We start from the raw sequence: 57,209 nt of genomic DNA on the forward strand, positions 1-57,209 counted from the left end.
GTGATCATGCCATCTTCTTCAGCGGTAAAATCGGTAATCGTTACGCGGTTCATGTCAGGACTCCATGTAGCGGTAGTCGTGGACCGTGAGGTCCATGTTGAGAACTCTGGTGAAAAGACCTGTAGCGACGAGTTCGGACATCGGGATCGTCACGCGGGTCTCGATGATCCCGTCTGTGACCTGCGTGTCGACCGTGTACGTATTTTCGTCATAGGGCAGCAGGGCGCGCAGGCGCGCCATCGTGTCCTCGTCATTCTCGAACCGCCCAACCGAGTAGGCGCGATCGACATCCTGCACGATACCGAGGATCCGCGACTGGGCGTTGAAGATGAGGGAAACATCGACGGTGGCGGCGAGCATCCCGATAAACAACGGCAGCCAGAGCAATGCTTCGATCGTTGTGGCGCCGTCTTCGGCGGAGAAGAAACTCTTTAAACGCTTCAAGACAGGACGCCCCATGGTTGAAAACGGTTGATTAACTATCTCCAGTTGCAAAAAGCGAAACTACCGCGGCGTAAATATGGCGAAATTGCGAAAATGGGGCTGAAATTGATCGGAATCGACACATTTGGGCGCGCGATGCTTCGGGCTGCGGTCTTTGCAGCGCGACGTTGCGCCGGTCCCCGCCGCCGCCTACAACGCCCCCAGATCACAGCTTGTTTCGGAGCCCGCCCATGACGCCCGCCGCGCGCTATGCCGCCGCCATCGATATTCTCGACCGCATCCAGACGGGCGAGGTGGCCGAGCGCGCGCTGACCAACTGGGCGCGCGGCCACCGGTTCGCGGGCTCCAAGGACCGCGCGGCGATCCGCGATCACGTCTTCGATGTGTTGCGCTGCAAGGCGAGTGCCGCGCTTGCCGGGGGCGGGGCGCAGGGACGCGCCTTGGTCGCCGGGCTGCTCCGTTTGCAGGGCACCGATCCCGCAACGGTCTTCACAGGCGAGGGCTTTGCGCCTGATCCTCTCTCCGACGAGGAGCGCGCGGCCCTGTCCAAGCCTTTGCCCGACGACATTGCGCAATTGGACTGGCCCGATTGGCTGCGCGACCAGCTTGCCGCCGATCTCGGGCCGGACTTCAACGCCATTTCCGAGGCGATGCGCGCCCGCGCGCCGGTCTTCCTGCGCGTCAATCTCGCAAAAGCAGACCGCGCCGAGGCGATCGCCGCGCTCGCCAAGGATGGAATCGAGGCGTTTCCGCATCCGCTGGCAGAGACGGCGCTGGAGCTTGGCGAGGGCGCGCGGCGCATTCAGCAGGCTGAGGCTTACACGAACGGTCTGGTGGAGTTGCAGGATGCGGCGTCGCAAGCGGCCATCGCCTCTGTCCCGATCGCGGCGGGTCAGCGCGTGCTCGATTATTGCGCGGGTGGCGGGGGCAAGGCGCTGGCGCTGGCGGCAGCCTGTCCCGAGGCGCAGATCGCCGCGCACGACATCGATGCGGGGCGGATGCGCGATCTGCCCGTCCGTGCGAAACGGGCCGGGACGAAAGTGGCCATGCGCGCGCCGGGCGATCCTGGGACGGGCTATGACCTCGTCTTGGTCGATGCGCCCTGTTCGGGCTCGGGGACCTGGCGCCGGGCGCCGGATGCGAAATGGCGTCTGAGTGCTGCGCGGCTGGCCGAACTCGTGACCCTGCAGAGCGAAATTCTCGACGTCGCCCGCGACCTCGTCGCACCCGGCGGACGACTGGTTTACATGACATGCTCGCTTCTCTCGGTCGAGAATGGAGCGCAGATCGCCGATTTCGTGACGCGTCACGGCTGCGAGCTCGTGTCGCAGCGGCAATTCACGCCGCTCTCCGGTGGAGACGGGTTTTTCGTCGCCCAGCCCCAGCTCTGATTTTTCTGCCACTTTTACCGCCCGGATCACGGCTGCGTGATTGACTCAATCGTCAGTTGAAAGTCTAGTCGCGTTAATTGGGTTTTAATTATTTTACCGCGCTATGGGGCCGATCTGTCAGGCAGGGAGGCGAGCGTGGGGCGGAACGAATTGATGCTGCAGCCACTCTCGAAGACGATGGCGGCGCTGGCGCCGGGTGCGGTCTATTTGCTGCTTGCAGCGGGAATAGCGGCGGCGATCGCCTTCGTGATGCCCGATGAGGTGGTGACCTGGGCGATGTTCTCCGTCGCGGGAACGCTCGTGATCACCGCCGCTTGGCTGCGTCTGGCCTTGGCGCAGGACCGAAGGCGGCGCGCACGACAGCAGGAAACGCTCGCGAATTTCATCGCCCATGACGCCGCGCCGAGTTTTACCACGGATCCCGAAGGCGAGATCGGCTATCAGAACCGCGCCGCCGTGGACCGTTTCGGCTCGCGCGGCGGGCAGGGGCTGGCGCGAACCCTGGCGGAACTCTTCGCTGATCCGGGCGCGGTGTTGCGCCGCCTGCAAAGCAAGGCAGAGGCGACGGGGGCCGCGCGCGAGGATCTCGTGACCCGGCGCGGCCATCTGCGGCTCTCTGTTCATCGTATCGGCTCGGGCGATTTTCTCTGGCGGCTCGAAGATATGGCCGAACGGACGATTGGCGGGCGCGGCGCGGAAACGATCAGCTTGCCGATGCTCACCGTCTCCAATGGCGGCACGATCCTGTTCATGAACGAGGCGCTGCGGCGGCTCGTGGGGGAGCGGGTGCGCTCTCTCGATCGTATTTTCACCGATCTGCCACTGCGCTCGGGCGAAGAGCACGAGATCAAGGGAGAGGGCGGCCCCGTCACCGCGGTCGTGGCCCAGCTTGAAGGCGTGGGCGGTCGATCCGAGGTTTATCTGCTCCCGATCGGTGGACCGCGCTCCGCCGCGGAAGGCGCGAATTTCGAGGCGCTGCCCGTCGCTATGCTGCGCCTGTCGGCCCATGGTCGGGTGCGCGCAGCCAATCGTGCCGCGCGTGGCCTCCTTGGCGGGATCGAGCCACAGACCCGCCTTGCCGACCTCCTCGAAGGGCTCGGGCGCCCGGTCTCGGACTGGGTGAACGACGCGCTCGCAGGCCGTGCCGATGGCCGACCCGAAGTGCTGCGCGCCCGGCGCGGCGACAAGGAGGTCTTTCTTCAGGTTACACTCTCGCGGATCGTGGAAAACGGGCGTGCGGGGCTGCTCGCCGTCCTGTCCGACGCGACGCAGCTCAAGACGCTCGAGGCGCAATTCGTACAAAGTCAGAAGATGCAGGCAATCGGTCAGCTCGCAGGCGGTGTCGCGCATGATTTCAACAATCTGCTCACCGCGATTTCGGGTCATTGCGACCTGCTGATGCTGCGCCACGACAAGGGCGATGGCGACTATGCCGATCTCGATCAGATCAGCCAGAATGCCAATCGCGCCGCCGCGCTAGTGGGGCAATTGCTTGCCTTCTCGCGCAAGCAGACGCTGAAGCCGGAAATCCTCGATCTGCACGACACGCTTTCCGATCTTACCCATCTGCTCAATCGGTTGGTTGGCGAAAAGGTCGTCCTGAGCGTCAAGCATGAAAGCGATCCCGGGCGGGTGCGCGCAGACAAGCGGCAACTCGAACAGGTCATCATGAACCTCGTGGTGAACGCGCGCGACGCGATGCCCGGCGGGGGCGAGATTCGGATCGAGACCGACGCGGTGCACCTTGCCGAAAACCGCACCCGCGACCGTGTGGCTGTGCCGAAGGGCGACTATGTCGCGATCAAGGTCACCGATACCGGTACCGGTATCGCGGCCGATAAATTAAGCAAGATTTTCGAGCCCTTCTTCACCACCAAACGCACCGGCGAGGGTACAGGGCTCGGTCTTTCGACCGCCTATGGCATCGTGAAACAGACCGGCGGGTATATCTTTTGCGATTCCGTTCTGGGGACGGGGACGAGCTTCACGATCCTTTTGCCCGCCTATGAAGCTGGTGACGAAAGCGATACGCCGCGCGCCGACGGCGATGCCGCGGAGGCGCGAACTGCCCCGCGTGGCCCCACGACGCTTTCCGTCGTGCCCAAAGCGGAAGCTGCGCCGCTCCCAATAAAGGCGAACCGGGCCCTTGCCGCCGAGGCGACCGTGCTTCTGGTCGAGGACGAGCCCCCGGTGCGTGCCTTCGCCGCGCGCGCGCTCAAGCTGTGCGGCTACACCGTGCTGGAGGCCGAAAGCGCGGAAGAGGCGCTGGAACTGCTCGAAGATGCGGATTTGCAGGTCGATATCTTCGTCACCGACGTGATCATGCCCGGGCTCGATGGGCCAAGCTGGGTCAGCCGCGCGCTCGAGGCGCGGCCGGGCAAGCGCACGGTTTTCATGTCAGGCTATGCGGAGGAAGTGTTCCAGAACGGAACGTCCCCCGTACCGGATTCGGTCTTCCTGCCGAAACCGTTCTCGCTGAGCGAGTTGACCGCGACGGTGCAGGACTTGCTCTCACGCTAAGGCGCGGGTGACCCGATCATAGAGCGCAAGATCGTCTTGCATCGCAACCCGCAGCGCGGCCTCGGTCTCGGGGGCGAGCCCGGTCTCGACTGCCGGGGGGACGTTTACGCGGGGCAGGGTGATGGCGAAGCCGAGCTGATCTTCAAGAAAATGCACGAAATCCTCGATCCGCTCATAGGGAAAAATCCGGTCCACCAGCGGCGTGCCCGCATCATCACACAGAAATGCGGCCTGACTGGGCACGTCACTGAACCCTGCGCGCGGGTCCTCGATGTAATCGCGCGCGAATTGGTCGAAGGAATAGCCGGCTGAAATGTCGCTTTCCTCTATCAAATCGCGCAGTCGAAAACGATAGAGCGACCGCAACCAGTCGAGCGGCTCGCGCATCAACGCGACCGTGGTGAAACTGGCCTCGGTCTTCGACGACAGCAACGGCGCAAGATGATCCTGGAAATCGCGGGCCGAGGCGTGTTTGAGAACAGCCGGACGGGTCAGTGCGACGTCGGCCAAAGACTCCAGCGCGGTCTCGACCGCAGAGGAACCTGCCTTCGGCGTGGCGAGGAAGACGAGTTTTTGTGTCCAGAAAATCAGCATCTTGGCGGGTCAGCTCCTAACTGAGCCGGTGATAATCATTCGGCCGACGCGGGTAAACCGTTTCTTAACCGAATTGGCGGTTCAGTGAGTTGTGGAAAATTTTGTTGTAATGTTCACGTTCTGTGCGCATAGTGCGATCAGAACATGAGGTGAACATCCGCGCGAGGGCGTCGCATTGCCGACCAGCCGTCGCTGTGAAATAAGGAAGCGGACAAATGGCAGTAGCGAAGCTTTTCGATATGGATAAATCTCCCAAGGCAGACAAGCAAAAGGCGCTCGACTCGGCGCTGGCGCAGATCGAGCGGCAATTCGGCAAAGGCTCGATCATGAAGCTCGGCGGCGACACGCCCGCGCGGGAAATCGAAGCGACCTCGACCGGCTCGCTGGGCCTCGATATTGCGCTCGGCATCGGCGGGCTGCCGAAAGGCCGGATCGTCGAGATCTATGGGCCGGAAAGCTCGGGCAAGACGACGCTGACGCTGCACGCGATCGCGGAAGAGCAGAAGAAGGGTGGCGTCTGCGCCTTTGTCGACGCTGAACACGCGCTCGATCCGCAATATGCGCGCAAGCTTGGCGTCGATCTCGACGAGTTGCTGATCTCGCAGCCCGACGCAGGCGAGCAGGCGCTCGAAATCGTCGACACGCTGGTGCGTTCCGGCGCGGTCAGTCTCGTCGTGGTCGACTCGGTCGCGGCGCTGACGCCGAAGGCCGAAATCGAAGGCGATATGGGCGATCACACCGTGGGCGCGCAGGCCCGTCTGATGAGCCAGGCGATGCGCAAGCTGACCGCCTCGATCGGGCGTTCGAACTGCATGGTGATCTTCATTAACCAGATCCGGATGAAGATCGGGGTTATGTTCGGCTCGCCGGAGACGACGTCGGGCGGCAACGCGCTGAAATTCTACGCCTCCGTGCGTCTCGACATCCGCCGTATCGGCTCGATCAAGGATCGCGATGAGGTGGTGGGCAACCAGACCCGCGTGAAAGTGGTTAAGAACAAGGTGGCCCCGCCGTTCAAGCAGGTCGAGTTTGACATCATGTATGGCGAGGGCATCTCGAAGATGGGCGAGCTGGTTGATCTGGGCGTCAAGGCCGGGGTCGTCGACAAGGCTGGCGCCTGGTATTCCTACGGGGATGAACGCATCGGCCAAGGCCGTGAAAACGCGAAGACTTTCCTGCGCGAACACCCCGATGTCGCCTATGAGATCGAAGACAAGATTCGCGCCAGCCACGGGCTCGAATTCGACAAATTGTCCGAAGATGACGCGCTGACCGAAGACTGATCGTCACCGCAAATTCATGCAAAGGCCGGGAGCGTCGTCTCCCGGCCTTTTTGCGATTGCTGGACAGGGGCAAGGGGCGGCGTTAAACGGGACCGAACATGCCCGATCAGGCGAGACAGGACGATATGCCCAGCCTTAACGAAATCCGCTCCACTTTCCTTAATTATTTCGAGCGTAACGACCACCGGGTCGTTGACAGCTCGCCCCTCGTTCCGCGCAACGACCCGACGCTGATGTTCACCAATTCCGGCATGGTGCAGTTCAAGAACTGCTTCACCGGGGTGGAGAAGCGCGAGTACAACCGCGCAACGACCGCGCAGAAATGCGTGCGCGCCGGCGGCAAGCACAACGACCTCGACAATGTCGGCTACACCGCGCGCCACCATACGTTCTTTGAGATGCTGGGGAATTTCTCCTTCGGGGATTATTTCAAGGAAGACGCGATCCCGTTCGCCTGGGAATTGCTGACCAAGGATTTTGACATTCCGAAGGACAAGCTGCTGGTCACGGTTTACCACACCGATGACGAGGCGGCGAATATCTGGAAGAAGGTCGCAGGTCTGCCCGACGAGAAGATTATCCGTATCCCGACCTCGGACAACTTCTGGCAAATGGGCCCGACCGGTCCCTGCGGCCCCTGCACCGAGATTTTCTTCGATCACGGCGATCATATCTGGGGCGGCCCGCCCGGTTCGCCCGAGGAAGATGGCGACCGGTTCATCGAGATCTGGAACCTCGTCTTCATGCAGAACGAGCAGTTCGAGGACGGCTCGATGCGCGCGCTCGACATGCAGTCGATCGACACGGGCATGGGGCTCGAGCGGATCGGCGCTCTGCTGCAGGGCAAGCACGACAACTACGACACCGACCTGATGCGCCACCTGATCGAGGCTTCGGCCAACGCGACCGATGGCGCGCCGGACGGGCCGGGCAACGTTCATCACCGCGTGATCGCGGATCACCTGCGCTCGACCTCGTTCCTGATCGCGGATGGCGTGATGCCCTCGGCGGACGGGCGCGGCTATGTTCTGCGCCGGATCATGCGCCGCGCGATGCGTCACGCGCACCTGCTGGGCGCGAAGGATCCGGTCATGCACCGTCTTGTGCCGTCGCTGATCCGCGAGATGGGTGCGGCTTACCCCGAGCTCGGCCGGGCGCAAGCGCTGATCGAAGAGACGCTTCTGGGCGAGGAAACCCGCTTCAAGACCACGCTCGATCGCGGGCTCAAGCTGCTCGACGAGGCGCTTGTGGACCTGCCCGAAGGGGAGAGGCTACCGGGTGAGACTGCGTTCAAGCTCTATGACACGTTCGGCTTCCCGCTCGATCTGACGCAGGATGCGCTGCGCGAACGCGAGCGCGAGGTCGACACCGAAGGCTTCGATGCCGCGATGGAAGAGCAAAAGGCGAAGGCGCGCGCCAGCTGGTCCGGGACCGGCGAGGCGGCCAATGCCGCGATCTGGTTCGACCTGTCCGAGAAACTTGGCGCGACCGAATTCCTGGGCTACGACACCGAGACCGCAGAAGGTCAGATTACCGCGCTCGTGACCGACGGAGCCGAGATCGGCAAAGCCACCGGCGAAGTGCAGATCGTGGTCAACCAGACCCCATTCTACGCCGAAAGCGGCGGTCAGGTCGGCGATCGCGGTTGGATTGTGACCGAGACGGGTAAAGCCGAAGTTACCGACACCAAGAAAGTCGCGGGCGTCTTCATCCATTTCGCGCGCGTCACCGAGGGCGAACTCGCCAAGGGGCAGGGCGCGAAGCTGGAAGTCGATCACGCGCGCCGTAGCGCGATCCGCGCGAACCACTCGGCCACGCACCTGCTGCACGAGGCGCTGCGCCGCACGTTGGGTGATCACGTGGCGCAACGCGGCTCGCTCAATGCCGAGGACCGTCTGCGCTTCGATTTCTCGCATAACAAGGCGCTCTCGGCTGAGGAAGTCGCGAAGATCGAACGCGAAGTGAATGAATTCATTCGCCAAAACACGCAGGTCGATACTCGGATCATGACGCCGGATGACGCGCGCGATCTGGGCGCGCAGGCGCTGTTCGGCGAGAAATACGGCGATGAGGTCCGTGTCGTCTCGATGGGCGAGCTGGCCAATTCCGGCAAAGGCACGAACGGGAATGTCTATTCGCTCGAACTTTGCGGCGGCACCCATGTGAAGCGGACCGGCGATATCGGCACCTTCGTCCTGACCGGCGAAAGCGCGTCCTCGTCGGGCGTGCGTCGGATCGAGGCGCTGACCGGTGATATCGCGATGGCCGAGCTGCGCCGCCGCGACAAGCTGCTGGGCGAGATCGAAGGGCTGGTGAAAACCTCCGAGGCCGATCTGCTCGGACGTCTGCAGGCGATCCTCGACGAGCGCAAGGCGCTGGCCAATGAGATCGCGCAGCTTCGTCGTGAGCTTGCGATGGGCGGCGGTGCCTCCGGTGGTCCGGATATCAGCGAAATCAACGGCTTGAAGTTCGTTCCTCAGGTTGTTTCCGGTGTGACCGGCAAGGACCTTCCGGGGATCGTGGACGAGCTGAAAGAGAATGTCGGCTCCGGCGTGATCCTCGTGGTGGCCGATGCGGGCGGCAAGGCGGCCGTAGCGGCTGGCGTGACCAAGGACCTGACCGAGCGCGTCAGCGCGGTCGATCTGGTGAAAGCCGCAGCGCAGGCACTTGGCGGCAAAGGCGGCGGCGGTCGTCCCGATATGGCGCAAGCCGGCGGGGCCGATCCGTCGAAAGCCGATGAGGCCATCGCGGCCGTGAAAACTGTTCTGGAGGGATTGTAATGGCAGGCGCATTCTGGATCGCCCATGTGAAGGTGCTCGACGACGAGGCCTATGGCAAATACGCCGAGGGCGCGGGCCCTGCGATCGCGAAACATGGCGGACGGTTCCTCGCCCGTGGCGCGCGCTATGTGCAGCTCGAAGGCAATGACCGCGCGCGCAATGTCGTCGCTTGGTTCCCGTCTCTGGAAGCGGCCGAAACCTGCTACTACTCCGACGAGTATCAGGCGGCGCTCGCCCATGCCAAAGGCGCATCCGAGCGCGACCTGATGATCGTCGAGGCGATGGACGACGTCGAAATCAAATGAAGATCGGCCTGTAAGGCACTGATCAGAAAGTATTTGGAAGGCGGCTTCGGCCGCCTTTTTCTATGATGTCGTACCCGGTCGTTTTTGCTCTGGACCTTCGGGCACGCTGCGTCCTATGCTGCCGCCATGACCACGAAGACCATCATCATCTGCTGCATTATCCGCTGACATACGTCACGCGGGCCGGTCTTCTCTTTCCAAATTTCTCATGACCTTGTAAGCCCGCCGGCAGGTGCCGCCGACCCTTTGCGAGGACACATGACCCAGATCCGTTTGCGCAATTCCCTGACCCGGAAAGTCGAGGATTTTCGTCCGATCGATGCCGACAACGTGCGGATGTATCTCTGCGGCCCGACCGTTTACGACCGCGCGCATCTCGGCAACGCCCGTCCGGTGGTGGTGTTCGACGTGCTCTACCGGCTGCTGCGCCACGTCTATGGGCCGGAGCACGTCACCTATGTGCGCAATTTTACGGATGTGGATGACAAGATCAACGCGACGGCGCTCGCGCGCAAGGAAGCCGGGGCCGAAGGGTCGCTGGAAGAGCTGATCCGCGCGCGGACCGAGGAAACCATCGGCTGGTATCATGCCGACATGGACGCGCTCGGCGCCTTGCGTCCCGATCAGGAACCGCGCGCGACCGACTACATCGGCGCGATGATCGCGATGATCGAAACGCTGATCGAAGATGGTCACGCCTATGCCGCCGAGGGGCATGTTCTGTTCCGGGTGCGCAGCTACAAGGATTACGGCGCGCTGTCCGGTCGGACGGTCGATGACATGATGGCGGGGGCCCGGGTTGAGGTCGCGCCCTTCAAGGAAGACCCGATGGATTTCGTGCTCTGGAAGCCCTCCGACGAGGGGCTGCCGGGCTGGGAGAGCCCGTGGGGTCGAGGCCGTCCGGGCTGGCATATCGAGTGCTCGGCCATGAGTTACGAATTGCTCGGCGCGTCGTTCGACATCCATGGCGGCGGCATCGACCTGCAATTCCCGCACCACGAGAACGAGATCGCGCAGAGTTGCTGCGCGCATCCCGAGGGCTCCTTCGCGAACTACTGGCTGCATAACGAGATGCTGCAGGTCGAGGGCAAGAAGATGTCCAAGAGCCTGGGGAATTTCTTCACCGTGCGGGATCTGCTGGACGGCCATGACGGCGAGAAGGGTATTCCGGGCGAGGTGATCCGCTTCGTGTTCCTGCAGACGCATTATACCAAGCCGATGGATTGGACGGCGGAGAAGGCGCGGCAGGCTGAGAGGACTTTGCGGCGCATTGCAGAGTTCTTGGCAGCGGATCCTCTTACGAAGCCTTGGATTGGCAGGCGATATGCAAAGCCGCCTCAAGAGTTCATTGACGCGCTTTCAAATGACCTTAATACGTCGCTGGCACTCTCCCTCGTGCGCAAGTATTTGAAAGAACGAGATGAGTTCAAGCTCATTGGGGCGCTTCGGCTCTTGGGATTTGACGACCAAGCCTTGGTACAGAAATTCTCGCAGTTCCAATTCGCAGCTTCCTCCAACGAATTTTCTTCAGGTTTTCGGATGTCCACTCGAGGAGACGAGGCATCGGAGAACCCAAATCGAATGACCGAACTGTACAATCGCTTTTCCGAAATGCGTAAAGAGGCAATGGAAACCAAAGATTTCGCGCCGGTCGATGCAATGAAACAGGCGCTCGTCGCCGCAGGCGTCGAAGTGCGCATGTCCAAGGATGGCGTCGAACTGCTGCCTGGACCCGATTTCGACCCCGCGAAGCTGGAGGGCCTGTGATGGCGCGCGGCTACAGCGACAAGGGGCGCGCCGGACCCGAGGGGGGGCGCAATCGCGCCCGCCCTGGGGGGCGGGTCGGGCGCGGCCCGGCGTGCCGCCGGGCGGAACGTAACCTCGACGGAGGCAACCAATGACCAAACAACGCCTCTATCTCTACGACACGACGCTCCGCGATGGGCAGCAATCGGCGGGCGTCCAGTTCTCGGTGCCTGAGAAGATCGAGATCGCAAAGGCGCTCGACGGGATTGGTATCGATTATATCGAGGGCGGCTGGCCCGGGGCGAATCCGACTGACAGCGATTTCTTCGAGGCGTGGCCCGAGACGCGGGCGACGTTCACCGCCTTCGGGATGACCAAGCGGGCAGGGCGCTCCGCCGCGAATGACGACGTGCTCGCGGGCGTCATGAACGCGAATACGCCCGCCGTCTGCCTCGTCGGCAAGACGCATGACTACCACGTCACCACCGCGCTCGGGATCACGCTGGAGGAAAACCTCGAGAATATCCGCGCCTCGGTTGCGCATATGGTGGCGCAAGGTCGCGAGGCGCTGTTCGACGCCGAGCATTTCTTCGACGGCTACAAGGCGAACCCCGACTATGCGCTGGAGTGCTGCCGCGCGGCCTATGAGGCCGGCGCGCGCTGGATCGTTCTGTGCGACACCAATGGCGGCACGCTGCCGGGCGAGATCGGCAAGATCGTTGAAGCGGTGATCGCGGCGGGCATTCCCGGCGACCGTCTCGGCATCCATTGCCATGACGACACCGGCAACGCCGTGGCTGGCAGCCTCGCGGCCATCGAGGCCGGTGCGCGCCAGATCCAAGGCACACTGAATGGGCTGGGAGAGCGCTGCGGCAACGCAAACCTGATCACGCTGATCCCGACGCTTCTGCTGAAAGAGCCCTACGCCTCGACGCTCGACACCGGGATCGCGCCCGAAAACCTGCGCGACATCACCAAGCTTTCGCGCAAGCTCGACGATATCCTGAACCGTGTGCCGCTGCGCTCCGCGCCCTATGTCGGCGCCTCGGCCTTCACCCATAAGGCGGGGCTGCATGCCTCGGCGATCCTAAAAAATCCAGACACTTACGAGCATATCGACCCCGCCGTGGTGGGGAACACGCGGCTGATCCCGATGTCCAATCAGGCGGGCCAGTCGAACCTGCGTGCGCGGCTGAAAGGCATGGGGATCGAGGTCGCGAAGGACGATCCGCGCCTCGCCCGTATCCTCGATCTGATCAAGGAGCGCGAGGATCAGGGCTATGCCTATGACGGGGCGCAGGCGAGTTTCGAGCTGCTCGCGCGAGCGGAACTCGGGCAGTTGCCGAAGTTCTTCGAGGTGAAGCGCTACAAGGTCACGGTGGAGCGCCGCAAGAACCGCTACGACAAGATGGTCTCGATTTCCGAGGCGGTCGTGGTGGTGAAAGTCGGCGGGAAGAAGATGCTCTCGGTCTCGGAAAGCATGGACGAGCAGGGCCACGACCGCGGGCCGGTGAATGCGCTCTCGAAAGCGCTGTCGAAGGATCTCGGCCCCTATCAAAGCCTGATCGACGACATGAAACTGGTCGATTTCCGCGTCCGTATCACCCAAGGCGGCACCGAGGCCGTCACCCGCGTCATCATCGACAGCGAAGACGATGCGGGCCAGCGCTGGTCGACCGTGGGCGTGTCGCCGAACATAGTGGACGCGAGTTTCGAGGCGCTGCTGGATGCGATGATCTGGAAGCTGATGCGCGACGGGGCGAAACCGGCATGAGCGATCTGGCCGCGTCCCTTCAAGCGGCGGCCGAGGCCGTGCGGCAGGGTGATCCCGACCGGTTCGCCGCCACCATGGCCGCGCCCGCGGATCTGCGCGACCGTCTCTGGCCGCTCTACGCTGCCAATCTCGAGATCGCGCGTGCGCCCTGGGCGTCGTCGGAGCCGATGGTCGCCGAGATGCGCCTGCAATGGTGGGTCGATGCGCTGGAGGCTCTGTCCGAGGGCCGCGAACCGCCGCATGAGATCGGCCCGGCGCTTGTCTCGGTGGCACAACCCGCGCGCCATTTGATTGCCGCGGCCGAAGCCCGTCGTGCCGATTGCTGGCCCGATCCTTTCGACGATATTTCAAGCCTTTGGGCCTATCTCGATCAGACCTCGGGCGCGCTCTACTGGGCCGCCGCCGAGGCGCTCGGCGCGCCTGAGGAAGCGGAAATCACCGTGCGCAGTTTCGGTGCAGGCGCCGGGCTCGCGGCGCTCCTGCAGGCATGGTCCGATCTCGTCGCGCGGGGGCGTCCACCGCTTGTCGCACCGGACATCGCAACGCTGCATCAGCTCGCGGCGGAGGGCCAAGTGCGACTCGAACCCGCCCGCAAGCTGCGTCTGGGACCGGCGAAGGCAGCACTTCTTCCGGGATGGCAGGCTCGGGCGCTCCTCGCGCGCGCGCGCGTCATAGAAGACCCGCTTGCGCCGGGTGCGCTGGCGCTGTCGGAATTCCGCCGCAGATCGGGACTTTTGCGCGCCGCGCTGCTTGGCGTCTGAGCCCCTTGGGGGGCAGTGTGCGGGAAATTTTCGGAAATTAGAGGAATCTTCAACTCTTCGCCTGAAGGTGATCGCGATTGCCCCGATAGGTCGGGTCGCTGCCGCAGTTCGCCGGAGGACGTTGATGCGCTTTCTCGACAATCTGAAACTTGGACTGAAATTGCCGCTGATGCTGGTGGCGATTGCCATGGTCGCGCTGACCATCATGGGAATTTCAGCCTATCGTACCGCCTACGGACTGTTGGAAAGCGAAGGGACGCAGCGGCTCTCGCGAACGCTGGCCGCGCGCGTCGCCCTCGCGGAGGACTGGGCGCAGACACTGGCCTCCAATACCCGCACGATCGCCGCGAATCCCGACACGGCGCGGGCGCTTTACGATTTCACCAAGAGCCTCAACCGGCTCGATCCTCCCGCCATCGAAAGCCTGCGGACCGGGGCCGCAGAGGCCGGTGCGTCCGAGGGCGAGGTGAGCGGCCCGCTCCGGGACTACCGCCTGCTACTCGACCGCTATGGACCCGCCATCGATCAAATTTTGGCCGAGAATGGCCTGAGCGATTTCTATCTTATCGATCGTGACGGTCGCATTGTATTTGCCGCGCGTGATCACAGCGCGATTGGTCACGCGCTTGCGGATGAACCGGCGGGGCTGATCGAGGCCGCGACCGCTGCGCTGGATTGGTTGAGCGCGCCGACGGGCATGGTGGCGGCCGATACCGTCGCCGTTTCGCCCCCGCATTTCGAGTTTGCCAAGGGTCGGTTCTTCGCAGCGCGCCCCGTGCGAAGCGGAAATGGTCTCAAGCTCGGTGCTGTGGTCTTGCGAAAGCCAATGGCCGAACTCGGGGGGATCATGGCCAACCCGCGCGGCATCGGCGCGACCGGTGAAGGTTTCCTGATTGACGAGAAAGGGAGGCTGATGAGCGATCTGCGCTTTCCGGCCAACGCTCCAAAACCGGGGGAGGTTTTGCCCGCGGCTACCGTGAGTGCTGTAGAACAGGCGCAGGAAGAGGTGATCTCTTTGCATGGGCATCCAGCGATCGAGAGAACCCAGAAGGTCACTGTATTCGATCAGCCCTATTGGGCGGTCGTCGAGCAAGACCGTGCGGAGCTGTTCGCTCCTGCCACGTCACTTGCACGTGCAATGCTATTCAACGCCTCTTGGCTCATCCTTCTATTGGCGGCCCTTTCTGCCTGGATGGCACGATCCGTCTCCAGCCCTCTCAAGTGCCTCGAAAGATCCATTCGCAAGATCAGCGGAGGCGATTACGCGAGCGAGATCGCACAGACTCGCCGTGGCGACGAAGTCGGCGCAATCGCCACCGCGCTAAGCAACCTGCGCGACGAGCTTGATCAGTCTGAAGGGATCAAACGCGAGGCCACGCGCCAGGGCGCAGCCTATGCCAACGCCTCCGCCGCCCTGATGATCGTCGATCGCGACTTCCGTATCACCCATGTCAATCGCGCGCTCGTCGATCTGGTCGAGTCGCGGATCGACGAGTTTCTCGTTGTCAGTCCTGACCTTGACCCCAAGAATCTTGTGGGCCGCTCGATGGATGATTTTCACGCCAATCGGGGACATGCTCGTGCGTTGCTTGGGGATCCAACTCAATTGCCCCTTCATGTCGATATCAAGGTTGGCGAGGGTCGTTTTGGCGTCGACGTCACCGAATTCGTCGATGGGCAGGGCAATCAGGCGGGGTTCGTGGTCGAGTGGCGTGACGTGACGGAGCGACGGATGAAGGATGCCCTCATCGCGGCCATCGAGCGAGGTCAGCTCTTTTGCGAGGCCAATCCTGCCGGGATGGTCGTTCGGATGAACGCAAATCTGCAATCGCTCCTCGGCGCTCAGGCACCAGACCTCGTGGGGGCCCCTCTGAAGGACTGGCTAAGCACGGTTGATGGAAGTGATCTTTGGCCCGCGATTGCCGCCGGTGAGCCCGTCACAGCCCGCTTTTCGATAAAGGACCCACAGGGCAATACCTTTCTGCTTGACGGTTCGCTCAATCCGATCTCGGATAAAGCAGGGCGCTTGATGAAGATCGTGCTCATGGCCAGTGACGTGACCGTCGCGGAAGCCGCGCTTGCCTCCGCACAACAGCGAAATCTCAAAATGCTCGAGGCTCAAAAGTCCGTCGTCGAGACGCTTCAACTCGGCCTTGCGGCCCTGTCGCGCGGCGACCTGAGCCTGACGCTCGACACGGAGTTCTCGGAGGAATACGAGGCGTTGCGCAACGATTTCAACGCTGCGGCGCAAAACCTTGCGGCAGCGATCCTCTCGGTCATCGACAACGCTGCGGCGATCGACACTGAGGCCAGTGAAATCGCCTCTGCTTCTGACGACCTCAGCCGGAGAACGGAGCAACAGGCTGCGACGCTTGAAGAAACCGCAGCCGCACTAGATCAGCTCTCATCCTCTGTCACGACTTCGGCGCAAGCCGTGGCCGAAGCGGATCGGGTGGTATCAGAAGCCCGCAGCAGCGCGGAAACCTCTGGTGAAGTGGTCAAGCAGGCCATACAGGCGATGAGCGAAATCGAAACCAGCTCACAGCAGATTTCCAAGATCATCGGCGTGATCGACGAGATTGCATTCCAGACCAACCTACTTGCGCTCAACGCTGGTGTCGAAGCTGCGCGCGCCGGTGAAGCGGGTCGCGGTTTCGCCGTTGTCGCTTCAGAAGTACGCGCCCTCGCGCAACGGTCTTCCGAAGCCGCACGCGAAATCGACACCCTGATCACCGCGTCGAGCGAACAGGTGACCCGAGGCGTGGGCCTCGTCGGCGAAACCGGCCGTGCGCTCACGGAAATTCTTAACGCTGTCGTCGATATTTCGGCACGTGTCTCTGAAATAGCGGGCGGTGCCCATGAGCAGGCAGAGGGGCTGAAAGAGATAAATACCGCGGTGAATCAGCTGGACCAGGTGACGCAACAAAACGCAGCAATGTTCGAAGAAACGACCGCCGCCAGTCACGCGCTGATGACAAATGCGACATCCCTGCGCGACATCACTGCCCAGTTCAAAGTCAGTATGCGGGCGACGTCGAACGAAGGCGAGAGCACTCTGTCGGCGCAAAATCAACATGGGGTTCAGGCAAGCGAAGGAGGCCGTGAACTTCCGCAAGCGGTGGGCGAAACCGCTCCGCGCGGTACCACCTTTTCAGCTGAAGACTGGGAAGAGTTTTGAATTCGCACGAAGGACACGCGATGCCAAACGAATTGCCGCTCGCCAAGAAAGTTCTCATCGTCGATGACTCGGCTACGATGCGTCAACTTATTCGAGCGCGTCTGGCAAACGACGCGCGCCTAGTCGTCGTCGGCGAAGCGGCGGACGCGTTTGAGGCGCGTGAAAAAATTAAAGCGCTTTCGCCGGATGTGATCACGCTCGATGTCGAGATGCCGAGGATGAACGGCCTCGATTTTCTTGAACGCCTCATGCGTTTGAGACCGATGCCCGTGGTCATGGTGTCGATGGAAACCCATAGCGGATCGCGCGCCGCAATCGAAGCGCTCGCCCTCGGTGCGATCGATTGCGTGGGAAAGCCGCGGTCTGGTCACCTCGAAAAGAGTTTTAAGACGCTTCCAGATATTCTTCTTGCGGCAGCAAACGCTCGACTGCCTCAGAGTGGGGTCGAGCGAGCTGCGGTGAGGCCCGCACGAAACTTTCACTGGGCCGGTCAAATCGTGCTGATCGGGTCCTCGACCGGCGGCGTTGACGCCCTCGAGACGATCTTGGAGGGATTTCCTGAAAATTGCCCGCCCACGCTCATAGCGCAGCACATGCCAGAGAGCTTCCTCGCGAGCTTCGCCGAACGGCTTGATCGTATCATCGCGCCAAGTGTGCGGCTTGGCCAAACGGGCCTCCCTCTCGCACAAGGGCAAGTCTATCTTGCGCCTGGTGGCCCGACGCATCTCACGGTTCAAAATGACAGAACACCTTACCTGTCATTGCTTGAAAGCGAGAAGCGAAACGGACATCGACCGTCGGTGGATATTCTGTTCGAATCCGCACTGGATATGGCTACGAATGCCGTCGTCGTTTTACTCACCGGTATGGGCCGAGATGGCGCAGAGGGGATGATGCTCTTGCGCCGAGCCGGAGCACATTGTTTTGCCCAAGACAAGGAGACGTCGACTGTTTTTGGAATGCCGAGGGCGGCGCTCGAAATTGGCGCGGCGTCCTATTCGGTGGCCCTTGAAAAAATCGCCCCAGAAATTCTCAGGAGATGTGCTCAGAGCCCGGCAAAGGTCAGGAAAGTAGGTGAAACATGAATGCAGTTTCCACAGACAGACCGATCCATATATCGCAAGGCGAGTTTCTCGTCGCCGGCACGGGCGCGCAATCTATTACAACGATCCTCGGCTCTTGTGTCGCCTGTTGTCTCTACGATGAAAATGCGCAGGTCGGTGGTATGAACCACTTTCTATTGCCGAATACGACTGGTTCAACCTTTCAAGCGGCAAGCTTCGGCGTGAATGCGATGGAGCTTTTGATCAATGAACTTATTAAACACGGGGCGCAGCGCAGTGAGCTACGTGCGAAGCTATTTGGTGGTGCGCGCATGGTCAACGGCCTCTCGGACATCGGCTTTAAGAATAGCGAGTTCTCAATCGCGTTCCTCGCTAAGGAGCGTATCACATGTGTCAGCCAGAGTTTGGGCGGTTCTCAAGCACGTAGGGTAGAGTTCTGGCCCGATACTGGCCGCGCGCGCCAGAAAATGCTTGGTAATGCAGGAGTCTTTGAGCGCGATGTCACGCCCGCGCCGGCTCGCGAAATCGAACTTTTCTGACGTGTTAGATGGCAGAAATACATGTCAAATGAATGCCCCCGCGTTTCTTAGACGCCTTCGTGTTTCAGTTTCTGCTGCCGCTAAAAGTCGACGGGCGACAGCATTCCGTTCCGGGCGTGCGTGCGCTTTGGATTGTAGAACATCTCGATGTAGTCGAACACATCCTGCCTGGCTTCTTCGCGTGTTCGGTAGGTCCGTCGTCTGATCCGCTCACGCTTCAGCAGGTTAAAGAAGCTCTCAGCTTCCGCGTTATCATGGCAGTTCCCACGGCGGCTCATCGAGTGCTCCAGGTTGTGGGCTCGTAGGAACGCCGCCCAGTTCATGCTGGTGAATTGGCTGCCCTGGTCCGAGTGGATCAGCTGACCTGCCACGGGTCTTTCATCCAGCAGCGACCGGAGTCCGGTTGCTATTTACGCCGATCAGCGTAGGTTGAGTAATCGCCCGACGCGCGGGGTTATCATCTCGCGTAGCGGGGCCGGCGATTGCGGAGGACACTACTCGCGCGTAGCCAGCCGGGGTCTCGTAATCCAAGGCGGAATGTGGACGCTCGGTGTTGAAGTCGGCAGCCCAAACGGCGATCACGACGCGCGCATGAGCCAAGTTACGGAACATGGTTTCGTTGAGCAGCTCATCGCGCATCCGGCCGTTGGAACTCTCCACGAAGCCGTGTCTCGCATCGGCTTGCCCGGCGCGATGTAGTGCCATTCGATCCGGTGCTCGGCACACCACCGCAGGATGGCGTTGGAGGTCAGTTCCGTGCCCCTCGCCATTGTCTCTCGGACCAATGGCATGACATGGCTCATCGTCACCACTTTTTTGAAACCAGTTCCTTCATCGGCGCCAAGTCCGGCATCTGCCCGGCCAGCAGCTTCTTCAGCTTCGTGTTCTCGTCTTCGAGCGTCTTCAGCCGCTTTGCCTCCGGCACCGTCATGCCGTGCTTGCGGCACAGGTCCGCGCACTTCACGCCTGCCTCGTGTTCGGCCAGGATGCCGATGATCTGCTCGTCCGTGAATCTCATTCGCTTCATTGTCCATCCTCAAGTTGGGTCGGTCTCCAATCGATGGTGGAGGAAAAATCCCGTGGCTGGTCACAAAACCTTTGCGCGGGGTTTCCTCCGGCATGGCGCCATGAGTAACGCTTGCAGGACAACGTCTTTCGTCTGTCGGCTCTGCATTGCCCAGCCGACGACACGATGCGAGATAGACGAGGATGAGAAAACGATCCGGGGGATCGTTTTCCTGACGACCATCAATGACCACGGCGAGATAGGCGAAACCTTCCTGTTTGCGGATAGGAAATCTCGGTCACCCAGGCCTTATCCGGTGTCGCCACGCTGAACTGTCGGTCTAGAGTGTTGTCGATCTGCGCCTTGATGCCCGCCAGCCTGGCCAAAAGGGCGACCCGGTTCAGGAAGATGCTTTCGCCCTGCTCGAGAAGGTCGTCATGTAGATTGCGGTGACCACAGACCTTGCCGTTTTCCACCCACGCCTCCTTCAGCAGCGCAATCTGCCGCTCGTCTTCTCGAGCTCGCTTGCTCAGTGGGGCCTTCAGCCACGCGTAGAAGCCCATCGGCTGGATACGTAAGCAACGCCACATCGCCCGAATAGAGAACTGCCCGCGATGCTCGGCCACGAACGCGTATCTCACTTGGCATCCCTGGCGAAATAGGCGCTCGCCATTGTCCTCGGACCAATGGCGGACAATGGCTCACAATTTTTTTTATGTCCCGCTCCTCCGTCACTCTCAGGAGGTCACGCTTGAGCCGACGGATCTCGGCATCCTTCTCCGCGTCGCCAGTCGAGGCTTTCGAGAACTTCTTCTTTCAGAAGTCGAGGGAGTATTGGCTCACGCCCAAGCGCTCGGCTACCTCCCTGAACGGGTAAATCCTCTCCGAGAGCTGCGCGACGGCATCTCGCTTGAAATCGTCGCTGAACGTGGGTCGCCGCTCATCATGGCCTCCTTGCCTCAAAATTAGCAAAGAAGGCGTCCACGATACACGGGGCTATTCAATCAAAGCCAACTGACGTCACCTTCTGAGGCGCGCGTTTCAATTTCTGTAAAGTGCTGCGGATCGAGTGCATCAGCGAGATCTTGAAGTCGAAGCGAGGCGAAAATTGGGTCCGCATCACAGGCTAAGTCGGGTGAAATCTGTTCAGCTAGTGTGCTGACGAACACCCCGAGATCTTCGAGCGATTGGCTGATGCGATCAATGCTCTGTAACTCGCGAATGATCTGCGGAGCAAGGCTGCTGTCGATCCCGCTCGCCGAAAGGGCACGCTGGAGGGAAATCGACATGCGAGCGAGCGCTTCCAATTCACGCCCGACGCGCGCAGTTAGATCAGCAAGCGGAACTCGGCGTGCCTGCTGTTGCATTACAAACGTCCTACAACGGCTTCAATACAAGCTTTTAGTTCGGGCGGAGTGAATGGTTTCTTGATGAAGTTATTCATCCCGAACCGTCGACCCGTATCGATGACTTCACGATCGGCCCGCCCGGTGATCAGGATGAAGCCTAACCCCTTTGTGCGAGCATCCTTCCGCATCGCCTGAAGGAATTGCAATCCGTCCATACCCGGCATGTTATAGTCAGAAATCACAAGATGGACAGGCTTGGCTTCGAGGATCTGGAGCGCGCTTTTGCCGTCGGTTGCGTATCCGACCTGCTGGATTCCCATCGCGTCAAGCGCCTGCATGATGAGCCCGCGGCTTGTCGACATGTCATCGACCACGAGGATGCGTAATTGGTCTCGTAATGCCATAAAATGCGATCCTGTCCAGTTAGGTTAAGTCAGTCTATAAGAGGTGACGCCAGCTGTTCTGAGTTTAGACTGATCGCCATCTGTCACCCTTTCCGAATGGCCAACAAACAAGTATCCGCCTGGCGCTAGCTGTTCCTCAAACCGTTTCCAAAGACTGACTTGTGCCTCGGGCGCGAAATAGATGACGACGTTGCGGCAGAAGATCACGTCAAATTTTCCGCGCATCGGCCAAGGATCGTGAAGATTGAGTTCGCGAAACTTCACGATATCGCGGAGCTCTGAGATGATCTGAAAGTCTTCACCCTCTGGTCGGAAATATTTCTTTCGCAAAGTCTCGGGCACAGCTGCAACTGCGGTCGCGGGATAGAAACCCTTCGACCCTGCTGCGATCATAAGAGGGTCGATGTCGGTTGCGAGTATCCGAAGGTCTAGCTTCGCAAAATCAGGCGCGCATTCGGCAATCGTCATGGCTATCGAATAGGCTTCTTGTCCGTTCGACGATCCCGCAGACCAGAGCCGAACGCGACCACCATTCCTTGCAGTTTCCAAGAGGGTGGGAAGAACGATACGGCGCAAGGATTCGAAATGATGGTTCTCGCGGAAGAAATGGGTCACGTTTGTGGTGAGTGCGGACACCATTTGTCGACGCTCTTCGCGACCAGATTCGGAGGTCACGAGAGCGATATAGTCTTTGTATTGCGCGAGCCCCAAGGTCCGAAGTCTCTTTGCAAGACGGCTTTGCACCATCGAAGATTTGCCGGGCGCAAGCACAATGCCCGTCGTCTCGTGCAGGAGCTGAGCGATAGCTCTGAATTCGGACTCGGTCGGTGCGACCTGCCCCAATGTGGACAGGGGCACGTTCATGCAGCTTCGATCGCCTCTTGTGGCAACACGGACGTGAGATCGAGAATCCTGATCATCCGGCCTTCTACGATAGTGAGCGCCGAGATGTATCGTTGCGAAATGTCGGCATTAAGGTCGGGCGGAGATTGCATTTCAGAGCGGGGCAGGGCGAGTATGTCCGAGACCGCATCGACGAGAAGCCCTGCGGTTTGGCTGCCGACCTGGACGACAATGATCACGTTGCGTGCGTCACCGGCGACCGGTTCCATACCGAGACGGATGGAAAGGTCGACGACAGGTAGAACGGTACCTCGCAAGTTGATCACGCCGCGTACAAATGCGGGGGCGTGCGGGAGCGGCGTCGCCCGGGTCCAACCTCGAATTTCGCGCACGGACATGATGTCGACGCTGTATTCTTCATCGCCGAGTCGGAAAGAGAGAAGCTCAACCTCTGCGGCTTCGGTTTTCGGCATGGTGTCTTCGGTCATGGCTTATCCTGCGAGTGAGAGATCAATGGCGCGGGTGTTGCCCGATGCGGATTGGACGAGATCAGCGGGGTCGAGAATGAGCGCGATTTGACCGTCGCCAAGAATCGTGGCGGCAGCGACGCCCGGGATGTGACCGTAGGACTGCTGCAGCCCCTTGATGACGACCTGGCGCTGCTCGAGGATTGAATCGACGACGAGGGCGGAACGGGCGCCATCTTCCTGAGCGGTAAGCAGAACGACGTCGCCGCTATAGGAGCGCTTAGGTGCGCGATATCCGAGTTCGGCACCGAGATCGAAAAGAGGAACGAAGGCGCCCCGCAGATGGATGACGTTGGTCGACGGGCCGAGCGCGCGGATGTCTTCGCTTGTGAGCGTCGCGGTTTCGAGGATCGAGGAAAGCGGGACCACGAGGGTTTCGCCCGCGACATTGACGACCATGCCGTCGAGCACGGCTAGGGTCAGTGGCAGGGAGATCGAGAAGCAGCTGCCTTTGCCAGGTTCAGAGGTGATTGAAATTCGACCGCCGAGGGACTGGATCGAGCTTTTCACGACATCCATGCCGACGCCGCGGCCCGAGAGTGCGGAGACCTGGTCCGCAGTGGAGAAACCGGGCAGGAAGAGAAGGTTGTCGATTTCGTTGTCGGAAAGCTGGGCATCCGGGGTGACAAACCCCTTTTCGATGGCTTTTTCGAAGACCTTCTTGCGGTCGATGCCACCACCGTCATCGCTGACTTCGATCACGACACGGCCGGATCGGTGGTGGGCTGAGAGGGTGACGATGCCTTCGCGCGGTTTGCCGATAGCCTCGCGCATGTCGGGGGATTCGAGGCCATGATCGACGGCGTTGCGGATCATATGGGTGAGCGGATCGGCGAGGCGCTCGATGACGGTCTTGTCGACCTCGGTGGTTTCACCTTCGGTTTTGAGACGGACATCCTTGCCGATCGCCGACGAGGCTTCGCGCACGATCCGGGCCATCCGCTGGAACAGCGGCTTGACCGGCTGAGCGCGGATCATCATCACGCTGTCCTGAATATCACGGGTCAGCATCATGAAGGCTTCAAGCCCGGTATTCACGGCGGAATTGGGCGGCAGGCCGGCTTCGGCGACAGATTGGGCGAGCATGGCCTGGTTGATCACCAATTCGCCGACGAGGTTCACCAAGCGGTCGATTCGCTCGATATCTACGCGCACGGTGGCGCCGGGCTCTGCAGCGGGAGTGGTGTTGGATGCCGCAGGCTGAGCGGCGGAGGGCTTCGCGGCCTCTGCCTGTTGCTCGGCCGGGGAAGGGTCAGGCGTGCGCGCGGGAGCTTCGGTTGCGATCTTTGCTATGTCATCGGTTGGGGGAGGCGCGGCATTGACGGAACCGGGACCATTCACTTCCGCCTCGGGTTCAAATTTCTCATCTTCCTCAGTGAAGCCTGACGGTTCGCCATCTATTTCGGGAAGCTCCGGGAGGGGCATTTCCCGTGTATCGAGGATCGGCGAAATATCGATCTGGCAGACGTCTTCGACAAATTCGAACACTTCCCGAATTTCCTCTTCCGTTACATCTCCAGTGATCTGGACGGTCCAGCTTAGATGGTTCTCCTCAGGGTCGAGCGCATCAAGTGGCGGGACCGCCTCTGCGTCGGTCATAATCGAGACCTCCGCGATCTCGGCGAGGGCGCGGAGGAGCTGCAGCGGCTCGTTGCCTGAGGCATAGAGTGCGCCATCGGGGCGGAACTGCAGGGTGAAGCCGGTCGGGGACGCGTCCTCGGGCGTAAAATCGAAGTCGAGGTCGAGCGCGAGGCCCATCGGCTGGAAGTCCGCCGCCTCCACCTCGTCTTCCGCATCAGCCGTATGTGAAGGTCCGCGATCCCCCAAAAGCGCCTCAAGCGCCTGAAGGCACTCCTCGGCGGCCTCGGGTTCGGGAGACCCTTCACGCGCGGCACGGATTTCGTCTGCAAGCAAATCGGCCGCCTGGAAAAAGAGTTTGACCGCCTGAGGCGTCAGGTCGAGCCTGCCGGCGCGTAGCTCGTCCAAAACGGTTTCGAACCGATGCGCAAAAGCGACAAGCGCATCGAGCCCGAACGCGCCTGCGCCGCCCTTGATCGAATGGACCGCCCGGAAGACGACATTGATTGTCTCCCCATCGTCAGCGCCCTCGTCGAGGTCGGAGAGCGCGTCTTGCAGGCTTTCGAGCAGCTCTTCACATTCGATGAAGAAGGATGCTTTGATTTCTGCCATTGGGTCGGACATGTCGCGCTCCTTATCCGGCAACCATGTTGAGCGCCTTGACCAGTTTGGTCGGGTCGAAGGGCTTCACGATCCAGCCGGTCGCCCCGGCGGCGCGGGCGCGGGCTTTCAGCTCGGCCGCGGATTCGGTGGTGAGGACGAGGATCGGGGTCGCGCGGTGGCGATCCTGCCCGCGCACGGCCTCGATGAAGCCGAACCCGTCGAGGCGCGGCATGTTGATGTCGGAGATGATCGCGTCAGGCTCCAGCCCGTCGAGCACCTCCAGCCCGTGCACGCCGTCTTCGGCGAGGTAAAGCTCCATCCCGGCATGTTCGAGGGTGAGCTTGAGCATGTCGCGAATGGTGCGACTGTCATCGACCGCGAGAACTTTCAGTGACATGGGGCCTCCGCATCCGGCAGGTGCTGGAGATCCTCATGCGAGAGGCCGAACCGGGTCAGGGCGCTGTCGAACGCCTCCGAACTCGAGGCGATCTCGAGGCGGCGACCTGCGATGCGGGCAGTCTTCGCCGCAGAAAGCAGCAGTTGCAGCCCCAGCGCGCCGAAATGGGTCACGCTGGAGGCATCGAGGGCGACATCTTCCGTCGCCACGCATTGCAGCGACGCTTGCAAGGGGCGCACGGTCGCAAGGTCGATCCGGTCGGGCAGGGCAAGCGCGGTCATGGCGCCACCACAAAATCACGAAGGCAGAGCGTACGCATCGGCAACCTCTTTCAAACACATCCGTGAAAGAGGTCTAAGACCAAGCCGTTAAAATAGCCTTGACGGAAACGCGCCTATCGCACCATGCGCGAAGAAAGATAGGAGGCGCAGCCCTGAAGTGCTGCGTAGTCGTCTTCGACCACGCTGACCGGGAAGGCGCGCAGGAATTCCGAGAAGCGCCCCTTGGCCTGCATCGCCTCGGCGAAACCGAACTCGTCGAGCCACGGGACGACGCCGCGCGCAGCCCCGCCGATCAGGTAGATGCCGCCGAAGGGCAGGTGGGTCAGCGCCAGATCGCCCACGACCCGGCCCAGCATCTGCACGAAAAGCTGTCCGGCCGCGACGGCCGTCTCTTCGCCGCGGGTGATCGCTTCGAGGATCTCCTGGCCCGAGGTGGTCGCGTCATCCTCGCCCCTGAGATAGGCGTAGAGCCGTTCCAGACCGCGCCCCGACACGACATGCTCGACACTGGCGAAATCGTGTTTCGCATCGAGATAGGTCTTGAGCGCGAAATCCTCCTCGGTCTCGATCGGCAAGGTGGTGTGGCCTGCCTCGGAGGGCGGCACGACGCGCCCGCCGGGGCCCTCATGCACGGGCGCTGCATTGAACCCGGTGCCGATGCCGACCACCAGTCGCGCAGAGCCCTCCTTCGCGGGCAGGCCCGGCAGGATCGAGTGCACGGCATCGTCGGCGAGGCTTCCCAGCGCATGGCCCTGCGCCTGCAGATCGTTGAGCACAAAGACATGATCCGTCCCGGTCAGCCGCGCGATATTATCGGCGCGGATCACCCAGGCGAGATTGGTCATCTCGGCCACGTCGTCGCGCACCGGACCTGCGGCAGCCACGCAGGCGCCCGCGATCTCGCCGCAATCCTCGTCGCGGATATACTCCTCGAGGATGTCCTCAAGCGCACCCCGCCCCTTGTTCGAGAAGCGGCGGATCGTGGAGTGGATCAGCTTGCCGTCGCGGGCCATCGCCACGCGTGTATTGGTGCCGCCGATATCGGCCAGCAGGGTGATTTGATCGCTCATCCGCGGCTCCCCAATGCGTCTTTCCATGCCAGATAGGACGCTTTGGGGGTGCGCTGCAAGCTGTCGAAGTCCACATGGACGAGCCCGAAGCGCTTCTCGTAGCCCAGGGCCCATTCGTAATTGTCCATCAGCGACCAGCCGATATAGCCCTTCACCGGCACGCCCTCGGCAATCGCGCGCTGCACGGCGGCGAGGTGGTCTCGGTAATAGGCGATGCGATGCGGGTCCTCGACCTTGCCGTCTTCGACCACATCGGGCGCGGCCATGCCGTTTTCGGTCACGTAGAGCGGCAGATCGCCGGTATATTCGCGCTTGAGCCGTGTCAGGAACTGATAGAGCCCCTCGGGATAGATCTCCCAGCCCATCGCGGTCTTGGGCAGCGGGCCGTCGACTTCGTGATGCGCAGGCCACGGCCCTTCTGTGGGCGCGATGCGCTTGCAGGTGTAGTAATTGAGGCCGAGCCAGTCGAGCTTCTCGCCGATCAGGGCGAAATCGTCTTCCCAGTTATGCGGCATATGGGGGGCGAAGGCCTCCATCACCTCCTGCGGATAGCGGCCCTTGAAGATGCCCTCCACGAAGAACCGGTTGTAATAGGCGTCATAGAGATTGGCGGCCGCCGCGGCCTCGGGCGTCTCATCGGCGGGGATCGGGTATTCGAGATTACACACCGCGCCGAGGTTCTTCATCCCATGTGAGCGCATCACCCGGATCGATTTGCCATGTGCGACCAGAACGTGATGCATCGCATGGGCCGTGGCGCGGATATCGCGCAGGCCCGGCGCGTGATGGCCGAGGAAATGGCTGAGCCAGCCTACGCACCACGGCTCGTTGATGGGGGCGGCGGACCAGATGCGGTCGCCGAGCCGATCCGCGATCACTTGCGTGAAATCGGCGAACCACGAAGCGATGTCGCGGTTGCGCCAGCCGCCCTTGTCGGCGAGCGCGGCGGGCAGTTCCCAGTGATAGAGGGTGAGCGCCGGTTTGAAGCCACGCTCCAGCATTCCGTCGACCAGCCGGTCGTAGAAATCCAGCCCCTCGCGGTTCACCGGGCCTCGGCCTTCCGGCATGACCCGCGCCCACGACGTCGAGAAGCGGTAGATGTCGAACCCTACATTGGCGATCAGGTCGAGGTCTTCCTCCCAGCGGTGATAGTGGTCGCAGGCGACCGCACCGTTCTCGGCGCGCACGACATTGCCCGGCGTGGCGGCGAAAGTGTCCCAATGGGTCGGGCCCGCACCGCCGAAGGAATGACCCTCGATCTGATAGGAGGAGGTGGCAACGCCGAACTGGAAATCGGCAGGAAAATCAGCGCGTTTCGGGAGCATCTTCATCCTGTATATAAAATTTGTTTCAACTCGGGCGCAGCGCGCCTCATTGGGTGGGGACCGGACCGGTGGACTGGCCGACGACCAGAACCGCCTCCATCAATTCGTGGCGCGGGCTGCGGTCGCCGCTCTCGATTTGTTCGATCAGAAGCGCCGCACAGCGCCGTCCCGCCTCACGTACCGAGGAGCGCGTCGCGGTGAAGATCGGCTCTTCCGCCGTGCCGTTTTTCAAGTAACCCAGCTCGTCGTCATGGGTCACGATCGAGACGTCGCGCCCCATCACCAGACCTGCCTCTTCTATGCCGCGCCGCGCGCCCATCGCAGAGAGCAGCGAGGCGGTCAGGAAAGCCGTCGGCGGGTCGGGCCATCGCAGCATCTCGCGTGCCGCATCATGGCCCTGCGCCTCGGTCATCTCGCCCTCGACGATCAGGGCCGGGTCGATGGCCATATCACGCGCCTTGAGCGCCGCCTCATAGCCGCGCCGGCGCCTGCGGGCGAAATCCATCTCACCGATGCCGTTGATCAGCGCGATCCGGCGATGCCCCAGATCGAGCAGGAAATTCGTCGCCCGCTCGAAGGCGCGCTTGTTGTTCACATCGACCCAGCTGAAGGCGGAATCCGATCCGCTGACCCGCCCGTGCAGAACGTAGGGCATCCCAAGCGTGTCGAGCATGGCGATGCGGTGATCCTCGACCTTAGGTGCGTGAATCAGCACGCCGTCCACATTCCCTTTCGAGCGCAGCTCGGCATAGGCGCGGGCCTCGGAATCGTCGGGCACGATGGTCATGACCATATCGTAACCCGCACGCGCATAGACTTCACCGGCACCCGCGATGAAATCCGCGAAAACCGGATTCACGATCTCGTGGCGGTCCGAGATCGGAATGATGTGGCCGATGGCCATCGCACGGCCCGTCGCGAGGCGCTTGGCCTGCGTGTTGGGATGATAATTGGCGGCCTCTGCCGCTTCGCGCACCCGACGCCGCGTGGCCTCGGAGACTTCCGGGTAGCCGTTGAGCGCGCGACTCACAGTGGTGGGCGACAGCCCCAATTCGAGTGCCAATGTCTTGAGATTCATGAGCCAAACCGCTTTGGATTATCGCGAGGGTAGGGTGCGCAACTAACGGCGTCAATGATGCGCGTGCGGCGCGGCATATGCTGCGATGCGGCATAAACTTCTGGGTAAGTCATGAGGATATAAAGCGGAATTGATTTTAGCGTGAGCAGGCACAATTGACTTCTTCGCGAGGCTCTGAAACGGTCGGAGTTGTCCAAAGCGCTTTGGGCGGGCGAGTCGCCTTGGGCCAAAAAGCGCGACACACCGGGAGGATTTCATGACCAAACATCTGATGCTTGGGATCGCGGCGCTCGCGCTGTCGGCGGGGCTCGCTCACGCGCAGGATCTCAAATTCGCGCCGGGCAGCGATGCCGACAAGTTTGACTGGGCGAGCTATGATCAATTCAAGAACGACACCGATCTGAGCGGCGAAACGCTCACGATCACCGGCCCGTGGACGGGCAACGACAAGGCGCTTTTCGAGAGCGTTCTGGCCTATTTCTCGGCCGCGACCGGCGCCAAGGTGAACTACTCCGGTTCGGAAAGCTTCGAGCAGGACATTGTGATCGCCGCGAAGGCTGGCACGCCGCCGAACATCGCGGTCTTCCCGCAGCCGGGCCTCGCCTCCGACATGGCCAAGCAGGGCTACCTGACGGCGATGCCCGATGGCACGGGTGACTGGATCAAGAACAATTACGCCGCCGGGAAGTCCTGGGAGGATCTGTCCACCTACAAGGGCAAGGACGGCGAGAACCACACCTTCACCTTCCCCTTCAAGGCGGACCTGAAATCGCTCGTCTGGTATGTGCCGGAGAACTTCAAGGAAGCGGGCTACAAGGTTCCCGAGACGATGGAGGACCTCAAGGCGCTGACCGAGCAGATCAAGGCCGATGGCGGCACGCCGTGGTGCATCGGTCTGGGCTCCGGGGCAGCGACCGGCTGGCCCGCGACCGACTGGGTCGAGGACTTCATGCTGCGCACGCAGTCGCCCGAGACCTATGACGACTGGGTCACCAACAAGCTGAAGTTCAACGATCCCAAGGTCGTCGAGGCGATCAAGGATTACGGCTGGTTCGCCAAGACCCCCGGCTTCGCCGAAGGCGGCGAGCAGGCGGTGGCCACCACCGACTTCCGCGACAGCCCGAAAGGTCTCTTCGACTTCCCGCCGAAATGCTACATGCACAAGCAGGCGAGCTTCATCCCGACCTTCTTCCCCGACGGGACCAAGGTGGGTCAGGACGTGAACTTCTTCTACTTCCCGTCCTATGCCAGCAAGGATCTGGGCAAGCCGGTACTCGGTGCGGGCACGATGTTCGGCATCACCAAGGACTCCAAGGCCGCCGAAGCCTTCGTGAAGTTCCTCGAGACCCCGATCGCCTCGGAAATCTGGATGGCGCAATCGGGCTTCCTGACGCCGAACAAGAACGTCAATCCGGCGGCCTTCGCCAATGACGTGCAGCGTCACATGAACTCGATCCTTCTGGACGCGACGACCTTCCGCTTCGACGGGTCGGACCAGATGCCGGGCGAGATCGGCACGGATGCGTTCTGGAAAGCGATGGTCGCCTACACCACCGGCGACGAGACCGCGCAAGAGGCCGCAGACGCGGTTCAGAAGCGCTGGGACAGCATCCAGAAGTAAGTAACGCCTGCGCCCCCGGAGCCGTTCTCCGGGGGCGTTCGCATCTTTTCACGCCGGTTCGGGGAGGGGCCAGATGTCACCGATCTTGCAGGGTCTGATTACGATCGCGCTTGGGGTGGGCGGCTGTGTCGCCTATTTCTACGCCGCGAATATCGTCCTCGACAAAGTCATCTTCCCGCCGAGCGGCAAAGACCCGGGGCGCAATATCAACCGCGCGAACATGGTCCGCCCTTGGCTGTTCCTGTTCCCGGCGATCTTCGCGCTCGGTCTGTATCTGGCCTATCCGGTGGTGGGCTCGTTCTGGCGCTCGCTGTTCAACCGCGACGGCGGCACTTTCGTGGGCCTTGGCAATTACGAACGGCTCGCGATGGATCCGAGCTTCCGTCAGGCCGTGTTCAACAACTTCCTCTGGGTGCTGGTGGTGCCCGCGCTCGCGACCTTCCTCGGTCTGCTTGCAGCGCAGCTCACCGACCGCATCAAATGGGGTAACATCGCGAAATCGCTGATCTTCATGCCGATGGCGATCTCCTTCGTGGGCGCCTCGCTGATCTGGAAATTCGTCTATGCGGTGAACCCCGATATCGGGATGATCAACGCGATCCGCGTGGCCTTCCACATGCAGCCGCTCGACCCATTGCAGGTGCCGTTCTGGAACAACTTCTTCCTGATGGTGATCCTGATCTGGATCCAGACCGGTTTTGCGATGGTGATCCTCTCGGCGGCCCTGCGCGGCATCCCCGAGGAGACGATCGAGGCCGCGGTGCTGGATGGTGCGAACCCGTTCCAGCTGTTCTTCAAGATCAAGGTACCGCAGATCATGCCGACGATCGTCGTGGTCTGGACCACGATCACGATCCTCGTGCTGAAGGTCTTCGACATCGTCTACGCCACGACCGGCGGGAATTTCGGCACGCAGATCCTGCCCAGCTACATGATGCAATACATGTTCCGCGATGACGGGCGCGCGACGGCTGTGGCCTTCGTCATCATGATCATCGTGCTGCCGGTGATGATCTGGAACATCATTCAAGCCCGTAGGGAGACGCGCTGATGGCCGCTATCGCAGGACAGAAATCGCGCCTGACTTGGGCGGTGCAACTCTCGGTCGTCTTCATGGTGGTGCTGTGGCTGGTGCCGACGGTGGGGCTGTTGGTCAGCTCCTTCCGCACGACCGACCAGATCAGCCAGTCGGGCTGGTGGGACGCGGCGTTCTCGGTCGAGAAAGCCTTCCGCGACCGCATCCCGGCCGACGGCGAGAAACAGGTCGACGGGCTCTACGTGCTCGAGGGCGATCTGCTCAATAGTGGGCAGAACGCGAATGACCTGAAAGCGGGCACGACGATCACCGCCTTCGGCACCTCGGGCATCAAGCCGGGCGCCTACAAGGCGGGGGAGACGGTCGATACCGGCGACGGCGGCACGCTAAGCGTCGCCAAGGACGGCACCTACAAGGCCACGTCGAAGACGAGCTTCGACGGTTCGGGCCCGCGGGTCTATTTCGTGGCCGAGATGCCGCCCGCCTTCACGCTGGCCAATTATCGCAACGTGCTGTTCTCGGACGGCATGGGGCAGGCCTTCATGAACACGCTGACGGTAACGATCCCGGCGACGATCATCCCGATCCTCGTGGCGGCCTTCGCGGCCTATGCGCTGGCCTGGATGGAGTTTCCGGGCCGGGGCCTCTTGATCGCGGCGGTCGTGGGCCTTCTGGTCGTGCCGCTGCAGCTCGCGCTGGTGCCGCTTTTGCGGCTCCATCAGGAGATCGGCATCGGGCAGAGCTTCCTCGGGATTTGGCTGGCCCATACCGGGTTCGGCTTGCCGCTCGCGATCTACCTTCTGCGCAACTACATGGTCGGTCTTCCGCGCGATATCATCGAAAGCGCGAAGGTCGACGGGGCGACCGATTTCCAGATCTTCATGAAAATCGTGCTGCCTTTGTCATTCCCGGCGCTTGCTTCTTTTGCAATCTTCCAATTCCTCTGGGTCTGGAATGACCTACTTGTCGCGAAGGTCTTCCTTCCGGCGAACGACGCCTCGAAGGTGATGACTGTGAAGATCGCCGACGACCTTCTGGGGTCGCGCGGCGGCGACTGGGGCATTCTGGCGTCCGCCGCCTTCATCTCCATCGCCGTGCCGCTTCTGGTGTTCTTCGCTATGCAGAAATATCTCGTCCGCGGTCTGCTGGCGGGTTCGGTTAAAGGTGGTTGATGAAAACCCTTACAAAGAAAGAAGACTGGTGGCGCGGGGCCGTGATCTACCAGATCTATCCGCGCAGCTTTCAGGACAGCAACGGCGATGGCATCGGCGACCTTCTGGGGATCGTGAGGCGCCTGCCGCATGTCGCGAGCCTCGGGGCGGATGCGGTCTGGATTTCACCCTTCTTCACCTCGCCGATGAAGGATTTCGGCTATGACGTCAGCGATTACACCGATGTCGATCCGATGTTCGGCAGCCTCGCCGATTTCGATCAGGTGATCGCGACGGCCCATGCGCTGGGTCTGAAGGTGATGATCGATCTGGTGCTGAGCCACACGTCCGATCAGCACCCGTGGTTCCAGGAAAGCCGGTCGAGCCGGGACAACCCGAAGGCGGACTGGTATGTCTGGGCCGATCCCAAGCCCGATGGCACGCCGCCCAATAACTGGCTGTCGATCTTCGGGGGTCCGGGCTGGCATTGGGACAGCCGGCGCGAGCAGTATTACATGCACAACTTCCTCGTGGAGCAGCCCGATCTTAACTTCCACAACCCGGAAGTGACGCAGGAATTGCTCAACGTCGCGCAGTTCTGGCTGGAGCGCGGCGTCGACGGCTTCCGCCTCGATACGATCAACTTCTACATGCATGACGACGAGCTGCGCGATAATCCCGCGCTGCCGCCGGAAGAGCGTAACGACCAGACCGCGCCGAAGGTGAACCCCTACAATCACCAGCGCCACATCTACGACAAGAACAACCCCGAGAACCTGCGCTTCCTGCGCAAGCTCCGCACGCTGATGAACAATTACAACGCGGCGGCCGTGGGCGAGGTGGGCGATAGCCAGCGCGGGCTGGAGATTCTCGGCGAATACACCTCCGGCGCGGACAAGATGCAGATGTCCTACGCGTTCGAGCTGCTCTCCGGGCATGAACCGCTCAAGGCGAGCTACTTCAAATCCGTCTTCGACAAGGTCGATGCGGTGGCCAAGGACGGCTGGGTCTGCTGGGCCTATTCGAACCACGATGTGGAGCGCCATATCTCGCGCTGGCAGCTGACGCCGGCCTCGGCGCGCCTCTATACTTCGCTGATGATGTGCCTGCGCGGCTCGCTCTGCCTCTATCAGGGCGAGGAACTCGGCCTGCCCGAGGCAGAGCTGTCCTACGAAGACCTGCAGGACCCTTACGGCAAGGAATTCTGGCCGGAATTCAAGGGCCGTGACGGCTGCCGCACGCCGATGGTCTGGGAGCGTGACGCCGCCTATGCGGGCTTCTCGCAGGCGCGCCCGTGGTTGCCTGTGCCCACCACGCACCAGAATATCGCGACCGATGTGGCCGAGCACGATCCGGCCTCGCTGCTGCACCATTACCGTCGCGCGATCGGCTTCCGTCGCAATCACGACGTGCTTCGGACCGGCGCGATGGAGGATATGTACTGTTACGGCGACCTGCTGGTCTTCACGCGCAGGAACGAGGAGGAGACGATCCTGTGCTATTTCAACCTGTCCGATCATCCGGTGAACGCCACCGTTCCGCCGGGCAACTGGGTGACGGTGGGGGGCGAACTGGGCTCGATCCGACCGATGCCCGATCACACTTTGCATCTCGGCCCATGGCAGCCGAGCATTCTGCGCCTCGACGAACACGAGGCCTGAGGGGGAGACTATGGCCGAACTCAAACTGGAAAACGTCGCGAAAAGCTATGGCGAGGTGTCGGTTCTCGAGAACATCAACCTTGACATCAAAGCGGGTGAGCTGATCGTCTTCGTGGGCCCCTCGGGCTGCGGGAAATCGACGCTTCTGCGGATGATCGCGGGGCTCGAGAAGATCACGGGCGGCACGCTCGAGATCGACGGGGTGCGGATGAACGACGTGCCGCCGTCGAACCGCGGCATCGCGATGGTCTTCCAGTCCTACGCGCTCTATCCGCACATGACGGTGCGCGACAACATGGCCTTCGCCCTGAAGATCGCGAAGATGAGCAAAGACGAGATCGATGCCGCCGTCAATAAGGCGGCGGATATGCTGCAACTGACAGATTACCTCGACCGCCTTCCGAAGGCGCTCTCGGGTGGTCAGCGGCAGCGGGTCGCCATCGGGCGCGCCATCGTGCGCGACCCGAAGGTCTATCTCTTCGACGAACCGCTCTCGAACCTCGATGCGGCGCTGCGCGTCGCCACCCGGATCGAGATCGCCCAGCTCAAAGAAGCGATGCCCGATCGCACGATGATCTACGTCACCCACGATCAGGTCGAGGCGATGACGCTCGCGACCCGGATCGTCGTGCTGGCGAACAAGGGGATCGCGCAGGTCGGCACGCCGCTGGAGCTTTATGAACAGCCGCGCAACGAGTTCGTCGCGCAGTTCATCGGGTCTCCCGCGATGAACCTGCTGTCGGGCGAGATCACCGAGACGGGCGAGATGACCACGGTGAAACTCGATGGCGGCGGCATTGCGCGGTCGACCATCCCGACGCGTCCCGAGGACCTGTCGCGGCGCGTGAAAATCGGGGTGCGCCCGGAGGATTTCGTGCCCACCGAGGACGCGGCGATCTACACCGGTCGCGTCGATATCGTCGAAGCTCTGGGCGAAGTGACGCTTCTGTATTTCGAGGCCGAAGGCGGTCACGACCCGATCATCGCGAAACTGCCCGGCATCCATCACGACCGTCGCTATACCGAGATTTCTCTCGGCGCCGATCCGTCCAAAGTGCATATCTTCGCGGACGGTCAGTCGCTTCTCTACCGCTGACGGACGCAAACAGGCCATCGCGCATCCCTCTGCCCGTTAGTTTGAGGCGAGATAAACGGGCGGAGGCAATCATGGCCGATTCGGAACTGGGTGAACGTGTGGGGCGTCGCGCGCGCGGTGGTGGCGGGGCAGCCCGTCGGGCCGAACGCACGGCCGTGAAGGTGGAGTTCTCGCGCTTCATCACGCGCAACATTCCCGACATGGAAATCCTGAACGAGGAAGCCCTCGAGATCATTGAGCATAACGCGGAAACCGTGCTCGAAGAGATCGGCGTCAATTTCGTCGAGAACCCCGAAGCGCTGGAACGCTGGCGCGAGGCCGGGGCCTCGATCGAAGGCGAGCGCGTGCGTATTCCGCGCGGCCTTGCCCGCAAGCTCTGCGCGACCGCGCCGTCGCAATTCACCCAGCACGCCCGCAACCCCGAGCGCAATGTCGAGATCGGCGGGCGCAACCTCGTCATCGCTCCGGTCTACGGCCCGCCCTTCGTGCGCGACAGCCAGGGTGGCCGCCGCTACGCGACGATCGAGGATTTCCGCAACTTCGTGAAACTCGGCTACATGTCGAAATGGGTCCACCATTCGGGCGGCACCGTCTGCGAGCCGACCGATGTGGCGGTGAACAAGCGCCATTTCGACATGCTCCACGCGCATATGACGCTTAGCGACAAGCCCTATATGGGCTCGGTCACCGAGCCCTCGCGCGCCGCCGACAGCGTCGAGATGTCGAAGATCCTCTTCGGTGATGATTTCGTCGACAACAACACGGTGATGACCTCGCTCATCAACATCAACTCGCCGCTGACCTTCGACTCCACCATGATGGGGGCGCTCGAGGTTTATGCGAAGGCCAATCAGGCTTGCATCATCTCGCCCTTCATCGTCGGTGGCGCGATGGCGCCGGTCTCGGTCGCGGGCACGCTGACACAGGTGCTGGCCGAGGTGCTTGCGGGCGTCGCCTATTCCCAGCTGATCCGTCCCGGTGCGCCGGTGATCTTCGGGGCCTTCGTTACTTCGATCGACATGAACTCGGGCGCGCCCACCTTCGGCACGCCGGAAGCCTCGCTGATCACGCTCGGCGCGGGTCAACTCGCGCGGCGTCTGAACCTGCCGTATCGCTCGGCGGGCGGGTTCACCGGGTCCAAGCTGCCCGATGCGCAGGCCGCTTACGAGACCGCGAATACGCTCAATAACGGGCTCTATGCGGGTGTGAACTTCATGCTGCATGGCTGCGGTTGGCTGGAGGGCGGTCTGGTCTCTTCCTACGAGAAATTCGTGATGGATGCCGACCAACTGGGCATCCTGCACAGCCTCGCAAAAGGCGTCGATATCTCGGAGAACGGTCAGGCGATGGATGCGATCCGCGAGGTGGGGCCGGGCGGTCACTATCTCGGCTGCGCCCATACGCAGGCGAACTTCAAGGATGCGTTCTGGCGCACCAAACTGCTCGATTACCGGCCTTTTGAGACCTGGGAAGAGCAGGGCGCGCCCGACACGATGGCGCTGGCGACGAAGCGGGTCGAGAAGATGCTCAGCGAGTATCAGCAGCCCGCGATGGATCCGAGCGTCGCCGAGGCGCTGGCGGCTTATGTCGCGCGCAAGAAGGCCGAAGTGCCCGACGCCTTCCTGTAACGGCTCAGTCTTCGTCGATCTGATAATCCCGCGCGATCCCCCCGGTCGCGCGGCCCCAGTCCGAGGCCTTCGTCCGCGCCTGATGCGCCTCGAACGCGGCCCGGTCGGTGAAGCGTTCCGTGACGGTGAAGACCAGCGGATCGGCTCCTTGCCTGACTTCGAACATCTCGCATCCCGGCTCGGCATGGGTCAGCGCGATATGCTCGGGCAGGTGAACGCGGACAATCCCCACCTCGGCGGCATCGGCGCAGATCAGGCGCCCGGTCAGTTTGACGGCCATCTTTGTCTCCCCAAAAGAAAAGGCCCGCGCCTTTCGGACGCGGGCCTGAAACTCATTCCCACTCGATCGTGCCGGGGGGCTTCGAGGTGATGTCGTAGGTCACCCGGTTGATGCCCTTCACCTCGTTGATGATCCGCGTCGCGGTCTCGCCGAGGAACTCGTGGCTGAACGGGTAGTAATCCGCGGTCATGCCATCAACGCTCGTCACCGCGCGCAAGGCGCAGGCGTAATCATAGGTCCGCCCGTCGCCCATCACGCCGACGGTGCGCACCGGCAGGATCGCGACGAAAGCCTGCCAGATCTCGTCATAGAGGCCATGCTTGCGGATCTGGTCGATATAGACCGCGTCGGCCTTGCGCAGGATCTCCAGCTTGTCGCGGGTGATCTCGCCGGGGCAGCGGATCGCGAGGCCGGGGCCGGGGAAGGGGTGACGGCCGATGAACGACGCCGGCAGACCCAGCTCGTGACCCAGCGCGCGGACCTCGTCCTTGAACAGCTCGCGCAGCGGCTCGACCAGCTTGAGGCCCATCTTCTCGGGCAGACCGCCCACATTGTGGTGGCTCTTGATCGTGACCGAGGGACCGCCCGAAAAGCTCACCGATTCAATGACATCGGGATAGAGCGTGCCCTGCGCGAGGAAGCTCGCATCCTCGATCTCGCCCGCGTATTTCTGGAACACGTCGATGAAGAGGCGCCCGATCGTCTTGCGCTTGACCTCAGGGTCGGTGACGCCTTCCAGCTCGCCGAGGAATAGCTCGCTCTCATCGGCATGGATCAGTTTGATGTTGTAGTGATCGCGGAACATCGTGACCACTTCTTCGGCCTCGTTCTGCCGCAACAGGCCATGATCCACGAAGACACAGGTCAGCTGATCGCCGATCGCCTCGTGCAGCAGGATCGCGGTGACCGAGCTGTCGACGCCGCCGGACAGACCGCAGATGACATGGCTGTCGCCCACCTGCTCGCGGATCTGGCGGATCGCCTCGTCGCGATAGGCATCCATCGTCCAGTCGCCGGTGAAACCCGCGTCGCGCACGAAGTTCTCATAGAGCGTCTTGCCGTTGGGCGTGTGATGCACCTCCGGGTGGAACTGCACCGCGTAGAAGCGACGGCTCAGATCGGCGGTGATCGCGTAAGGTGCGCCCGGCGAGGTGCCATAGACCTCGAAGCCCGGCGCGATGCGGCTGACATGGTCGCCATGGCTCATCCAGACCTGCTCGCGGCCCGCGCCATCCATGAACCAGCCATTGAGCAGATCGATCCGCGTCTCGGTCGGCGTCACATAGGCGCGCCCGAATTCGGCGGAGCCGTGCTTGGCCTCCACCAGACCGCCCAGATCCTGCATCATCACCTGCTGGCCGTAGCAGATGCCGAGGATCGGCACGCCCAGCTCATAGGCCGATTTCGGCGGCCGGGGAGAACCCTCGCGCGTGACCGAATCCGGTCCGCCCGAGAAGATGATCGCTTTCGGGGCGAACTCTTTCAGGAAGGCGTCGGTGACGTTCTGATAGGGATGGATTTCGCAATAGACGTTAAGCTCGCGAAGCCGCCGCGCAATCAGCTGCGTGACTTGAGAGCCGAAGTCGATGATGAGGAGGCGCTGATGGTCTGTCATGCCGTTGGCATTAGGACGCGTTTTCGCGCTTGGCAAGAGGGCAGCTTGCGCGACGGTAATTTATCGCACGACTGATCCCTTCCTCTTGGCAAAAATATCCCGGGGGGCGGCGCAGCCGCGGGGGCAGCGCCCCCTCCGACATCGCCTCTTAGCTCTCCGGATAGCCGCCTGGGATCAGCGGCCGGATTTTCAGCCGCGTGATCCGGTTGTCCTTGCGGCCTGCGACCTCGAAGCGGAAGCCGTGGAAGGAGAAGACCTGCCCCTCGGTCGGGATCGTCTGCGCCTCGTGGATCACCAGACCGGCGACGGTGTTGGCCTCTTCATCGGGCAGCGTCCAGTCGGTCTCGCGGTTCAGGTCGCGGATCGTCATCGCGCCGTCGACGATGTAATCGCCGCTCTCGGTGGGCTTCAGCCGCTTCTCGGCCTTGGGGTCGAACTCGTCGGTGATCTCGCCGACGATCTCTTCGAGGATGTCCTCCAGCGTCAGCAGACCTCGCAGGTCGCCATATTCATCCACCACCAGCGCGAAATGGGTGCGACGCTTCAGGAACTCCTGCATCTGCTCGTCGAGCGGCGTCGTCTCGGGGACGAAATAGGGCTTCATCATCACCTTGGCGATGTCGAGATCGGCGACGCTTTCCAACGTCCCGTCGCCCCCACGCACGACCTTCTCGACCGCGCGCAGCAGGTCTTTCGAGTGGATGACGCCCACCACGTTCTCGCGCTCGCCGCGATAGAGCGGCAGGCGAGTGTGCGGCGAGGACAGCACCGCCGTCAGGATCGTGTCGGGATCTTCCTCGATATCGATCATCTCGATCTGGCTCCGGTGGAGCATGATCTCTTCGACCGTGCGATTGCCCAGATCGAGCGCGCCCAGCAACCGGTCACGGTCTTCCTTGTCGACCGTGCCCTCGGATTGCCCCAGCGCCAGCGCGCCTGCGATCTCCTCGTGGATCGAGAACATATGGGTGTCCTTGTCGGTCCGCATCCCGAAGGCATAGAGGATGCCGCGCACGATCATCCGCACGATGGCGACGATCGGGGCGAGGACGAGCGTGACCACGCGGATCGGCCCCGCGACCTTCGAGGCGACTTTCTCGGGCAGGGTGATCGCATAGGTCTTGGGCAGCACTTCCGAGAAGACCAGCACCAGCACCGTCATCACCAGCGTCGCTAGCGCCACCCCCGATTGCCCGAAGACCCGCGTCATCAAAGCCGTCGCCAGCGAGGCGGACAGGATGTTGACGACGTTGTTGCCCAGAAGGATCGCGCCGATCAGCCGCTCGCTGTCCTCGGTGACTTCCAGCGCGGTCTGCGCGCCGCTTTCGCCCTTATCGGCCTGCGCGCGCAGCTTGGCGCGACTGGCCGCCGTCAGCGCCGTTTCGGAGCCGGAGAAGAAGGCCGAGAGCGCCAGCAGTAGGATGATCGAACCGGCGGTGATCCAGAAGGCAAAATCGAGAGTGTTTTCCATGGTGTCAGGTTATGGGGCGCGGGCAGGGCGCATTCAAGCGGTGCCGTCACTTTTGCCGCGCGGTTTCGCCAGCGGGTGATGCGTCAGCACCAGCTCCTTGAGCCGTTCGTCGAGGACATGAGTGTAGATTTCCGTGGTCGACAGGTCCGCGTGCCCCAGAAGCATCTGGATCGCGCGCAGATCCGCGCCGCCTTGCAGTAGATGGGTGGCGAAGGCGTGGCGCAAGACGTGGGGCGTGACCTTGGCGGGGCTGACCCCGGCCTTCACCGCGATGTCCTTCAGCAGCTTGTGAAAGCCCTGACGCGTCAGGTGACCTTCCTTGCCGCCCGAGGGAAAGAGGAAACGCGAGGGCGGCGCGCGATGCTCGATGCGGGCCTGCTCTTCAGCCTCGTCGCGCGCGGTCAGCCACGCGGCCAGCGCCTCGCGCGCCGGTGGCGAGAGCGGCACCATCCGCTCCTTGTCGCCCTTGCCGCGCACCAGAAGCATCCGCGGATCGCCGCGCGCGGAGGACACCGGCAGCGAGACCAGCTCCGAGACCCGCATCCCCGTCGCGTAAAGTAGCTCCATCAGGCAGCGATTGCGGATCTGATCCTTCTGCGAGCGCCCTTGATCGCGGGCGGCCTCCAGCAGCGCCTCGACCTCTTCGAGACTCAGTGTCTTCGGCAAGCGTTGCGCGCGCCCGGGGCCTGCGATGCGGATCGCCGGATTGTCGGTGCGCCAACCCTCCTCATAGGCAAAGCGATAGAGTTGCCGGATCGCCGAGAGCCTGCGCGCGCGGGTCGATTTCGCCAAGCCTTCGGCCTCGCAGCGGATCAGATAGGTCTCGATATCGGCGCGGGTGAGCGTCGCGTAGCTCAGGCCCTTCGCCTGAAGAAAGCCCGCGAAGTCATTGAGATCGCGCCCGTAACTGAGGATCGTGTTGCGCGCGGCACCGGCTTCGGCGGATTGCGCATCAAGAAAACTCGGCAACCATTGCGGATCGGGCGGCGCGTCTGAACCGGGTCCGGTCATCCGCGATCTCCCAGCACGATCAGTTCGATCGCGGCGCGCCGCGCGACCGTTTCCAGTCCCGCCAGACGCAAGAGACTCAGACCGTCCTGCAGCCGCGGATAATCGCCCTTCGCGCCGTCGCCCACATCCCCGATTGCCTCGATCAGTGCGAGGCCCAGCTGATCGGGCAGCAATCCCTTGTAGCGGTCGGGCGCGGCGCCGGGCGGCGCATCGAAGACCGCCTTCAGCGCCTGATCGCGCGCGCCGCTTGCGGGGGTTGCGCTGGTATCGCCCGCGGCCAGTCCCTTGAACAGCGCGGCCTGCGCCGAACTCTGCGTGCCTTTCCGGGCGTTTTCCTCGTAATTCGGGGTCAGCAGGCTCAGCTCGTAGGCAAGGCGGCCCGCGCGGCCCGGCAGGTCCATCCCCGCGAGCTGGTCGCCGAACAGCGCGCCCAGAACCGGGGCGAGATCTTCCGAGGCCATCACGTCATAAGCGGCGGGCAGGGCGGTCGCGACCCTCTCGGTATCGCTCGCCTCGAGCGCCTCATCGAGCGCGCTCACTGCTGACACGCGATCCCAGAGCGCGCCGGACGCCGCCGCCTTGCGCTCGGTATAGAGGCCCAGCAGCCGGTTCGGGTCGAGCACGCCCGCACGGGCCAGACGCTCTGCGGCCTCCAATTGGGATTTCCAGCCGTTATTCTCGGTCAGATCGGCCTGCGCGAAGGCCAAAGGCAGCGTCGCCGTGGGTAGCGGCTGACCGATCGCCTCCATCATCTTAAACGCAAGCGGCGTGACGTGATCGGGGGGCGGCGCATCTCCGGCCTCTTCGGCCAGGGCCGGGTCGAGGAATTGCTCCAGCAGAGAGCGATCCTCCTGCGGGATCTGCCCCAGCGCGGCCCCCGTGCCATAAGTCAACTCTGCTGTGTCCCACTGACCGTTGCGCGCAAGGCAGAACACCCGCGCCGCATAAGAGGGCGCGATGCCGGGTGTACGCTCGATGATCTTGCAGGCGCGGTTCTCCTGCCCGAGCAGCAGTGCCACGTCGAAGCTACGGCGGAAAATCTCGGGGCTGGCGGTGCCTGCCTGTCCCAGAAGCGCATTGGCCTGTTCCAGCGCGCCCATGTCCAGAAGCCGGTCGATCCGCGCAAGGAACAGCTGGTTGCGCTGTGATGGCGTCTCGATCTGCGGCGGGTTCAGCTCGGCTAGCAGCAAGGTCAGGCTCAGCTCCCGCAGCGCGGGCAGCTGATCGAGCGGCATTGCCCGCAGCGCCTGCGCCAGTTCCGGCTCGGGGGTCTTGCCCCAAAGATCGCGCGGCAACCCGGTGCGATCCGGCGTCAGTAGCCCCAAAGTATCGGCGGAGGGCGCGTCGAGCGAAAGCACCGCGATATCCTCGATCCCGCCAGCCCCGGTGACAGGCGCAGTCGAAGACGCCGACCCGTCGCGCGGCGAATTCGCCAGGGAATGCGACAGCCAGTCGATCGCCGACATCGGGCTGCCGGCCGCAGCGCTGGCCTCCACCGAGTTGTTCGATTGCGCGGCGGCGGGACCCGCCACCAGACCGCCAAGCGTGAAACCGCTCAGCCAGATCAGGCCAAGGGTCGCCGCACGGCGATCAGTTGCCACTCGCAGCCTCGCTGTCAGTGCCTGTCGCAGTACCTGCATCGGAATTACTCGTGCCCGCCATGCCCGAGCCGTCGGGCAGGGTGACTTCGATCCGCTGCTCCTGACTGTCGGGGCTCATGTCGCCCAAGTAAGCAAAGCCGATCACGCCGATCGCGCCAAGCACCAGAAGGATGACGATAAGCTTGAAGATGCGCCCCATAATCTCTCTTTTCTGCCGTCTGTCGCGGCCCGTCCCATATCGTGTCTCTCGGTGGGCGGGCCGTTCTTGGTTGCGGTTTCGCGTTGATCATATATGGCATTTCAGGGAAGTTCACGCCATTCAAGGGGTCCTGCGTCACGATTGTGCAAGGCTCCGCCGATGGCAAGCCTTGTCCGTCCCGCCGGGATTGACAGGGCAGGAATACCGCAGGCGACGCGAGGCAGGGGGCGCTAGGTGGAAGGCGAAACCGAGATCGAGGGGCATCTGACGCGCTCCGTCGTGCTCGTCGGCATGATGGGCTCGGGCAAGACGGCGGTCGGCACTGCTCTGTCCAAGATGCTCGATTCGGCATTCCTCGACAGCGACCATGAAATCGAACGCGCCGCCCAGATGACCGTGGCCGAGATTTTCGCCCGCGACGGCGAGCCGTTCTTCCGCGCTCGCGAATCGGAAGTGCTGGAGCGGCTGTTGATGGGCCCGCCCGGCGTGATCTCCACCGGCGGCGGGGCCTTCCTGTCCGAGAAGAACCGCGAGTTGATCAACCGGCTCGGTGTCTCGGTCTGGCTGAAAGCGGATTTGGAGATCCTGTGGAACCGGGTGCGCCACAAGAACACGCGGCCCTTGCTGCGCACGGCCGACCCGAAACAGACGCTGAGCGATCTGCTGGCCGCGCGTCTCCCGCATTATCAAAAGGCCCAGATCGTGGTTGAGGCCGAACCGGGCCTTTCGGTGCAGGGCATGGCGCGCAAGGTGGTGGCGCATCTGCGCGAAGTGGATGGATTGATCGAAGAGGTGAAAGATGCGTGAGATCGTGCCGGTCGAGCTGGGCGAGCGTTCCTATGAGGTGCGCATCGGCACCGGGCTCTTGGAAAACGCATGCACCGAAATCGCGCCCTTGCTGCGCCGTCCGCGCGTGGCTGTCGTCGCCGATCAGACGGTGGCCGATCTGCATCTCGCGACCCTGCGCCGCGGCCTTGGCGATATCGAGATGGTCTCGCTGACCCTGCCGCCGGGCGAGGGCACGAAAAGCTGGCCGCAGTTCACCCGCACCGTCGAATGGCTGCTGGAGCAGAAGGTCGAGCGCAAGGATATCGTCATCGCTTTGGGCGGCGGCGTGATCGGCGATCTGGTTGGCTTTGCCGCCGCCGTTTTGCGCCGGGGCGTGCGCTTCGTGCAGATCCCGACCTCGCTTCTCGCGCAGGTCGACAGCTCCGTGGGCGGCAAGACCGGGATTAACGCGCCGCAAGGCAAGAACCTGATCGGGGCCTTCCATCAGCCCTCGCTGGTGCTGGCCGATCTCGACGTGTTGGGCACGCTCGAGCCGCGCGACTTCCTCGCGGGCTATGGCGAGGTGGTGAAATACGGGCTTCTGGGCGATGCGGCGTTCTTCGACTGGCTCGAGGCGAACGCGCCTGCGATGGCGGCGGGCGACATGGAAAAACGCCTGCATGCGGTGAAACGCTCGGTCGAGATGAAAGCCGAGATCGTGGCCCGCGACGAGACGGAGGAGGGCGACCGCGCGCTTCTCAACCTCGGTCACACCTTCTGCCACGCGCTGGAGGCCGCGACCGGTTATTCCGACCGGCTCCTGCATGGCGAGGGCGTGGCGATCGGCTGCGCGATGGCGTTCGAGCTGAGCCAGCGCCTCGGCCTGTGCTCGCAAGAGGTCCCGAGCCGCGTGCGCGCGCATCTGCGCGACATGGGAATGAAGACCGATCTCGCTGATATCGAGGGCGACCTGCCGGGCCGCGACGCGCTGATCGACCTGATGGCGCAGGACAAGAAAGTGCTCGACGGCAAGCTGCGCTTCATCCTCGCGCACGGCATCGGCGAGGCTTTCGTGACCTCGGATGTGCCGCGCGATGCGCTGGCAGGCGTGCTCGACGACGCGCTCGCCGCCCGGTAAGCCGATTTCCCAGTTGCGAGCCGCGCGCTCCTTCTTTATACGCCGCTTCAGGCACCCATAGCTCAGCTGGATAGAGCGCTGCCCTCCGAAGGCAGAGGCCGAAGGTTCGAATCCTTCTGGGTGCGCCACTTCCCCCAGTTTCCGGAATTTCAGCGCCTTGGGGGCGGCACAGACGCTATCGAGACGGCCCCGAGACAGACCCGATGAGAGATGCGATGACGACAGATGACGCCCTGATCCGCGCAGCGAAGCTCTCGGTCGCGCCGATGATGGATATTAGCGACTGACAGAAAAACACCGCCTTCCCATGGGGTTAGGCGGTGCGTTTTCTCGGAATCATACTTGGACCCGAATCGGCAATGTTTTTCAGCGGCCTGCGTCAAGGGCGTCTCAGCCGTAAAGCTGATCGAATTCCTTCTTCGCTTCTTCCATCCGGTCGTCGAGGTACTGCGCCAGTTCAACTAGGCCAACGCCCTTGGCGCTCTTCTGGCTCGCCTCCATCCGCACAAGCGGCAGGGGAAGCTTGCCGTCGGCGATCTTGCGCAGGAACTTGATCGGCGTCAGGTGGGGAAAGAAATCCGCGACCACTCGGTCAACAGAGATGATGGGCTGACCCTGATATCGGGCCATGAGCATCCAGATAGTGTCCATTCTAGTGCGTATCCAAATTCAAGTGGGCCTCCTTTCTCCTTGAGATACGTTTCGGTAAGGGCACTATCGCACGGCCAGAGAAGTCGCGCAAGTCACTGAAAACATGTCACTAAATGTGACATTTTGCCGGAAATGTCACATTTAGTGACAGGGCGGCTGACGCCGCCCAACAACCTCGCCCACGTGGGGCATCACGGAAGGCTCGTAAAAGTCAGGTAGTAGCCGAAGCCCAGAGCGATCAGGCCGAGGACCACCTGCAAGCCGATTTCTCGCCTGCTGATCTTAAGAACCACTGCGAGAAATGCACTGAAAGCGAAGAGCACCATTCCGACGACGACGCCTAAAAGGAGCCCCTCGAAGCGTGAGATGTAGATCGCGAGCCACAAGTTCGCGGGTATCGCAGCAAGCTTAAATATCGCCCCTAGAGTGCCGTGGAGCACAGGGGGGTCTAGTGCGGGGTGTGGCGACTGCTGGGCGCGGACGAGAACGCCGAAGTAGACACAAGCGCCATAGAAACAGAGGGCAATGCCTAGAAGGGAACCCTGCTCAAGAAGTGTATGAAACAATGCCTGTCTATCTCCGTGCAAAATAAAAATGAGCTTTAGGCCCTGATACGCCAAGCGCATAGCAAGGGTTGGCCGAAGGCGAGCGCCTTCGACCTTACGGTTATCACTCATGGTGACCTCACAGTAAGAAATTTATGAAAATGGAGGAGGGCGGCGAGCCGCGCCTTTCTCCTCCTATCTTCAATTACTGTTCTTCACCGGGGTTTGTCACATCGGGGCGACGAGATTTTCAGGGGCTAGCCGATCTGTATGCCGCCGTCAGGCGGTGCCGGGTCGTCGGGTTGGGGGCCCGCGTCAGCGGGCGCGGCAACCGTCCAGAAGGTCAGGCCGTCCGCGCTCGCGATCACTTCGACGCCCGCCCGGTGAAGGGCTCGCAGCTTCTCGGTGGTGGGTTCGATAAGCTCGCGATACTGTCCGAGCGGATGCCGCGCGTTGGGTTCGTTGTTAGTCATTTGAGCGAATGGCCTCCCGACCTGCGCGCGCCATGTCGGCGGCGATCTGTTTCTTCGACTTGCGGAAGCTGTCCGCATCCGGCGTGTTCACGGTCATGTTGATCGTCTGCGGGGCGTAGACCTTACCGCCACCGCCCCCGTCGCTCATCTCCACCGGGACCTTGCGCCCTTTCGAGAGCGGGATAACCGCCTCGTTGGGATGCAGCACCGCCGGAATTCCCGAGGTGTTGTGCGTGCCCTCGGCGTAGTGCGGAGCGCTGCGGAAGGCGGCGACGGGCGTGGAGGAGAAGCCCACCGGCTGCGTGGAAATCCCGCCTTCTTTGAACGCGCCTAGCGCCATGGACAGAACACCGCCCCAGCCGCCCAGAGAGGCGAGGAGACCGCCGCCAGCGGCCCCACCTGTGCCGCCACCTGCAACGGCAGCTCCGAGGATGGGTGCGCCTGCCTGAGCCCCGCTGACGATGCCCTGCCGCATGCTCGACGCGCCCTGCGTCGACGCTGCGCGGACCTGCACCCCGGTAGAGATGCCCGCAAGGCGCTGTTGCTGCGCAGCCTGAGCCCCGCCCATCGCCACGCCCGACTGCAACGAGGTCTGGGCCTGCACGCCGCCCGAGGTCATCGCTTGCCCGATCTGGGCCGCGACGGTCTGGCCCGCCTGCATCATGGCCGTGCTGATCTGTGTGGCGGCTTGCGCGCCGCCTGCGGCTACGCCCGATCCGTCCGCCGAAACGCTGGCACCGCCCCAGCCAGCGACCATATCGCCCATCCCGCCGATGACTTGATCAAGGCCGGTGGCTTTCAGAAGCTCGCCCGTTGCAAGCGGGGCGAGGGCGTCAGCGAAGCTGTTCAGGATCGAGTCCCCGAGCTTCTCCAGCGAGAAGTCGCCCGTCATCAGGTCATGCATACTGGATTGAATGCCGCCGATGACGTTCGTCTCGATATCGTTCGCGGCGGCGCGCCAGCTCGGCAGGCCCTTTTCGAACTCTCGAACGGGGTCGCGCGCGGCCTCGGTCAGGGCCTTGTTGAGAGAAATTCCAGCGTCGATTTGCTTGAGGATCGCGACCGTCCCGGCGTCCACTGCGCCGCCCATAGCTGCGGCAGCCCCGGCGTAGGCCTGTGCGGCCTCTTCGTTCTGGAACATGCCGCTTGCGGAGGCGGCGAGGGCCACACGCTCTTTGTTCAGACCGGTCACCCGATCTTGCAGGCTGTTGTTGAGCTTCTCAACGGCTTTCTGTTCATCGGTCAGATGTTTCGCACGCGAGCCTTTTCGAGCGGGCTTGTTCGCTGCCGTAAGTTGCTTGCGCAGTTCGGCCTGTTTCTGGCCCAGCGCTTCAAGCTCTTGAATCTGCTTGTATTCTGCGGCCACCTGATCAACGTTGATCGTCTGCCCGGTTTCCTGAGCGTGGGCGACCATATCTTGAAGCTGCACGCGGCGGTTCGCGGCGGCGGCGGTCCATCCCTCCGAGAGCTGAATCCCTAGGCTCTTGTTCTGGGCCTGTATGGCGGTGATCTGTTGGGCCACACTCTTGCCCATGATCGCGAGGGCGTTCGGGACGCTCCCGAGGTTCTGGAGGAGGCGGGCAGCTTCATCGGCAGCCGTCCCGATCTCGGCCCGCAGGTTGCTGGCAGCCCCGGCGGCGGCGTTCGTCGCGGTGCCGCTGCCCTCGCTCGCGGCTTTCAGCTTCATCGCCGCATCTTCGGCCCGGATCAATTGGGCGAGCACGCCGCGCGCGCCGCCTTCGGCCTTGTCGAGGCCCCCGGTCGTGCTTTCGACCTCTTGGCGCAGCTTCGTGATTGCCGCGAGCTGATCGTCGAAGGTCCGGGCGCTCTGAATATCCTTCATCAGCCCGAGGAAGGTCCGGGCGCGGTCGGACGAGGTGTCGAATGCGCGCGCGACGGCGTCGATATCGCCTGTGAACGGGTTCCCGTCAGAGGTTAGGGCGTCCCGGATGCTTGCGACCATGTCGCCATTCGCCATGGCGGCTTCGATTTCGGCGACTTTGCGCAGCCGCTCCAGATGGGCGTCGAGTGCGGCATTCACAGCCCCATACTCTTGACGCAAGTTGCGAAGGTTGTGGCCCGCGAGGGCGTCGGTCGCGTTGCGTAGGGCGGTTATCTTGGATTCCGCGTCCGAGAGGCTATCGGCGAAGCTCTTCGTCGCCTCTTTGCCCGATCCCATCCACTGCACCAGTGCAGCCCCGGCGGCAATCACGCCAATCGTCACGAGCGAGACCGGATTAATCATCGACGTGAAGCCCGCCGCGAGGGTGCGCAGGATCGCGGCACGGCCCCCGAGCCCGTTTAGCATCTGCGAAACCTGCGTGCCCTGCTGGAGGGCCAAAACAAACGGGTTCTGCCCCGCCGCCATCATCACCCCGATGTCGTTGAACTGCGCGGCCATGTAAGCCGTTTCATGCCCGCTGACGCGGGCGCTCTTCGCAAATCGGTCATTCGCTGCCCCCGCAGCAAGCAAAGACTGCGCAGCGACCTCGCGCGCTTGCGCGGCTTTGACGGCGCTCATGGCCCCGGCATCTTCAAGCTGCTGGATTTCGGACAGGGCGCGCGCGTATTGCTCGCTCGACGCGTAAACGGAATCGTATTTCGCGCGCAGGGCGTTGAGCGCGTTGGCTTCCTGTGTCGCGGCGCGGCTCGCTTCCTCGGTCTGACGCGCAAGCATGGCCTGTTCTCCGCGCAGGTGTTCGGCTGCGACAGTGGTCTGGAGGAGGCCGCTGCGTAGATCGTCGAAACCGGATTTCGCGGCGCGGACGTCGAGAGGGGAGGAGGCGGCGAGGAGGTCGGTCTTGAGGCGCGTTAGCGCCCCTTCGAGCTGAGCAATCCCGGCGGTATCGCCGAGGTCCGACAGGCGGAGGGCGAGACGCTGGGCAGCTTGTTCGCTCTGTCGGATCGCGGATGCGCTGGCGAGGGCCGTGCGTTGGATTTGGGCGGCGGCTTTGTCGCTGGCGCTCGCTGCCGAGGTCTGGGCCGCTGCGAGGCCCTTGGCTTCGCGCTGCGCGCTCTTGAGCGGCGTGACGTCGATCTCCGGGCGGATGGTCTTGAGCTTGGTAAACGCGCCCGAGGTGTCCCGTTCGAGATCACGAACGGCACGTTTGACGGATGCGATTGCGGCGGTGAATTCGCGCGCGCCTTTCTTGGCTGGCGCGGCGTCGATCAAGAGGCCGATGGAGTGGGTTTTGTCTGTCATATGTGGGGTTCTCGCGAGCGCTGTCGGGCGGCGCGATGTGGGTGAGGAGGACGGCAGGCAGGTTCGGTTCGGGTATCCCGGCGCGCCCCGAGGAGAAGCGCGCCGGGCCGACAACTACCCACAAAACTACTATAGCTGAAAATGGCGATATTTCATAGGTTTGCGCAAAACGGTTCATCTCGTTTCGAGGGCAATGCAACGGTCTTCCGGGGGCGGTTTCGGGCATGTGCACCAATTACGCCGAAAAAGATTTGCCTAAATTCGGGGGTATCGCCGTGTCCGAAAGAGGGGTGGGGGCTTTCAGGCTGGGTCCCCCGGTCGAAAGCATCTCACTGTTGCTGAATCCGGGCCAAATCGTGGCATATGGGGCGTTTGTTGCTGAATCCTGAGGGGGCGAGTTGCACTCACAATTTTGCGCAGCACCTGTGGGGCAAAATGGGGGTGGGGGTATACCCCCTGAGGAGCCTCATAAGGCATTGAGAACACAAGATAAAAGTTGAGTTTGATGGTGCTGGGGGGAGGCTTGCTCAAGCCCGCTGACGCGGGCGCGGTGAGGGGGAGCGAGCCCGTCCGCTTATCTTATGACGATTCAGCCAGTCCCGACGCGCTGAGCGGGCCTGTCGGGCGGTCAGGCAGCGAGCCGCTTAAGAGCGTTCGAAACGCTCATAGGTGCCCAGCTTTTGCCCCTCGGCGTGGTGATCGCGGCGGCGTTCAGGGCGTCTGCGATCCGGGCCAACGTCGCACCGGAGTCGCGCATCGGGATGATGATCTGGGCGACACGCTGGGCGGCGGCGTCAGCCGCCTCGCGGGCAGCCTCGTTGCGCTTCATGGTGGCATCGCGAAGACCTCCGAGCTGGACGCCACGGGCCTTGGCTGCGGCGAGGGCTTGCTTCGTGCGGAGACTGATGAAGCTGCGCTCTTGCTCCGCCAGCGCAGCGTAGATATGGAGCTGGAACGCGTCAGCGTTCGGCATGCTCGCAACCCTTATTTTTAAGGCGGGATCGTCCATCAGAGCCGCGATGAAGCTGACCTTGCGAGACAGCCTGTCCAGCTTTGCCACCAGCAATTCCGCGCCCTCTGAGCGGGCAAGTGTGATCGCTTTTTGCAGCTCGGCGCGGGCATCGTTCTTACCGCTCAGCACGTCTGTAAAGGTCGCCAGCACCTCAAAGGGCGTGTCGCTATAGTTGTCGAGGAAGAGGGCAATATCGCGATCTTGCGCCTCCAGTCCGAGGCCAGACTCTCCCTGCGAGGGGGTCGAGACGCGGCGGTAAATCACATATTTCCGGGTCATGTCGGGGCCTTTCAAAATCGTCATCGTTCGTTGTGATCTTTATAAGGCCTCCGATGCATGATTCGCGAGGCTTTTCAATGGGTTGATGCGTCACAAATCTGTTTCGGGATCGGCTCCAATGCGGGGTGAAGGGCGTTTCGACCGGATGATCACGAAATGTAATGTGGTGTAACATTTCGTGAGGTTGCATCTGTTGCGGTCGGCGGCGGCTGACGCATGTCGATTCGGGCTAAACGCCGAAACTTTCGTGTCAAGCCTAATTCAGCTAAGGTGCCCAAAGTTTGAACAGATACCTAGAGGTCCACATTGAACGAGCATCACAAAGATCAGAACAGAGACGCGGAAATTTCTAGCTCCACCGACCATAGAGGCCCCCGCAAGCAGTATGGTTTGCCTAAGGTAAAGCCCAAGGACGAGGAAGGTGTTACCATCACTGTTGCGCAGTCGCGAGACACTCTCTCAAGGATGGCTGCGTTGATGAACACGCCCAGCCTGCTCAAGTTCGTCGATCAAGTAAAAGAAGCGCAGGAAGCCAGCGAGAGATTGGATTCCCAGCGCGGAGGATTGCGACGTGAAAGAGAAGTCCGCAGCCGCGCCGTATTTCCGTACGCGAACGTCGACTTGTCCGCTGTTGCGAGTCCGGCTGAAAAGCGACTGGAGACCCTGACGGCGGTTCAGAGAGAGGGTGTCGAAACCTTGGCGGCGATCCAAGAGGGGGCACGAGAAAGCAGTGCGACTGCGAAGTCCGCGTTTAGGGTCGCCGTCGTGGTCGGTGTTGTCACCGCTGTAAGCGTGATACTTACTGCCATCTCCACATTCGGCCCGAATAGGGATTTGGATCACCTCGGGAGAGAAGTTTCTGACTTTAAGGGGCAACTGGCGGCGATGCGGGACGAGCAAAACGCGCAACGGCAAGAACTGATCGACGCGCTCACCGCTGCAGATCAAGTGGCGGCTGATCCTGTCGGGGGAGCGCTGAGCAAGGGTGCGTCGAAAACTAACGAAGCGAGCGATCCACCCTAAGGTGCTCACCCTCTGTTCGTGCACGAGATGCAGGTCGTCTGCTTTCGCTCGATGCCTGAGAAGCCGCAGCGCGGGCACTCCTCTGCATCTCTTGCCTTAGCCTTCCCCTTACACGTGGGGCAGGGGGTGGGCTCGTGTCGGATTACACCTGTTCCGCCACAGGCAGGGCAATGCTGTCTCTTTGTCATGCGGGAAGCCTTCACCTTTGCCGAGGGCGTGTCTAGCGGAAAGCGTGATGCCCGCTAACGCGGGCAGGGGGCGAGAGAGCGACCCAAGGCGACCCAGCAGCGACCCAGCTTTTCACCCCCTGCTGGGTCGCTCCAAACCCCTTATTTCATTGACCGAAACGGCTATCGACCCAACCGACCCAGCTTTTTTAAATTTAAGGGAAAGGAAAAATAGAAAGGATGGCAGGACTGGCGGACAGTCCACACACCGCGCACGCCAGCACACAGGATTTGCCGGGTGCTGGGTCGCTTGGGTCTGGTGGGTCGATATGGGCTTTTTCGTAACAAATACAACGCCTTAGAGACGACCCAGCCGATGTGGGTCGGTTGGGTCGCCTTGGGTCGCTCACCCCCGCCCAAACGTGGCGAGGGTGGTGCGCGCCGTTGAGAGGGGCGGAATCGTCACGAACCGGTCACGCTTCTGCAACGGCTCCCGCAGTTCGATGAGGTCCAAATCCTCGCCCTTGTCGCGGTCGTCGCGGCGGAAGCCGCCCCAATAGTGCACAGTGCGCTTGTTGCTGCCGCCGTCCGCATCCTCGCCCAGCAACTTCGCAATCGCGTCCTTAGCCTCGGTGTCCATGTTGCCGCGCTCGGTGTCGGGGTAGAGTGCCAGCATGAGGTGAGAGCGAGCCACAACCGTTTCGCTGTCGTCGCTCAGCTCATAATAGAATTCCGATCCGCCACGCTCGCGCCCCGTCAGCTCACCACTTTCAAGGATCGCTGCAAGCCGCGCCATCGGGCCACGCAGCCCCATCCCGACCTGCTGACGCAGGCCCTCAGTCACAGGCGGATTGCGCAAGCTATCCCATGTCAAACCGACTGCCTCGGGCTGCCAGTGCATCAGCTCGTGCACCATCGCTTCCAGTCCGCCATTCTCCATCTGGTCGTCAATCGCACCAAAGAAAGCGGCATCCTGCTTTCGCGTCGGCAGGCAGGTCAGGACAAGGAAGCGCCGTGCGTCTTCGTCGTCGGTCGGGATCATCCACTTGTCATTCGAGACAAAGGCCATGTTGATATAGTTCGGGCGCTCCACGAGGTTCGCGAACTTGCCTTCGATCTGCAGCGTCTCTGAGCTGATCAGGTCCTTGATGATGCCTGCATCCCCCTTCGCGCCACCCCAGAATGATTCCTCGCAAGTCATGAAAATCTTGCCGTCCATGTGTGCGTTAAAGTTCCCGGTGAGGTGCTTGCCGTTGCTGATCTTGATCGCGGCTGCTCCGATAGCGCGCCGCACCCAATCAAACACCTTGCTTTTGCCGGTGCCCTGTTCTCCCTGCACGGCGATCGCGCTCGGGATTTTCACGCCGGGACGCGCAAATAGGGACGCCAGCCACGTCAGGACCCAGTTGAACAGGTCCACGTCACCGCCGCAAATCTGGTCGAGGATGTGCCCCCGCAGGCGCGACCAGTCGCCCGGCGCAGGATCAACCGCAAACCCGGTCCACAGGTTGAACGCCCCACGCGCCACTGCGGCCTTCGCCTTGGCGGGGTCCGGTTCAAAACATGTGTCTAGGTAAGTGGCGCGCTGACGCGCGTAGGTGATCACATCAGCAGGCTTGATCATCTTCACCTTGGCCTTGTCGCCTTCGCCTTCCCAGTATGACACCGCCCGGTTGACGAAGAGCTTGTTGATAGTGGCCTCTTTCCACATCCGGACGGCTTCACCTGCCTCTGCGTGAAGCGCCCATTTCGCTTCGCCGTCCAGCACAACCCACGACACGCGGGCATTCAGCGCCGCGAACATCTGATCGCGGATTTCCAGACGCATGCGCACTTCGGCGTTGTCCGCTTTCGGCTGGATGCCAAATGCGCGGTAAAGGCCCGGTGCCGCCTCTGCGCGCACCATGAAACCCTCAGAGTCCACGAGTCGTTCGTCATAAAGGGGCGAGAGAATGGCGGGCGACGGAGTGCCTGCGGCCTCTTCCTTGGCTTCCTTGACTGGGTCGGTGTCGCGATCTTCGGCGCGTGTCTCAAGTTGGCGCAGAACGTCCTTCTTTGCCTCTTCCACGTAGTCGGCGGCATCCTCTTGCGAGATGCCCATCTCAACGAGACGGGAAAGCGCCACCTGGGCCGCGTTAGCGGCGAGAGCCGTCTTGCCCTCCTCTTCGGTCAGGTTGTCCCGAAGCGCCGCGCGGGCTGCGTCCAGCGCGTCGGCTTCCTCGCGGTCCGCCTCAGCCTCTGCGGCGCGGTTCTCTTCAATATACGTGCGCGCCTGCGCGATGCGGTTCGTAAGATAATCGTCAGCAGCATAGCGGTGCTCGGCGCGGTCATCATTGCACGGGGCCAACAAGATCACCTCGCGCAGGGTGTCGAAGAGTTCGGCTTCGTCGCCATCTTCGTTCACGCCCCACCACGAAAGGGCGGCGCGATAGATCGGGGCGTCAAAGCCGTCGCGGTCGTCGCCATCGCCGATCCGGGCAAGATGCCCTTCAAAGCCCAACCCGCCCGAGGTGGTGGATTTCCCGCCTTCGCGGGCTTCCCGGCGAGCCTTCTGGCGCTCGCTCTTCACTTTGGTCGCGTTGGTTTTCATGGCATCGTGCGCGAGATTTTCGAGCCATGCCGGGGCGTCCGCGATTTCGCATTCCCAAGGTGCGCAGCCGTCTGCCCATTGGTAGAAATTGCCGCTCTTGTGTATCGACGGGGCGGCAATGATCTGCCCCCCTTCGCCGCGAATGTCGACCTTATGCGCGACCTGTGAAGCTGTGTTTCGGATCGGTCGAGAGGCGCGGAAGATGCGATGCCGCCCGTTGCCGGAGCCGGAGCGCGAGTCCAATGTTTTCGGCAAGGGGCCGTGTTCCGCTTCGAGCGCGGCAATCGCTGCCATCCCTTCCTCACCGTCTTCATCAAGCACGAAGAGGCCGCAACCGTAGGGTAGGACAATGGAGACGTTACGCGGATAGCGCGGGCGCTTATAGTTCCACTCGATGCCGTCGCGGTTCGCCGGATAGGTGCCGCTGCCCGTCCAGAAATCGACGATCTCGGCGCGGTCCATGCTGGCGCGTTTCTGCCAGCCCGCCCCCAGTGGAACCTTTGCCTCTCCGCTCATGCTCATGCCTGCGCCCGTGCGGGGGTCGATAGCGTAGGAATCCGCGACGAAGAGGCCTGCCCGCGCATAGCGCAGCGCATAGGCCAGAGTCATCGCGTTATGGTCGGCGGTGTCGGCGAAATGCTCACTGACACGCCGCACCCCCGCTTCAAAAAGCAGGTGCTGGGCCTCGGTCAGTTCGTCGCCCAGCTCTTCGGCGGCGCGCTGACGCGCGCCCTCGGCCCGCTCAGTGTGATAGAGAGACGCGCGAGGCGGACGCCCGAAAATCACACCCTTCGGCACCGGCAGCGGGTCATGGGGCATATCGCGAAGATGATCCGCTACATGTGAACGGGGACGGACGTCCGCGCCGTGTTCATTGATCCAATCGTCAAACCGGATCACCTTCGCGCTTGTCTCTTCATCTCGCTTGGCGCGTTCGGCTTCGCTGAGGCTAGCTTTTTTAAGGGCTGCTTTAAGGGCCTCTTCGCTGAGGCCATCTTTTTCATGGGCGTCAGGGGCCTCTGCGTGGTCGTTCTTCATTCAAGTCCTCGGTGTCGTGGGCGTGGTAGGGTGGCCCGCTGACGCGGGCCGATATTCACTCAAGCAGTGCGGTGATCTCGTCGGAGAGGCGGCGGCAGCGCTCGCGCTTCTCCGGAGTCTCGAGTCCGCGCTCGACCTCTTCTTTAAGCTGCGCGCTCAGGCGGATTGCTGCGATCTCGACGCCGTCGAAATGGGCGGTCATCGGCAGGCCGGTGGTGGTGGTCGTGGTCACGTGCGTGTCCCTCTTTTTCGATTGGTTGAAGCGCGCTGATCCAAGCGCCTCACGAGGCTACGCGGGCGGGAGATAAAGAGTCAACATGCTGATTTTACTTAATAAAAGTCGGCTTGAAGCTGAAAATGATACTGAGTGGCAGTTTTGAAGAATTGCGCTCAGCGGGCATTTCTTTCACTCAAGCGACGGACAAGATGGGCGTTTTCGAAGTTTGCTCGAAAGTGTAGATGCGGCGCTGGCAGATTCAGTGACACTTCACCCGCGCCGCCGTCGGTCTTCATCTGCCGGAGGGAGTCGAATCACGTCGCCCTTTTCGATCCGGCGCAAGACCTCGGCGGCAAGGCGGATTTCCTCGTCTTCGATCTGCTGGGCCGACCACTTCGCGCGCAGCGCCGCTATTTTGCGCTGACGCGCACCTTCGGCCCGTCGACGCGTGGCAGTCGCAGGGTCCGGACGCACACCGGGGAGCGGCAACAGAGGCTGGGAAAAGAAGCTCAAATCGGCGTCCCCCAGACGTGGGAGACCGCTTGGCCGATCTGAATGTCGAAGTCTTGGTTTTCGAGATTCACTTCGTGGTGGTGTTTCCACTCACCGCTCGGAGAGCGATGCCAAATTTCTTCTTCCTCCGTCTCGGTGTCAGGCTCGAAACCCGCGCGCCGAAGCGCGCGATAGGCGATCCGGTCACCCGTTCGTTCGGGGAGCCACACGGCGAGGTCGAGAAAGGGAATGGAATAAGAGGTGTCATCGTCGTCGCAGTAGGATCGCAATAGTGCTGCGACCTCTTCGACAAGGACATTTTCTAGCGCTAGCGACGCGCAGGCATTGCACATGGGTAAGCTCTCATTTGTAGGAAGGAAGAAGGGGGCGGCGGGGCGGTCTGG

Annotated in this window: 49 protein-coding genes, 1 tRNA gene and 3 pseudogenes (1 of these 53 running past the window's edge); 21 read left to right on the forward strand and 32 right to left on the reverse strand. The window is 62.3% G+C overall.

The annotated features are described in order from the left end of the window. Both BMI91_RS12865 and BMI91_RS12870 read right to left on the reverse strand, forming a co-directional pair. Positions 1 to 53 carry the 5' portion of a TadG family pilus assembly protein gene (locus tag BMI91_RS12865; protein WP_078605235.1) on the reverse strand. The gene continues 1,294 nt to the left of window position 1, outside the view, so 53 of the gene's 1,347 nt are visible here — the first part of the coding sequence; the start codon lies at positions 51 to 53; its stop codon lies beyond the left edge, outside the window. 1 nt (position 54) lies between these two features. Further along, positions 55 to 444 carry a TadE/TadG family type IV pilus assembly protein gene (locus BMI91_RS12870; RefSeq protein ID WP_158522156.1) on the reverse strand — a complete coding sequence of 130 codons (390 nt, stop codon included), beginning with the start codon at positions 442 to 444 and terminating at the stop codon, positions 55 to 57. A 230-nt stretch (positions 445 to 674) separates the two neighbouring features. Between BMI91_RS12870 and BMI91_RS12875 the strand changes: the two genes are divergently transcribed. Further along, positions 675 to 1,835 (forward strand): RsmB/NOP family class I SAM-dependent RNA methyltransferase, encoded by a 1,161-nt coding sequence (locus BMI91_RS12875; protein WP_078605236.1) that lies wholly within the window; start codon positions 675 to 677, stop codon positions 1,833 to 1,835. Positions 1,836 to 1,988: 153 nt separating this feature from the next. Beyond that, positions 1,989 to 4,355, forward strand: a complete 2,367-nt coding sequence (locus BMI91_RS12880) for an ATP-binding response regulator (protein WP_078605763.1) — start codon at positions 1,989 to 1,991, stop codon at positions 4,353 to 4,355. Here the strand turns inward: BMI91_RS12880 and BMI91_RS12885 are convergent. Further along, positions 4,347 to 4,949, reverse strand: coding sequence for a hypothetical protein (locus tag BMI91_RS12885; protein ID WP_078572266.1), 603 nt, complete (start codon positions 4,947 to 4,949; stop codon positions 4,347 to 4,349). The two genes, BMI91_RS12880 and BMI91_RS12885, sit on opposite strands and share 9 nt — an antisense overlap. 215 nt (positions 4,950 to 5,164) lie before the next feature. On the opposite strand from BMI91_RS12885, the gene recA reads away from it, so the two are divergent. From recA to BMI91_RS12930, 9 genes are all read left to right on the forward strand, one after another. Continuing rightward, complete coding sequence (gene recA / locus BMI91_RS12890) at positions 5,165 to 6,232, forward strand: recombinase RecA (RefSeq protein WP_078523378.1); 1,068 nt, start codon at positions 5,165 to 5,167, stop codon at positions 6,230 to 6,232. Between the two features lie 125 nt (positions 6,233 to 6,357). Continuing rightward, the gene (gene alaS / locus BMI91_RS12895) at positions 6,358 to 9,012 is read left to right on the forward strand and encodes an alanine--tRNA ligase (RefSeq protein ID WP_078605238.1); all 2,655 of its coding nucleotides are present in this window, start codon (positions 6,358 to 6,360) and stop codon (positions 9,010 to 9,012) included. Continuing rightward, positions 9,012 to 9,317, forward strand: coding sequence for a DUF1330 domain-containing protein (locus tag BMI91_RS12900; protein ID WP_078550499.1), 306 nt, complete (start codon positions 9,012 to 9,014; stop codon positions 9,315 to 9,317). The genes alaS and BMI91_RS12900 overlap by 1 nt, the downstream gene beginning before the upstream one ends. A gap of 258 nt (positions 9,318 to 9,575) precedes the next feature. Continuing rightward, positions 9,576 to 11,084: a cysteine--tRNA ligase gene (gene cysS, locus BMI91_RS12905; protein WP_078605239.1), complete on the forward strand. Its 1,509-nt coding sequence runs from the start codon at positions 9,576 to 9,578 to the stop codon at positions 11,082 to 11,084. Between the two features lie 130 nt (positions 11,085 to 11,214). Next, positions 11,215 to 12,837: a citramalate synthase gene (cimA, locus tag BMI91_RS12910; RefSeq protein WP_078605241.1), complete on the forward strand. Its 1,623-nt coding sequence runs from the start codon at positions 11,215 to 11,217 to the stop codon at positions 12,835 to 12,837. Beyond that, positions 12,834 to 13,598: a squalene/phytoene synthase family protein gene (locus BMI91_RS12915; protein ID WP_078605243.1), complete on the forward strand. Its 765-nt coding sequence runs from the start codon at positions 12,834 to 12,836 to the stop codon at positions 13,596 to 13,598. The genes cimA and BMI91_RS12915 overlap by 4 nt, the downstream gene beginning before the upstream one ends. 124 nt (positions 13,599 to 13,722) lie before the next feature. Then, positions 13,723 to 16,776: a methyl-accepting chemotaxis protein gene (locus BMI91_RS12920; protein ID WP_078605245.1), complete on the forward strand. Its 3,054-nt coding sequence runs from the start codon at positions 13,723 to 13,725 to the stop codon at positions 16,774 to 16,776. A gap of 20 nt (positions 16,777 to 16,796) precedes the next feature. Continuing rightward, positions 16,797 to 17,861, forward strand: a complete 1,065-nt coding sequence (locus tag BMI91_RS12925; protein ID WP_078605246.1) for a protein-glutamate methylesterase/protein-glutamine glutaminase — start codon at positions 16,797 to 16,799, stop codon at positions 17,859 to 17,861. Next, positions 17,858 to 18,379 carry a chemotaxis protein CheD gene (locus BMI91_RS12930; protein WP_078605248.1) on the forward strand — a complete coding sequence of 174 codons (522 nt, stop codon included), beginning with the start codon at positions 17,858 to 17,860 and terminating at the stop codon, positions 18,377 to 18,379. Before BMI91_RS12925 ends, BMI91_RS12930 begins: the two co-directional genes overlap by 4 nt. Before the next feature lie 80 nt (positions 18,380 to 18,459). Here the strand turns inward: BMI91_RS12930 and BMI91_RS12935 are convergent. From BMI91_RS12935 to BMI91_RS13005, 14 genes and pseudogenes are all read right to left on the reverse strand, one after another. Beyond that, a pseudogene (locus tag BMI91_RS12935) lies at positions 18,460 to 18,744 on the reverse strand (IS3 family transposase); the annotation flags it as partial. Positions 18,745 to 18,757: 13 nt separating this feature from the next. Further along, positions 18,758 to 19,140 (reverse strand): annotated as a pseudogene (locus tag BMI91_RS20360) (integrase core domain-containing protein); the annotation flags it as partial. 44 nt (positions 19,141 to 19,184) lie between these two features. Then, positions 19,185 to 19,397 (reverse strand): transposase, encoded by a 213-nt coding sequence (locus tag BMI91_RS20365; protein ID WP_425274941.1) that lies wholly within the window; start codon positions 19,395 to 19,397, stop codon positions 19,185 to 19,187. Positions 19,398 to 19,469: 72 nt separating this feature from the next. Beyond that, positions 19,470 to 20,348 (reverse strand): annotated as a pseudogene (locus BMI91_RS19710) (transposase); the annotation flags it as partial. 41 nt (positions 20,349 to 20,389) lie between these two features. After that, the gene (locus BMI91_RS12960) at positions 20,390 to 20,752 is read right to left on the reverse strand and encodes a hypothetical protein (RefSeq protein ID WP_078520606.1); all 363 of its coding nucleotides are present in this window, start codon (positions 20,750 to 20,752) and stop codon (positions 20,390 to 20,392) included. Next, positions 20,752 to 21,138 (reverse strand): response regulator, encoded by a 387-nt coding sequence (locus BMI91_RS12965; RefSeq protein ID WP_078605254.1) that lies wholly within the window; start codon positions 21,136 to 21,138, stop codon positions 20,752 to 20,754. The genes BMI91_RS12960 and BMI91_RS12965 overlap by 1 nt, the downstream gene beginning before the upstream one ends. Before the next feature lie 24 nt (positions 21,139 to 21,162). Then, on the reverse strand, positions 21,163 to 22,002 hold the full coding sequence (locus tag BMI91_RS12970; protein WP_078550483.1) for a CheR family methyltransferase: 840 nt from the start codon (positions 22,000 to 22,002) through the stop codon (positions 21,163 to 21,165). Then, positions 21,999 to 22,469, reverse strand: coding sequence for a chemotaxis protein CheW (locus BMI91_RS12975; RefSeq protein WP_078520609.1), 471 nt, complete (start codon positions 22,467 to 22,469; stop codon positions 21,999 to 22,001). Before BMI91_RS12975 ends, BMI91_RS12970 begins: the two co-directional genes overlap by 4 nt. 3 nt (positions 22,470 to 22,472) lie before the next feature. Continuing rightward, positions 22,473 to 24,710 (reverse strand): chemotaxis protein CheA, encoded by a 2,238-nt coding sequence (locus BMI91_RS12980; RefSeq protein WP_078605257.1) that lies wholly within the window; start codon positions 24,708 to 24,710, stop codon positions 22,473 to 22,475. A 10-nt stretch (positions 24,711 to 24,720) separates the two neighbouring features. Then, positions 24,721 to 25,086 (reverse strand): response regulator, encoded by a 366-nt coding sequence (locus BMI91_RS12985; protein WP_078520611.1) that lies wholly within the window; start codon positions 25,084 to 25,086, stop codon positions 24,721 to 24,723. Next, positions 25,077 to 25,367 carry an STAS domain-containing protein gene (locus tag BMI91_RS12990; RefSeq protein WP_078605259.1) on the reverse strand — a complete coding sequence of 97 codons (291 nt, stop codon included), beginning with the start codon at positions 25,365 to 25,367 and terminating at the stop codon, positions 25,077 to 25,079. The genes BMI91_RS12985 and BMI91_RS12990 overlap by 10 nt, the downstream gene beginning before the upstream one ends. Positions 25,368 to 25,480: 113 nt before the next feature. After that, a complete protein-coding gene (locus BMI91_RS12995) occupies positions 25,481 to 26,437 on the reverse strand; it encodes a glucokinase (protein ID WP_078605261.1) in 957 nt (318 codons plus the stop codon). Further along, the gene (locus BMI91_RS13000) at positions 26,434 to 27,768 is read right to left on the reverse strand and encodes a GH1 family beta-glucosidase (protein WP_425274942.1); all 1,335 of its coding nucleotides are present in this window, start codon (positions 27,766 to 27,768) and stop codon (positions 26,434 to 26,436) included. The genes BMI91_RS12995 and BMI91_RS13000 overlap by 4 nt, the downstream gene beginning before the upstream one ends. A gap of 40 nt (positions 27,769 to 27,808) precedes the next feature. Then, positions 27,809 to 28,840: a LacI family DNA-binding transcriptional regulator gene (locus BMI91_RS13005; RefSeq protein WP_078605263.1), complete on the reverse strand. Its 1,032-nt coding sequence runs from the start codon at positions 28,838 to 28,840 to the stop codon at positions 27,809 to 27,811. A gap of 256 nt (positions 28,841 to 29,096) precedes the next feature. On the opposite strand from BMI91_RS13005, the gene BMI91_RS13010 reads away from it, so the two are divergent. The 6 genes from BMI91_RS13010 to BMI91_RS13035 all read left to right on the forward strand — a co-directional run bounded on the left by BMI91_RS13010 (position 29,097) and on the right by BMI91_RS13035 (position 37,033). Continuing rightward, positions 29,097 to 30,461, forward strand: coding sequence for an ABC transporter substrate-binding protein (locus tag BMI91_RS13010; RefSeq protein WP_078520615.1), 1,365 nt, complete (start codon positions 29,097 to 29,099; stop codon positions 30,459 to 30,461). 73 nt (positions 30,462 to 30,534) lie between these two features. Next, positions 30,535 to 31,512, forward strand: coding sequence for a carbohydrate ABC transporter permease (locus BMI91_RS13015; protein ID WP_078520616.1), 978 nt, complete (start codon positions 30,535 to 30,537; stop codon positions 31,510 to 31,512). Next, the gene (locus BMI91_RS13020; protein ID WP_078605265.1) at positions 31,512 to 32,669 is read left to right on the forward strand and encodes a carbohydrate ABC transporter permease; all 1,158 of its coding nucleotides are present in this window, start codon (positions 31,512 to 31,514) and stop codon (positions 32,667 to 32,669) included. The genes BMI91_RS13015 and BMI91_RS13020 overlap by 1 nt, the downstream gene beginning before the upstream one ends. Next, entirely contained in the window at positions 32,669 to 34,309 is a 1,641-nt protein-coding gene (locus BMI91_RS13025; RefSeq protein WP_078605266.1) for an alpha-glucosidase, read from the forward strand. The genes BMI91_RS13020 and BMI91_RS13025 overlap by 1 nt, the downstream gene beginning before the upstream one ends. Before the next feature lie 10 nt (positions 34,310 to 34,319). Further along, positions 34,320 to 35,405, forward strand: coding sequence for an ABC transporter ATP-binding protein (locus BMI91_RS13030; RefSeq protein ID WP_078605268.1), 1,086 nt, complete (start codon positions 34,320 to 34,322; stop codon positions 35,403 to 35,405). A 71-nt stretch (positions 35,406 to 35,476) separates the two neighbouring features. After that, positions 35,477 to 37,033 (forward strand): trimethylamine methyltransferase family protein, encoded by a 1,557-nt coding sequence (locus BMI91_RS13035; protein ID WP_078605276.1) that lies wholly within the window; start codon positions 35,477 to 35,479, stop codon positions 37,031 to 37,033. Between the two features lie 4 nt (positions 37,034 to 37,037). Here BMI91_RS13035 and BMI91_RS13040 read toward each other — a convergent pair whose 3' ends face one another. From BMI91_RS13040 to BMI91_RS19855, 6 genes are all read right to left on the reverse strand, one after another. Further along, positions 37,038 to 37,313, reverse strand: a complete 276-nt coding sequence (locus tag BMI91_RS13040; RefSeq protein WP_078605278.1) for a putative quinol monooxygenase — start codon at positions 37,311 to 37,313, stop codon at positions 37,038 to 37,040. A 52-nt stretch (positions 37,314 to 37,365) separates the two neighbouring features. Continuing rightward, entirely contained in the window at positions 37,366 to 38,928 is a 1,563-nt protein-coding gene (gene guaA, locus BMI91_RS13045) for a glutamine-hydrolyzing GMP synthase (RefSeq protein WP_078605279.1), read from the reverse strand. A 148-nt stretch (positions 38,929 to 39,076) separates the two neighbouring features. Continuing rightward, complete coding sequence (locus tag BMI91_RS13050; protein WP_078550460.1) at positions 39,077 to 40,399, reverse strand: HlyC/CorC family transporter; 1,323 nt, start codon at positions 40,397 to 40,399, stop codon at positions 39,077 to 39,079. 33 nt (positions 40,400 to 40,432) lie between these two features. Continuing rightward, a complete protein-coding gene (locus BMI91_RS13055) occupies positions 40,433 to 41,410 on the reverse strand; it encodes a site-specific tyrosine recombinase XerD (protein WP_078605281.1) in 978 nt (325 codons plus the stop codon). Continuing rightward, the gene (locus tag BMI91_RS13060) at positions 41,407 to 43,011 is read right to left on the reverse strand and encodes a hypothetical protein (RefSeq protein WP_078605282.1); all 1,605 of its coding nucleotides are present in this window, start codon (positions 43,009 to 43,011) and stop codon (positions 41,407 to 41,409) included. The genes BMI91_RS13055 and BMI91_RS13060 overlap by 4 nt, the downstream gene beginning before the upstream one ends. Then, a complete protein-coding gene (locus tag BMI91_RS19855; RefSeq protein WP_078520626.1) occupies positions 43,001 to 43,210 on the reverse strand; it encodes a hypothetical protein in 210 nt (69 codons plus the stop codon). Before BMI91_RS19855 ends, BMI91_RS13060 begins: the two co-directional genes overlap by 11 nt. Before the next feature lie 234 nt (positions 43,211 to 43,444). Here BMI91_RS19855 and BMI91_RS13070 point away from each other — a divergent pair, with 234 nt between their 5' ends. The 3 genes from BMI91_RS13070 to BMI91_RS13080 all read left to right on the forward strand — a co-directional run bounded on the left by BMI91_RS13070 (position 43,445) and on the right by BMI91_RS13080 (position 45,244). After that, complete coding sequence (locus BMI91_RS13070) at positions 43,445 to 44,017, forward strand: shikimate kinase (protein WP_078605283.1); 573 nt, start codon at positions 43,445 to 43,447, stop codon at positions 44,015 to 44,017. After that, positions 44,010 to 45,116 carry a 3-dehydroquinate synthase gene (gene aroB, locus BMI91_RS13075; protein WP_078605285.1) on the forward strand — a complete coding sequence of 369 codons (1,107 nt, stop codon included), beginning with the start codon at positions 44,010 to 44,012 and terminating at the stop codon, positions 45,114 to 45,116. The genes BMI91_RS13070 and aroB overlap by 8 nt, the downstream gene beginning before the upstream one ends. 51 nt (positions 45,117 to 45,167) lie before the next feature. Next, positions 45,168 to 45,244: transfer RNA gene (locus BMI91_RS13080), tRNA-Arg, on the forward strand. A gap of 262 nt (positions 45,245 to 45,506) precedes the next feature. Here BMI91_RS13080 and BMI91_RS13085 read toward each other — a convergent pair. The 5 genes from BMI91_RS13085 to BMI91_RS13105 all read right to left on the reverse strand — a co-directional run bounded on the left by BMI91_RS13085 (position 45,507) and on the right by BMI91_RS13105 (position 51,302). Further along, positions 45,507 to 45,767, reverse strand: a complete 261-nt coding sequence (locus BMI91_RS13085; RefSeq protein ID WP_078605287.1) for a pyocin activator PrtN family protein — start codon at positions 45,765 to 45,767, stop codon at positions 45,507 to 45,509. 191 nt (positions 45,768 to 45,958) lie between these two features. Beyond that, on the reverse strand, positions 45,959 to 46,444 hold the full coding sequence (locus tag BMI91_RS13090) for a hypothetical protein (RefSeq protein ID WP_078605288.1): 486 nt from the start codon (positions 46,442 to 46,444) through the stop codon (positions 45,959 to 45,961). A 125-nt stretch (positions 46,445 to 46,569) separates the two neighbouring features. Beyond that, positions 46,570 to 46,785, reverse strand: a complete 216-nt coding sequence (locus tag BMI91_RS13095) for a hypothetical protein (protein WP_078605290.1) — start codon at positions 46,783 to 46,785, stop codon at positions 46,570 to 46,572. Next, positions 46,778 to 49,987 (reverse strand): phage tail length tape measure family protein, encoded by a 3,210-nt coding sequence (locus BMI91_RS13100; RefSeq protein ID WP_078605291.1) that lies wholly within the window; start codon positions 49,985 to 49,987, stop codon positions 46,778 to 46,780. The genes BMI91_RS13095 and BMI91_RS13100 overlap by 8 nt, the downstream gene beginning before the upstream one ends. 628 nt (positions 49,988 to 50,615) lie before the next feature. After that, positions 50,616 to 51,302, reverse strand: a complete 687-nt coding sequence (locus BMI91_RS13105; RefSeq protein WP_244176633.1) for a recombinase family protein — start codon at positions 51,300 to 51,302, stop codon at positions 50,616 to 50,618. A 453-nt stretch (positions 51,303 to 51,755) separates the two neighbouring features. Between BMI91_RS13105 and BMI91_RS13110 the strand changes: the two genes are divergently transcribed. Continuing rightward, positions 51,756 to 52,301: a hypothetical protein gene (locus tag BMI91_RS13110; protein WP_158522157.1), complete on the forward strand. Its 546-nt coding sequence runs from the start codon at positions 51,756 to 51,758 to the stop codon at positions 52,299 to 52,301. Between the two features lie 573 nt (positions 52,302 to 52,874). Here the strand turns inward: BMI91_RS13110 and BMI91_RS13115 are convergent. The 4 genes from BMI91_RS13115 to BMI91_RS13120 all read right to left on the reverse strand — a co-directional run bounded on the left by BMI91_RS13115 (position 52,875) and on the right by BMI91_RS13120 (position 57,158). Further along, positions 52,875 to 56,096, reverse strand: coding sequence for a bifunctional DNA primase/polymerase (locus tag BMI91_RS13115; protein ID WP_078605295.1), 3,222 nt, complete (start codon positions 56,094 to 56,096; stop codon positions 52,875 to 52,877). 55 nt (positions 56,097 to 56,151) lie between these two features. Continuing rightward, on the reverse strand, positions 56,152 to 56,328 hold the full coding sequence (locus BMI91_RS20055; protein WP_158522158.1) for a hypothetical protein: 177 nt from the start codon (positions 56,326 to 56,328) through the stop codon (positions 56,152 to 56,154). A gap of 255 nt (positions 56,329 to 56,583) precedes the next feature. Continuing rightward, the gene (locus BMI91_RS19860; RefSeq protein ID WP_146684094.1) at positions 56,584 to 56,826 is read right to left on the reverse strand and encodes a hypothetical protein; all 243 of its coding nucleotides are present in this window, start codon (positions 56,824 to 56,826) and stop codon (positions 56,584 to 56,586) included. Further along, complete coding sequence (locus BMI91_RS13120) at positions 56,823 to 57,158, reverse strand: hypothetical protein (RefSeq protein WP_078605296.1); 336 nt, start codon at positions 57,156 to 57,158, stop codon at positions 56,823 to 56,825. The genes BMI91_RS19860 and BMI91_RS13120 overlap by 4 nt, the downstream gene beginning before the upstream one ends. Between the last annotated feature and the right edge of the window lie 51 nt (positions 57,159 to 57,209).

Origin of the sequence: Thioclava sediminum (assembly GCF_002020355.1) — a bacterium.
Classification (GTDB): domain Bacteria; phylum Pseudomonadota; class Alphaproteobacteria; order Rhodobacterales; family Rhodobacteraceae; genus Thioclava; species Thioclava sediminum.

Coding starts and splice junctions, on each gene's coding strand:
- BMI91_RS13095 (WP_078605290.1), bottom strand. CDS start 46,785: ATGACTAACAACGAACCCAACGCGCGGCATCCGCTCGGACAGTATCGC.
- BMI91_RS12915 (WP_078605243.1), top strand. CDS start 12,834: ATGAGCGATCTGGCCGCGTCCCTTCAAGCGGCGGCCGAGGCCGTGCGG.
- BMI91_RS12965 (WP_078605254.1), bottom strand. CDS start 21,138: ATGGCATTACGAGACCAATTACGCATCCTCGTGGTCGATGACATGTCG.
- BMI91_RS19855 (WP_078520626.1), bottom strand. CDS start 43,210: ATGGGGCGCATCTTCAAGCTTATCGTCATCCTTCTGGTGCTTGGCGCG.
- cimA (WP_078605241.1), top strand. CDS start 11,215: ATGACCAAACAACGCCTCTATCTCTACGACACGACGCTCCGCGATGGG.
- BMI91_RS13110 (WP_158522157.1), top strand. CDS start 51,756: ATGAACACGCCCAGCCTGCTCAAGTTCGTCGATCAAGTAAAAGAAGCG.
- BMI91_RS12980 (WP_078605257.1), bottom strand. CDS start 24,710: ATGTCCGACCCAATGGCAGAAATCAAAGCATCCTTCTTCATCGAATGT.
- BMI91_RS12920 (WP_078605245.1), top strand. CDS start 13,723: ATGCGCTTTCTCGACAATCTGAAACTTGGACTGAAATTGCCGCTGATG.
- BMI91_RS13050 (WP_078550460.1), bottom strand. CDS start 40,399: ATGGAAAACACTCTCGATTTTGCCTTCTGGATCACCGCCGGTTCGATC.
- cysS (WP_078605239.1), top strand. CDS start 9,576: ATGACCCAGATCCGTTTGCGCAATTCCCTGACCCGGAAAGTCGAGGAT.
- alaS (WP_078605238.1), top strand. CDS start 6,358: ATGCCCAGCCTTAACGAAATCCGCTCCACTTTCCTTAATTATTTCGAG.
- BMI91_RS13105 (WP_244176633.1), bottom strand. CDS start 51,302: ATGACGATTTTGAAAGGCCCCGACATGACCCGGAAATATGTGATTTAC.
- BMI91_RS12970 (WP_078550483.1), bottom strand. CDS start 22,002: ATGAACGTGCCCCTGTCCACATTGGGGCAGGTCGCACCGACCGAGTCC.
- BMI91_RS13005 (WP_078605263.1), bottom strand. CDS start 28,840: ATGAATCTCAAGACATTGGCACTCGAATTGGGGCTGTCGCCCACCACT.
- BMI91_RS12985 (WP_078520611.1), bottom strand. CDS start 25,086: ATGTCACTGAAAGTTCTCGCGGTCGATGACAGTCGCACCATTCGCGAC.
- BMI91_RS13025 (WP_078605266.1), top strand. CDS start 32,669: ATGAAAACCCTTACAAAGAAAGAAGACTGGTGGCGCGGGGCCGTGATC.
- BMI91_RS13015 (WP_078520616.1), top strand. CDS start 30,535: ATGTCACCGATCTTGCAGGGTCTGATTACGATCGCGCTTGGGGTGGGC.
- aroB (WP_078605285.1), top strand. CDS start 44,010: ATGCGTGAGATCGTGCCGGTCGAGCTGGGCGAGCGTTCCTATGAGGTG.
- BMI91_RS12900 (WP_078550499.1), top strand. CDS start 9,012: ATGGCAGGCGCATTCTGGATCGCCCATGTGAAGGTGCTCGACGACGAG.
- BMI91_RS13000 (WP_425274942.1), bottom strand. CDS start 27,768: ATGAAGATGCTCCCGAAACGCGCTGATTTTCCTGCCGATTTCCAGTTC.
- BMI91_RS13100 (WP_078605291.1), bottom strand. CDS start 49,987: ATGACAGACAAAACCCACTCCATCGGCCTCTTGATCGACGCCGCGCCA.
- recA (WP_078523378.1), top strand. CDS start 5,165: ATGGCAGTAGCGAAGCTTTTCGATATGGATAAATCTCCCAAGGCAGAC.
- BMI91_RS13085 (WP_078605287.1), bottom strand. CDS start 45,767: ATGGACACTATCTGGATGCTCATGGCCCGATATCAGGGTCAGCCCATC.
- BMI91_RS12975 (WP_078520609.1), bottom strand. CDS start 22,469: ATGACCGAAGACACCATGCCGAAAACCGAAGCCGCAGAGGTTGAGCTT.
- BMI91_RS12880 (WP_078605763.1), top strand. CDS start 1,989: ATGCTGCAGCCACTCTCGAAGACGATGGCGGCGCTGGCGCCGGGTGCG.
- BMI91_RS13120 (WP_078605296.1), bottom strand. CDS start 57,158: ATGTGCAATGCCTGCGCGTCGCTAGCGCTAGAAAATGTCCTTGTCGAA.
- guaA (WP_078605279.1), bottom strand. CDS start 38,928: ATGACAGACCATCAGCGCCTCCTCATCATCGACTTCGGCTCTCAAGTC.
- BMI91_RS13020 (WP_078605265.1), top strand. CDS start 31,512: ATGGCCGCTATCGCAGGACAGAAATCGCGCCTGACTTGGGCGGTGCAA.
- BMI91_RS20365 (WP_425274941.1), bottom strand. CDS start 19,397: ATGAGATTCACGGACGAGCAGATCATCGGCATCCTGGCCGAACACGAG.
- BMI91_RS12990 (WP_078605259.1), bottom strand. CDS start 25,367: ATGACCGCGCTTGCCCTGCCCGACCGGATCGACCTTGCGACCGTGCGC.
- BMI91_RS12995 (WP_078605261.1), bottom strand. CDS start 26,437: ATGAGCGATCAAATCACCCTGCTGGCCGATATCGGCGGCACCAATACA.
- BMI91_RS12930 (WP_078605248.1), top strand. CDS start 17,858: ATGAATGCAGTTTCCACAGACAGACCGATCCATATATCGCAAGGCGAG.
- BMI91_RS13090 (WP_078605288.1), bottom strand. CDS start 46,444: ATGAGTGATAACCGTAAGGTCGAAGGCGCTCGCCTTCGGCCAACCCTT.
- BMI91_RS13055 (WP_078605281.1), bottom strand. CDS start 41,410: ATGACCGGACCCGGTTCAGACGCGCCGCCCGATCCGCAATGGTTGCCG.
- BMI91_RS12875 (WP_078605236.1), top strand. CDS start 675: ATGACGCCCGCCGCGCGCTATGCCGCCGCCATCGATATTCTCGACCGC.
- BMI91_RS12885 (WP_078572266.1), bottom strand. CDS start 4,949: ATGCTGATTTTCTGGACACAAAAACTCGTCTTCCTCGCCACGCCGAAG.
- BMI91_RS13040 (WP_078605278.1), bottom strand. CDS start 37,313: ATGGCCGTCAAACTGACCGGGCGCCTGATCTGCGCCGATGCCGCCGAG.
- BMI91_RS12960 (WP_078520606.1), bottom strand. CDS start 20,752: ATGCAACAGCAGGCACGCCGAGTTCCGCTTGCTGATCTAACTGCGCGC.
- BMI91_RS13010 (WP_078520615.1), top strand. CDS start 29,097: ATGACCAAACATCTGATGCTTGGGATCGCGGCGCTCGCGCTGTCGGCG.
- BMI91_RS13115 (WP_078605295.1), bottom strand. CDS start 56,096: ATGAAGAACGACCACGCAGAGGCCCCTGACGCCCATGAAAAAGATGGC.
- BMI91_RS13035 (WP_078605276.1), top strand. CDS start 35,477: ATGGCCGATTCGGAACTGGGTGAACGTGTGGGGCGTCGCGCGCGCGGT.
- BMI91_RS12925 (WP_078605246.1), top strand. CDS start 16,797: ATGCCAAACGAATTGCCGCTCGCCAAGAAAGTTCTCATCGTCGATGAC.
- BMI91_RS13030 (WP_078605268.1), top strand. CDS start 34,320: ATGGCCGAACTCAAACTGGAAAACGTCGCGAAAAGCTATGGCGAGGTG.